Here is a 57671-nt window from a genome sequence, read left to right as displayed (position 1 = left end):
GGTCGTCGATGTTCAAGACGTGCCTCTGGAGCAGGTCACCAAGCAGCTGAACAAACTTGTCAACGTCATCAAAGTCGTTGAACTCGAACCGGCGAACTCCGTGGAGCGCGGCCACGTGATCTTCAAAGTGGCGGCCGATTCTGTCACCCGCGGGCAGATTGCCGACGCCTGCGAACTGTTTCGTGTGCGCATCATCGATGTCGCCCCGGACGCGGTGTGTGTTGAGGCCACTGGCGAAGAATCCAAGCTGGCCGCACTGCGTGCAGTGCTCGAGCCGTTCGGCATCCGCGAAATCGTCCAGTCAGGGCTGCTGGCCATCAGCCGCGGTTCCCGGTCGATCTCCGATCGGTCCACCTGGGCGTGATCTGCTGACCCGAGCCCTCGGCAGCGTGAGTTCCCGAGCAGCACCGGGCGGGCGCCTCGCCCTTTATCTCACAGTGTGCACGCTCAATTCGCGGTGAGACTGCACGCTCCTATAATCTCGAAATAACACCCAACATCTGAGACGCGCCAAATGGGCGAGCGGTCTCAAAGGAAGGAAAAGAATCCCATGGCAGCAGAGCGCTACTACGATGACAACGCCGACCTCGGCGTCATCCAGGGCAAGAAAGTCGCCGTCATCGGCTTCGGTTCGCAGGGACACGCACACGCGCTGAGCCTGCGCGACTCCGGCGTCGACGTGCGCATCGGTCTGAAAGAAAACTCCAAGAGCCGCGACAAAGCCGAAGCTGAAGGTCTCAAGGTCGGCACTCCCGCCGAAGTCTCCGAATGGGCCGATGTCATCGTGATCCTCGCACCCGACCAGGTGCAGGCCGACATCTACAGCGCTGAAATCGCTGACAAGCTCACCGAAGGCAAGACTCTCGTGTTCTCGCACGGCTTCAACATCCGCTTCGGCTACATCGAAGCCCCGCAGGGTGTTGACGTCATCATGGTCGCCCCGAAGGGCCCTGGCCACGTTGTGCGCCGCGAATACGTTGACGGCCGCGGTGTTCCGGTGCTCGTCGCTGTTGAAGTCGACGCATCCGGCAAGGCCTGGGACACCGTCCTGTCCTACGCGAAGGCCATCGGCGGTCTGCGCGCCGGCGGCATCAAGACCACGTTCACGGAAGAAACCGAAACCGACCTGTTCGGCGAACAGGCCGTTCTCTGCGGCGGTGTGTCCCACCTCGTGCAGGCAGGCTTCGAAGTTCTGACCGAAGCCGGCTACCAGCCGGAAATCGCCTACTTCGAGGTGCTGCACGAACTCAAGCTCATTGTCGACCTCATGGTCGAAGGCGGCATCGCCAAGCAGCGCTGGTCCTGCTCCGACACCGCCGAATACGGCGACTACGTGTCCGGTCCGCGCGTCATCACCCCGCAGGTGAAGGAAGACATGAAGGCAGTGCTCGCCGACATTCAGGACGGCACCTTCGCCAAGCGCTTCATGGACGACCAGCAGAACGGTGCGAAGGAATTCAGCGAACTGCGCGCCAAGGAAGAACAGCACCCGATCGAAGCCACCGGCCGCGAACTGCGCAAGATGTTCGCATGGCTCAAGGACACCGAAGACGACTACACCGAGGGCACTGCCGCTCGCTGATCGTCAGCTGACCTTCCGCCAACAACAGCCGAGGTGGATCTCCGCGGAGGAGTTCCACCTCGGCTGTTTTGTGTGTCTAACGGGGAGGTGGGTAGAACGACCGTTAGCCGAACTCTGCTGATTAGGCGGAATACTGAGGCAAAAACGCACGGATCGCCTCGTTCTTCCGACTAGACGGCAGAGTTACTTCTGGCGGCCCTTCATCCTCGGGTTCTGCTTGTTGATCACGTAGATCTTGCCTTTGCGTTTGACCACCTGCGCGCCCGGCTGATTCTTCAGAGAACGAAGCGATGCTCGCACCTTCATGGGATCCCTTTCGACTGTCGCAGTCGGACTGTTCCGACTGCTCTTCTGGCCCGACTGCCTGCTTGAGCTGACTGCCCAGTCGGATTGGTGTGATCAGGCCACGTTAACCGTCGAATCCCATGTCATGGAGTGTTCATATGCTTACCCGTTGATCTCGGTGAGGTTGCGCGCACCGTTTGGAGCTGTTGTAACACAGTGAAAGCCGTCGTTCTGGCCAGATTCTGCTGATCAGGCAAGACGGTTTTTGCGTAGAGGTGTTGGGGAACTGCGAGTTATGGGTGCGGGTGGCCCGGAGGAACCTGGCCAGGCTGAGCTGGAGGAACCTGCCTCTGCTGGCCAGGCTGAACCTGATCAGCCTGGGCGCCGCCCTGCCTCTGCAGGCCATAAGGAACCTGGGCCCGCATAACCGGACGAACGTGAACGGGGGCCGCCGTCTCTACCTTCTTCCAACGCGCAACAAGCGTCAAAACGCCAGCAATGACAATGACAGCCACCATGGGGAACATCATGAACGCGCCACCGGAGCCTACACCTCGGTCGAATGCGCTGGACATGCTTCCCGAGAACAGCGCAATGACGAACATGGTCACGTTGTTCACCGCGTGGATAACGATGGGAGCCTCAATACCACCAGAGAAGTGGGTGAGCGCAGCCAAGGCGAGGCCAAACACCGCGTAGTACGCCCACAACCATGGATCGGACGCCCCGTGCGCAAGCGTGAACAGGATCGTGGCAACAATGACACCAATGATGCCGCCCGCCTGCGGAATCCACGAACCAAAGACGCGCGGAACGTAGCTGCGGAACATGATCTCTTCAGCCGCTGCCTGAAACGGCGTGGTCAGCACAATGATGAGCAGATACGCCAGCGCCGTACCGTCAAATGTGAGCGGCGAGTCGCCAGACCCCATAATTGCGCTGTTATCAAAGAGAAACCCGGCTCCGATGTACAGAACGAACAACGGCACCGTACACGCCAGGCTCAATCCCCACCACTTCCAACGCATGTGCGGCAACACCGAGAACATGCGCGACCACGGCTGCTTGTGCAGAATCCGGTGCGCAAGCAAAGCCGCAAGTCCACCCACAATGAGCGAAAGGTTCACCGTGAGCAGCAACAGCGGAGTGTTGTTGATTTTTCCGGCCATGGCGTCTTCTTGTGAAGTCGCACCAGTGGCGATGTCGATCGCCACAGCGATAATGCCACCCACAATCGACACAGCAAAGAAAACGACTATAGTCGCAATCATTCCCACGAGCCCCATCCACCAGCGGTTATGCGCGGTGCGGTAGTGGTTTTCGAACGGTTCGTTCCGCTGCTCTGGCGCAGACGTTTCAAACGGTCCGTTGTGGGGATGAGGAATATTCGGTGGGGTTACGCCATGCGAAGTAGTCATGCTCTATAGATTTCCACGCGACTTTTTCCGGCGCAATTCTTGTTCAACAGGGTCGGGCACGGGCGCTGCTTCAATGAGCGCCCGCGTATAGTCCGAATCTGGCGAGCCCAAAACCCGTCCCGTTTCACCTTCTTCCACTACATGGCCATCGCGCAGAACAACCACGCGCGACGCCACCTGACTGATCACCGCCAGGTCGTGGCTGATGAACAGGGAAGCGAACTGACGCTTCTCGTGCAGTTCGGCAAGGAGGTCCAGGATGCCGGTCTGCACGGAAACATCTAAGGCCGAGGTGGGTTCATCTGCGATGAGAAGGTCGGGTTCCAGCGCCAGGGCTCGGGCGATCGCCACACGCTGCTTCTGCCCGCCGGAAAGCTCTCGCGGAAAACGGCGCGCAAACTCCGCGGGCAGTTGAACGTCGTCCAGCAGCTCATCCACTTTGCGGGCGATATCACGGCGCGACAGCCGCGTGTGCAGCTCAAAGGGCTGAGCAATCTGAGCGCCGATCGTGCGCCGCGGATTCAGAGAACCAGCCGGGTCCTGGAACACAACTCCGACCCGTGACCGCAGCTTCCGCTGCTGTCGGGAAATCCCCGGAACAACGGCAGTCCCTGCGACCTCGGCGGTCCCACTGGCAAGTTTCTGCGCCCCCGTGAGCACGTTGGCGATCGTCGATTTACCGGAGCCCGACTCACCAACCAACCCCACGATCGTGTGGGCTGGAATCGTCAGTGAAACGTCATCGAGCGCAACCGTAGACCCGTGCTCCACCCGAGCGTGCTCCACCCGAGCCGCAACAGCCTCGCCCGCGCCCTGTTCGTCCACGGCACGGTTTGCAATCCGTGGCACTGATTCCAACAGTGTGCGCGTGTACGGGTGCTGCGGGTTTTCAAACAGGTCACGAACACCCGCAGTCTCAACCACGCGCCCGTCCTTCATCACCACAACATGGGTCGCAACATCGGCAACGACCCCCATATCGTGCGTGATCAGCAGGACCGCGCGTTCCTGCGCGATGTTGCGCAGCAGATCCAGAATCCCCGCCTGAACCGTGACGTCCAATGCCGTGGTCGGCTCATCGGCTATGAGGACTTCAGGCGAATGCACAGTTGCCAGCGCGATCATCGCACGCTGCAGCTGCCCACCCGACAGCTGATGCGGGTACGACCCCGCGATCCTCTCGGGATCTTTCAGACCAGCCTTTTTCAACACCTCGGCAACGGATGCTTCCGTTCCGTGCGCTCGCATGGCTTCACGCACGTGATACCCGATCGTGTACATCGGGTCGAAAGCCCCCATGGACTCCTGGAAGATCATGCCGATGCGCTTCCCGCGGACGGAACGCAGCAGCTGAGGCGAGGCGGAAATGAGCTCCGTGCCGTCGGCCAGGTGGGCCTCACCGGTGACCGAAGCCCCGGTGAGACCCAACAGCGAAAGTGCCGTGACCGACTTACCGGAACCGGACTCACCCACAAGCGCAACCACCGATGAGGCCGGCACATCAAAACTCACGTCGTGGGTGACCTCGGCGCCGTCAAACGACACCGACACATTCCGAATCTCTAGAGCATTCACTGAGACAGCGACACCTTGAGGTAGTTGGGATAAGCAGGGAACGAGCCGATGATGAAGTTCTCAACCTTAGAACCGTGCATGAACGAGTTCTTGGTGTACATCAGCGGAACAACAGGCGCGTCTTCCATGATCGTCTTGTCGACTTCAGCCCACAGCTTCTGCGCCTCTTCATCGTCGATCGTGTGCGTTGCCTTGCTGATCATGTCGTCGACCTTGGGGTTGGAATACCGCGAAATGTTGTAGTTTCCGTTGCCGATCTGCGACGACGCGAACAGCGGCTCAATGTTGGCATTCGCTGATGGGAAGTCCGGCTGCCACGACGACAACGCCAGGTCGTAATCACCCTCGCCCTGCGTCGCGTCCGCAGAGAACGAGTTGGTGTCCTCAGCCTTGATCCGCACCTTCACTCCTGCTTTGCTGAGGCTTTGCGAAATCGCTTGAGCCTGGGCTGACGAGATCGGGTCGTTGCGGGTGAGCAGCGTCAGCGTGCCCACGTACTTGCCTTCGAGCAGCTGCTTGGCTTTTTCAGAGTCCCCAGAGTCCGGTGCTTCGTACAGGTTGTAATCCTGGCGTCCGGGGATTCCGGGTGAAATGAGCGTGGAGGCGAAGCTGCCGGAGATCTCACCACCGGAAGCAATGCGAACAGCGTTCTTGTCGATCGCGTAGTTCAGCGCCTTGCGAACATCCACGTCTGAAATGCGCTCGGTGTTGATCGCAAGGTACTTCAGCGCACCATCACCGCTGGTCACCAAACGGGACTTCGCGGACGGGTTCTTCTGCGCCTGCGCCAGCTGAGCGGCAGGAATGAAGTCCGCGCCGAATGAGGCCTGCGCTTCATTCGAGTCGCTGATCAGCGACTGAGCTGCCACCGTCGGGTCTTGGCTCATCTTGAACGTAATGGTGTCCGGGCCGGCTGTGCGTACCTCGTCGGTGTCCTGGTTCCAGTTGTCGTTGCGTTTGAGAACCATCGAGGTGCCCGGGGTGTTTGATTCAACCCGGTATGGTCCCGAGGCGACAGGCGCGTTCCCGTATTCCGCCGGCTTGTCTTTGTCCTTGGGCACGGGGGTGAAGGCGGGCATCGACGCGATCCACGGCCAGTCACCGAACGCTTCGTTGAGGTGGAACACGATCGTCTTGTCATCCGGTGTTTCGATCGAGTCGAGCTCCTTGCCATCGAACGGGCCGGAATACTTCTCCGCCCCCTTCAGAAGTGTCTTGTGGTAGCTCAGACCGCCGGAAAGCTCCTTCGAGAAGGACCGTTCGATGCCGTACTTGATGTCCTTTGACGTAATCGGGGTTCCATCCTCGAACGTCACACCGTCTTTGAGAGTGAACGTCCACGTCTTACCGTCCTCGCTGGGAGTCCCGGTGTCCGTGGCCAAGTCGGGAACGACCTCGGGGGCGGCGTCCGGTTGGATGTCCCACGTGGTCAAACGCCGTGCCACAAGACCCAGGGACGTAATGGCAAGGCCCTGGCTCTTGCCTGGGTCCATGTCCATTTCCGTGCCCGAGGTGAGGATCGTCAAGTCTCCGCCCTTGGCGGTTTCGCCCAGCCCGGCTTGCTCTTCGTCAAAGTTGTTTGCGTTGCAGCCGGTGACTGCCATGGTGGTCGCCAGAAAAATGGCAGACAGAGTTTTGAAGGGTTTCATTGTTTCCTTTGTTCCAAGAAAGCTGTTGAGGACGCCGCGTGTGCGCGGCGAGTGAGTGCGTCAGTTCGCGTGCTCTCAACATCGCAATCCGGGCGGAAACACAAACGCGAGGCGCGGGCTCCTGGTTAAGTACCACCGAATCATCATGACGTGGCAGCTCCGATCCGGGGATCGAGAATCCCGTAGACGATGTCGACCAAGAAGTTTGCAAGAACCACTGCCAGTGCAGCGAACAGGGTCACGCCCACCACCAGCTGCACATCCAAGTTGTTCACAGCGTCCAAAAGAAGTGAGCCGACACCTTGGATTGAAAAGACCTTTTCAGTCACAACTGCGCCGCCCAGGAGGGAACCGAAGTCCAGCGCCACAAGGGTCGCGATGGGAACAACGAGGTTGCGCAGACCGTGCCGGCCTACAACCTGGCCCTCAGTGAGGCCGATTGCGCGGGAGCTGCGAATGAAGTCCTGGCTCATAATGTCGAGCATCGAACCACGGGTGAACCGGACGTAGATCGCGGCGTTGACGATCGCAAGCGTGACCCACGGCAGAATCAGGTGGAACGCCCACTGGAACGGGCTATCACTAAATGCAACGTACCCGCCGATCGGGAGCACGTTGAGGGTGAACCCGAACAGCAGAATAAACAGCAGACCTACCAAATAGGTGGGGGCCGAGACTCCAACCACAGACAAACCTGTGAGGGCACGGTCGGTGAAACTGCCGCGGCGAAGGGCCGCCCACGTGCCCATGGCAACACCCGCGATCGTCCACAGCACCAGGGCGCCGATTGCAATCGACAGGGTCACCGGGATGCGGTCCACCAGGAGGTCGCTGACGTCGGTACGCAGGCGGAAGGAATACCCAAAGCAGGGGGCGGCACATTCGATGGCGGCTTGACCGGTGCCAAACGTGCGACCCGCCACGATGCCCCACAAGAACGCGCCCAGCTGGACCAGCCACGGTTTGTCAACGCCCATGTACGCGCGAACCTCAGCGAGCCGGTCCGGTGTGCACGGTTTGCCGCAGCTGAGCTGAGCTGGGTCGTTCGGAAGCATGTAGAAGATTGCGAAACTTGCCACTGCGATGACCAGAAGCACCACCAGGGAACCGGCCAGTCGTGACAAGAGGAAACGAGTAATGGGCCACCATTTCATGCTTTTTCACCTGCCACTGCGTCGCGCAGACCGTCGCCTAAGAGAGTGAACCCCAACGTGATGAGGAAGATCGCGAGTCCCGGGAACAGGAGGTACGCGGGGTCGACTTGGACCCAGTCGATGGCGTCTGAAATGGTGCGGCCCCACGATGGCGTGGAGGGGTCAACGCCTACGCCCAAAAAGCTCAGTGTGGCCTCGGCACCGATCTTGCCGGGAATGGAAAGAGTGGTGAAAACCAGGATCGTCGCCAGGAGATTAGGCAGGATTTCGCGTGTGATGGTGCGGAAGCCGCTTGCGCCCTGAGCGATGCTTGCGCGAACAAAGCCGCGGCTGCGCAGGCTCAGTGTTTCTGCGCGCACCACTCGGGCGATAGAAGGCCAGCCAAAGAGGCCGATGACCGCCACCAGGACGAATGACCGATTGACCTCAGGTGGGATGACGGCCGCCAGTGCGATGGCGAAGATCAGGAACGGGAAGCCGAACACGATGTCGGTGATGCGGCTGAGCAACCGGTCCCAGACGCCGCCGAAGAAGCCCGCAGCCACGCCAACCACCACTCCGATCAGTACTGACACCGCGGTTGACGCCAGCCCAATGAACAGAGACACGTGCGAACCCCATGTCACGATCGCGAGCAGGTCACGTCCGGTCTTCGGCTCAACGCCGAGCGGGTGCTGGAGACTCATGCCGCCGAACGCGCCGGCCGGAACAGCATCCGGGCGCAGTAGGTCGGTGTTGAACGAGTGAGGGTCGTTGCCAGTCAGCGCCGTCAGGATTGGAGCGGCAGGAACCATGCACAGAAAGAACACAACAATGACGAATCCTGTGCGAGCAGTTGAACTGCTCAACAGGCGCGGCCATTTGATGCGCGTCGCAACACGTTCCATTCGGTTCCTCTGTATGGGTAAAGGCTGTGGGTAGGCACAAAGCCAACCGGATAACCGGTTGTACCTCCCCGCTATTCCACAGGGAGCGTTAAGAATGAAGTTTGTGACGGATTACATTCTTGGGGCGTTCTAGCTGTAATAACCGGCAATACCCCGGGTGAAGAACCACCAACTGCATTCATGCGGTGCCAGTGCCAGGCGACCTGTTGAGGCACGGTGGGGTTGTGCGCACCGGGTGGAAGTAGGAATACGGACGATGCGCCGCCCGGCTGCGGGCTAGGTGTCGGCTGGCAGGCAGCAGGCCAAACCTCAGCCCGGCTCAAACGCCAGGGGCTCGGGGAGTACGCCCCAGAACCCCTACCGGCCTTAAACTGCGTCCTGTAAATTGGGCTGAGTGCTGAACTATCGTTTTGAAACATTCCGTCCAGGTGTCGAGACTGACCCCGAAACCGGCAAACAGAAGGTGGATGCGCGTACTGCCGCGTTCTTTGCCGCCGTCAATGCGGGTTTTCACGATAAGCGCGAAGATGACGAAAAGATGCTTCAGCGCTATGAGCGCAGCAAGGCCGACGGTCGTGTCTTCACCGGCGTCTACGCCCCTGAAACCCAGAAGCACGCGCTCAGCACCGATGTTCCGGTGGCTACATTCGTCCATTTCGAAGCCCCGATCAACGTCGGCGAAAACCGCCTGCAGGATGCTCATCTGATTACGTGGGTGACAGTGCGTCCCACGCACCGCCGTCGTGGTCTGCTGCGCACCATGATGACGGACAACCTCAAGACTGCTGCGGAAGCCGGCTACCCGTTTGCTGCCCTGACGGCCACGGAGGGCGGCATCTATCGTCGCTATGGTTTCGGCACGGCGTCCTGGATGGGTTCGTTCGAAGTTGACACCAACCCGGGCTTCCGGCTGGCTGCCGAAGCTGATTCTCGCGTCGAGATGTGCGAACCGGCTGTGCTGAAGGACCTCGCGCCGGTCATCTACGAGCGTTTTATGCGCACAACTCCGGGCGCGGGCGGCCGCCAGCAGCGCTGGTGGGATGTCGCCGCGGGCAAGTACGATTTCGAGTCCGGCGGTCCCGACCCCGCTGTCCGTGCAGCGCTGCACTATGACGAATCCGGTGAGCCGGACGGCTACGCGACCTACAAGTTCACCGGCTGGGACAAGCCCACCCCCACGGTGCAGGTTCTTGACCTGATCGCGGTGTCGGACGAGGCATACTCCGGCCTGTGGTCGTTCCTCGGCTCCATCGACTTGGTGGAGCGAGTCAAATATGACGGGGCTCAGCCCTCACCTTTGCCGTGGCTGTTGGAGAACCCCCGCCGCGTGCAGCAGAAGTCTCACTGGGACCTTCTGTGGTTGCGCGTTCTCGACGTCAAGAAGGCTCTTGAAGCCCGCCAGTGGCTGGTGCCGGGAAGCCTTACGCTCAAGGTCACGGACTCCCTGGGCTATGCGGAGGGCACATGGCGCATTGACTCCGATGGTGCCGACGCCACCGTCGAGCAGACCCCGGATGCCCAGCCAGACCTCGAACTCGATGTCGCCGAGCTCGGCTCCATCTACCTGGGCGGTGCTGACCCGTCGCTGCTGACTCGCGCCGGCCGCATCACCGAGTGCACACCGGGTGCGGCTGTGCGGGCCCGGCTGATGTTCGCAATGGCCCGGGCCCCGTACACCCCGTACGAATTCTGATCCCACAAGCACACTGACGAGGCGCCGCTCACCACGGCGCCTCGCGTGCTGTTCGGGGGTGGTGGGCCCGGTTGCGGTGCCCGTGGCGAGGGCGGGACGCATACCTCCCACAGCGATCCCTAAGATGTTGTCAAGCACACACTGTAGGGGGAAATGTGACCAAACCTGTCGTCCTTATTGCCGAGAAGCTGTCGGATGCGACCGTGGGCGAGCTCGGCTCGGAATTCGAGGTTCGCTATTGCGACGGAGCTGATCGTGCCGATCTGCTGAGTGCTCTGCCCGGCGCTTCGGCTGTGCTGATTCGCTCGGCTACGCAGATGGATGAAGAGGCAATCGCAGCAGCAACTGACTTGCGGGTCATCGCGCGCGCCGGCGTGGGCCTTGACAATGTTGACATTCCGGCGGCGACGAAGGCCGGCGTTATGGTGGTCAACGCGCCGACGTCGAACATCACCTCGGCGGCAGAGCTGACAATGGCGCACATTCTGGGTGCGGCGCGCAATTACGGTGAGGGCAACCGTTCGCTGAAAGCCGGCGAATGGAAGCGCAGCGCTTTGACGGGCGCCGAACTGTTCGAGAAGACCCTCGGCATTGTGGGCCTTGGCCGCATCGGCGGACTTGTTGCTGAGCGTGCGCGAGCCTTCGGTATGAAGCTCATCGGCTACGACCCCTACATTACGCAGGCTCGCGCTGGGCAGATGGGCGTTGAGGTTGTCAGCCTTGACGAGCTTCTGGAGCGTTCGGACTTCATCACGGTGCACATGCCCAAGACGAAGGAGACCACCGGCATGATCGGTGCGGAGGCCTTCACCAAAACGAAGCCCGGTGTGCGAGTGGTCAATGTCGCCCGCGGCGGAATCATCGACGAAGAGGCCCTCGCGGATGCTGTCCGCACCGGCAAGGTGGCTGCCGCAGGCATTGACGTGTGGACGCAAGAGCCCCCTGTTGACAACCCGCTGCTTGAGCTTCCTGAAGTCAACGCGACCCCGCACCTGGGTGCATCAACCGCCGAGGCGCAGGAAAAGGCCGGCATTTCAGTCGCTCGGTCGGTGCGCCGCGCCATGGCAGGCGAACTCGTACCGGACGCGGTCAATGTTGCCGGCGGTGCAATCCATGAGGATGTCCGGCCCGGAATCATCCTGGCGGAGCGCCTGGGGCGTACGCTCACGGCACTTGTCGATGAGCCGTTGGCACACCTGCGGATCGAAGTGCACGGTGAGATCGGCGAACTCGATGTTTCCGTGCTCAAGCTCTCAGCGCTGAAGGGTGTTTTCACTGACATCGTGTCCACACCTGTCACCTACGTCAACGCACCTGTCCTGGCCGAAGAGCGCGGTGTGACCACTGAGCTCGTTGCTGACACGGACTGTGAACGCTACCGCAACATCACGTCGATTGTTGCGACCACCGCTTCGGGCAAGCAGATGAGCGTTTCGGGCACCGTGACGGGTCCGAAGCTCATGCAGAAGCTCACGGAAGTCGCAGGCTTCGACATCGAGATTCAGCTGTCCGACAACCTCGTGATCTTCAAGTACGAAGACCGTCCGGGCGTCATCGGCCAGCTGGGCCAGGCGCTGGGCCGTTCGAACATCAATATTGCCGGCATGCAGGTGGCGCGCACCGACGCCGGCTCACAGGCGCTTGCGGTGATCGACGTCGATTCGCCTGTCAGCGATGAAATCGCCGAGGCGGTGGCAGGGGCCGTGGACGCTTCGGATTTCGCCACGGTCACCTTGGCGGAGTGACTCAGCGCTTCCACAGGCCGTAAGAATCGGCAAGGTCCGCGATCTTCTCAGCGCGGGCGATGCGGGGGAGGTACGAACCGTCGGTGATCCCATCGGCGTGTTCGGCCCCCTCCAGCATTTCTCGGGCCCACGCGCGGTCTTCTTCGGACGGTGCGAGGCCGTTATTGACGTAGGGAACTTGGGATTCGCTGAGCACCAGCTTGCCGGTCATGCCCATTTTCATGGTCCACGTACAGTCGGCGCTGACCGTGGACTGCCCTGCACCGGGTGAGGACGGCCCGTCGATCGCACCGGCCAGACCGCCGACGCGTGAAGCTACCACCAGGCGGGATCGTGCGTAGGCCAAAGCGACCGGGTCGTCACCGATGCCGGTGTCTTTGCGGAAGTCATTGACTCCGAACGCCAAACGGAAGGTGCCTGCCGCCGATGCGATGCGGGTTGCGTTCTCCACACCGAGCGCTGTTTCAATGAGCGCAAGAATCGGCATGCCCACACCGGCCCGAATCGATGTCAGTGTGACCTCTTCGGGCTCTTCCGTGTTCGGCAGCATAACGCCGCGCAGACCCGACAGCCCAGCCAGAGCGTCAAGGTCCTCTTCCCAGTGGTGAGTCCATGTATTGTTGACGCGCACCCAGCCGACCATCCCGCCCTCCAGGGCGCTGACGACATTGTCTCGCGCAGCGTTCTTCTGATCTTCGGGCACTGCGGCTTCAAGATCGAAGATGATGGAGTCGGCGTCGCTCGTCTGACCGGATGCGAACAGTTCGGGCTTGGCCGCATTGACGAAGAGCCAGGAGCGTGACAGTCGGGCGGGCAGTGCGAGGGCGCGCTTGTTGCGCAGCTGATCGGACATGCCACCAGTCTATGAACATGCGCGGGCCAAGGGGAGGGTTCGCGCAGTATGTCCGGACTTCAAGACAGGCGGCCGAATGTCGAGATCAGGGCGTACTGTTGGCCCCATGGATTTGAAGATTGCAGTTATGCCGGGTGACGGCATCGGCAAAGAGATTGTTCCCGTCGGACTCGATGTCCTAGGCCGCGCTGTTGAAGTCACGGGCGAAGACGTCAGCATTACGACCAAGCAGTTCGAAGCCTCCGCTGACCGCTGGCACAAGACCGGTGAGACGCTCACCGATGAAGAACTGGACGAGCTGCGCGGCTTCGACGCGATCTACTTCGGCGCCTGCGGTGACCCCTCGGTGCCATCGGGTGTGCTCGAGCGGGGCATCATCATCAAAATGCGCTTCGGGCTGGATCACGCGGTCAACCTGCGGCCCTCGCGGTTCTTTCCCGGCACCTCGTCGCCCTTGGCAAATCCCGGTGACATTGACTTCGTGGTTGTGCGCGAAGGCACGGAGGGCTCCTACACGGGCCAGGGAGGTTCCCTGCGTCTGGGCACGCCGCAAGAGGTGTCCAATGAAGTTTCGGTCAACACGTGGTTCGGCGTGGAGCGCACGGTGCGCTACGCGTTTGAACTGGCGCAGAAGCGTTCGAAGAAGCTGACGTGGGTGCACAAGAACAACGTTCTCGTCCACGCGGGACACCTGTGGGGACGGGCCATTGAGGCTGTTGCACCAGAGTTCCCGGACGTCGCGGTGAACTACGAGCACGCGGACGCCAGCACCATGTACATGGTCAATGACCCGGGACGCTATGACGTCATCGTCACGGACAACCTTTTCGGCGATATTCTGTCCGACCTGGCAGCCGCTGTCACCGGCGGCATTGGCCTTGCAGCTTCGGGAAACCTGAACCTTTCCGGCACCGGTCCGTCGCTGTTTGAGCCGATTCACGGTTCGGCGCCCGACATTGCAGGCAAGGGCATTGCCGACCCGACCGCTGGAATTCTGTCGGCGGCGCTTCTGGCTGAAAACAACGGCCTGGGCAAAGCTGCAGAGGCTATTCGCTCTGCTGTTGAAGCTGATCTTGCCCAGCGCGGCGACGCCCGGCGTTCAACCGAGGAGGTCGGTGCGGCTATTCGCGACCGTCTGAGCTGAGGAAAGCGCTGTCCTTATACGACTGGGCCCGGCCACAGCGGCCGGGCCCAGTGCTGTCCTTGAAGAGCTTTAGGCGACTCCGTTGTAGCGGATCGGTTCGCCGACTCCCTGGTTGATGAGGTCCTGTTTGGTTGCGTGGCGCGGGTTGGGGGCTTCTTTGCCGGACTGTCCACCGCCGTGTTCAAGCAGTTCGAACGAACCGTCCGGGTTCACTTTCTTGACCAGAACGATGTGGTCAGGGCCGGTCACAGCGTCACCGGGCTGGATTTCTTCCCACTTGATTTTGTGGGCAACGCCCTTGGGAACGAAGGTGAAGGATGCTTCGCCGGGGCCACCGGAGTTCCATGCGTAGGAGACGAATCCGGAGCAGTCCCTGCGGTAGTTGTCAAAGTAGTCTTGGCCCTGTGAGTAGTAGGGGGCCTTGGCCATGCGGTCTTCAGCGCGCTTGATGATTTCTTGACGGCTGATGCCCTGTTTCTGAGCCTGGGCGGGTGCGGCTTGTGCTTGGGCCTGTGCGGGTGATCCGCCGGGGTTTTCTGCTGGTGCAGCTGCCTGTGCGGCTCCTGCTGCGGCGAGGAGGCTTCCTGCGCCGATTGCCGCAGCCAGCGCTCCGTGAGTGAGGGTGCGTGTTAGACCTTTCTTGAGCATGTCACTCTCCATAATCTAGACGTCCTGGAAGTCCTCCAGGCGTGATTCACGTTACGCTTGGAGGTCTGGCTGGGAAGGCGATTTTGGGTTGGGCAGCCGCTTTTTCATCCTCTTTTGAGCTGCGCCACCAGTTTTCTAACGTTGGGCGAGTAACAGCTGGGTGCGGCTTTACAGTTCGCTTTTCCAAGGGCACATTCGCATTCGAATGAGCACGGAACAGCGGCGGGACCGCGGGATGTCTCTCCCGCGGCCCCGCCGCGTTCAGCAGGAGTCAGCGACTCAGCACTGCTGCTGACTTACCGCTGACATCAGCGGCGCGAGCCGCGCCTGCGCACTGACAGCAGTCCGACACCGCCGGCGATCAGCACGGCGGCGGCAGCCAGTGTCGCCGCAATGCTCACGCCGGTGCGCGGCAGAGGCGAGCTGCCAGAACCGCTCGGCTCAGCCGGCCTGTTGTCATCCTCACCCGAGGTGCCGGGAGCAGCCGTTTCCTCACTCGGCTGATCGTCGGGCTGGCCGGGCTTGTCGCCCGGTTTGCCCGGTTCACCGGCTTGGCTGCTCGGGGACTCGTCCGGCTTGTCACTCGGTGACTCGCTGCCTGACTCACCTGGGGTCTCGCTGGACTTGTCACTGGGGGAGTCGTCCGGTGACTCACTTGGCGACTCGCTCGGCTTGTTGCTGGGCGTGCCGCTCGGTGACTCGCTGGCTGACTCACTCGGTTTGTGGCTTGGCGTCTCAGTGGGTGATTCACTGGGGGCTTCGCTCGGCGATTCACTCGGTTCGTCAGAAGGTTCCTCAGTTGGAGTCTCGCTGGCTGACTCACTCGGCTTGTCAGACGGTTCGTCGGTCGGTGTTTCGCTCGTCGACACGCTCGGCGACTCACTGGGCTTGTCAGAAGGTTCCTCGGTCGGAGTTTCGCTCGGCTGCTCAGTGGGTTCGTCACAGTTGCACTTGGTTCCCACGCGGACCTTGCGAGCTGTTGGCTCCTTCGTGACCCTTTCGGATGTCTCCGGCTCGCCCACGGTCTTGCCGTCCTTGAGCTTCCAGGTCTTAGTGATTTCCTTTTCGCCGTACGCACCGGCCTGGTCTTCGATAATCGTGCCGGCTTCGAGGTTCGGGTCTTCCTCAATGACGGTCTCGAACGGAATCTTCTCCGTGTGTTTGTCCGTCAGCTCGGTCAGGGTTGGCGCCGTGCCCACTTCGATGATGTGGGTGGTCGGCTTGCGCAGCTCCTCGGTGCTTTCCTCAGTAGAGATCTCACCGTTGTCGGAAGTCACAGTCACAGTGTGCTTGACCTCGCCGGGCTTGCCTTCCTGGATCACCTTGGTTTCCCCGGCCTTGAGTTCGGGGTTGAGGCGAACCTCGACCTCAAACGGCGTGTTCTCAGTCCATTCGACGGTCTTGGAGGTGGTCTTGCCCTTCGTGCCGACCTTGACGATCTTGTTGACCGGCTCGGTCACACGCTTGGTTTCGGTCTTCGTGTCCGTGACCTTCGAGTTTTCGATGGTCTGGGTCGTGATGACCTTGTCCTTGCCCAGTTTGCCTTCCTGAACAGTTTCCTGTTTTCCGGCTTCCATCGTGTTGTCGAACTGAATCTCAGTTTCGAACGGAACATCGACTTCGTACTCAGAGGTGTGAGTGCCAGTCGTCTTGGTGCCGACGCGGATGATCTGCTTCTTCGGCTCCTTGGTGCGCTTGGTTTCCACAACAGGGTCACCAGACGGCTTGCCGTCAGCGAACTTCTGTGTCGAAGTCACGGTGTCTTCGCCGAGTTCGCCCGCCTGCTTGACCTCTTGCTTGCCAGCTTCGAGCGTGTCGTCGAATTCAATCTCGGTCTCAAACGGAACCGGCTTCTTCACAGTGGTGACCAGCTCATCAGCGCCCAGGCGCGGACCGTACTCAACGATGCGAGTGACGGGTTCCCTAGTGGTCTTCTCTTCAGCCACTTCGGCTTTGTCGCCCTTGGCGTTGAACTTCGCGGTGAAGGTCTTTTCGCCGTCCTTGCCCTCCTGGACAACCTTGGTTTCGCCAGGTGCCAGGTTCGGGTTTTCGCGGACCTCAGTCGGGAACGGGATCGGAACCGTCCAGGTGATGTCCTTCGCGCTTTCGGCAGGCTTCGTGCCGACGCGAACAACCTCATTGACCGGCTCTGCGGTGCGCTCCCACGTGCCGTCCTTGTTCTGCTTTTCCCTGCCGGGCTTTCCTTCGGTTTCTACCTTGTACTCGCCGGCGGGGAGAGAGTCGTCGTACTTGTATTCGACCTTGAACGGAACTTCGCGGGTCGGGACGTCGACAACCTTGACCACAGCGGCGGCGGTGTCCTTAGACCCGTCTTCGTAGGTCACCGTTACTGGAATCTTGACTTCGTCTCCAGGCTTCGCGTCCTTCGGTGCAGTCGCGGTGATCTCACCCTTGTCGTCAACCGTGACGGTCCAGCCGGCAGGGACATCGCCCACCGTGAACGGGTTCTCCTTGGCAACCTTGACGTTGTCCGGTTTGTCAATGGTCACCGGCAGCTTCACGGTTTCGCCCGGGTACACCGTTTCCGTGGGGTATGACGGTTCAGCTTCCCAATTGTTGGTCAGGTTGACCACGGTGGTGACGGGCACCTTCGGCTTCGAGCCGTCCGGCGCTGTGACAGTCACCGACACTGTCTTCTGGTCACCCGGCTTGGCGTCCTGCGGCGGTGTTGCCGTCACAACACCCGTGTTCGGGTCGACCTTGTACTTCCAGCCGTCAACGTCCTGTTCGAGGATCGGCTGATCGCCGTCCGTGCCGAACGAGAACTTCGAACCCTTGGGAGCGTCCTCAACTTGGTGGTCTACGGACTTGCCGGGACCGGTGGACTCGACGGAGTAGACCGGCACGTCGTCACCCTTGATGACGTAGACCGTGCCGGTTGCCTTCTGCGGCTTGGCACCGGACTCATAGTGGGCGAGAACCGGGATATCGAGCTGATCGCCAGGCTGCGCGCCCTTCGGCACTGTTGTGGTCAGCTCGCCCGTCGTTTCGTCAATCGTGACGTTCCAACCATCCTTGGAGAACTCGGTCTTGCCGTCTTCGAACGTGTAGCGGTTTGGCGCTTCGTCACTTTCCTTACCGCTCAGCCCCTTTTCGGGCAGGGTTGGCTTCAGGCTGGCCTTTTCGCCGGGCTTCTTGACTTCGGTGCCGTAAGTGGGGACCTTGATGTCGTTGATGACCTGGAACTGGACCTCGACCTCGTCGGTGGTTTGGTCCGGGTAGGTGGCCTTGACCTTCGGGGAGATCACGGTGCCAAGCGGAACGGTGTCGTCAGCCTTCGCAGTGACCTTGCCGTTCTTGTTCACCGTGACGGTCCAGCCCGACGGCACAGAAGATCCATCGACTTCGTACTTGGCCGGCGCCACAGCCTTGTGGCCCTTCATAATGGCCTTGGTCTTGATCTGGGATTCGATGTCCTGGTTCGGTTTGCCCTGCGCGATGTCGGGCTTGACCAGGTCCGTTACCTGCGTGTTGTTCGGATCAACAACCACAAGCAGGGGGAGTTCGTCCTTTGAACCGTTGGAGTACGTGATTACAACCCGCGGCTGTGCGAATGTGCCGGGGGTCGGGTTCTTCGGTGCCGTGACGGTGACGTTATAGGTGTCTGGGTCCAGGGCTGCGTCCCAGCCCTCGAAAACGTACTCTTCGTCCATTTCGACTTCAGCATCGAAGCCGCCGTCTTCCTTCTTCTTCACCAGGTCCTTGATCAGGTCCGGCACCTGGGTGAAGGTCACTGACTGGCGATCTTTCGCCAGCGGGCCTTGGGCACTTTCAACGCCAGAGATGATCGAGGCGTCACGCTTGTCGTACTTCGGGTCGTGGAACTGGGTATCGTCAAGGCTCCACTGGTGCGATCCGATGACGTTGGCTTTGCTGTAGCGAGGCAGCGCATTGGACTCATCGAACGCCTGGCCGTAGCCGCCATTATCGTCGATCGCAGCCTGCAGCTGTTCAACTGAGCGCGGAAGGGCGAGAACACTGAAGCGCACACCCTGCTGGGCGCTGAGCACAGTGCCCTTGTATTCGGGCATCGTGAAGAACACGTCGCCGTTGTCTTCGATGCTCAAACGTGCTTCGCCACCGGAGGCTTCAGTGTTGCTGGTGCCGATGAATTTGCCCTGAGAATCATAAGCCTCAACCACCATGCGCGGCATCGACGCGGCATCTGCGCTGATACGGCCCACCTTGAGCTTCTCGCCCGGCTTGACGACCAGCTTTTCCTGGTTCTCCCAGGACACAGAAATGGGTGAGCAGTTGTCGTTCTCGCTCGGCCACGGATTTACGACAGCCTCAAATCCAGCGTTAGACCCCCGGGTCGCTTTAAGGCCGTCAATATTATCCTTCGTGTACTTTCCCTGCCAGGCGTAACGCACAGGGTTGGAGCCGTCCGCCTCTGCGAACTGCTTGACCTTATCCCCGGTTAGTTCGGAGTTGAGGTTTAGGTTCCTTTGAACGCGAGAGCTTGTGATGGCGATCTTTTCGTCGGCCTTAGCAGTCACCGGTCCCTCAGCGCCGAAAAGAGTCTGGCCGACGTCCATAGAGGAAACGGTTCCAGGGTTCAGGACACCCCCAAGGAGTCCAGAATTGCTAAAACTCCATTCGGCAAACGTACGATCCTTCGAATTGTCGAAAGCGAGGCTCAAACCCCATTTGGTCTTATCGGAGCTGGCCTGGCCTGGCTCCAGGGTGGTCCAGGTGAAACCCGCCTGACTGCCAGACGGGTCGCCATTTTCGACAGCACACGAACCATCAGGCAAATCCGAGGCTTTCTGCTGGTCCTGCTCAACAGCCCCCGACTTATCCCGAATGCCGCCGGAGAGCGCTGACGCGGCAGCGGCTGGCTCGGTGGGCATGAGGCTGGGCGCAGCACATGTGCCTGCAGCCAAAGCGAGGGCTGACAAGGCGGCAATTGGGGTACGCGCAAAGCGCTTTCGCAATGCCGGTTTGTTTGAGGAGTCCATCCCTCAGTCCTTCCTGAAAATCCTGAGCGACGCTCGCGGCAGCCCTGGGAAGGGAGAGCGCGGCCCCGGCCGAAGTTGCACCGGGTCAGATTGCGGCGCAGTGCAACACCAGTATTGATATCTGGGTCTACAGTACCGTAAGGGCCCAAAACTGGGCCCAGTGGCCGCCTTTGCGGCGGGCGTGTGCGGCATGTCACCGAAAAGCGTGTTGACAGAGTGAATAGGATCACCCATAGATCCCCAACCCGACTCGTCAGGAAAGAGTGACGATGACTGAATTCCAGTTGCGCAAACGCCAAGACCCCACCGCACCGGCTCTGCGTCAGGCAGTGCTGGAAAATCCCGGTTTCGGCGAATACTTCTCCGACCACATGTCCCACGTCCGCTACACGCAAGACCAGGGGTGGCACGCGCACGAAGTCATTCCCTACGGCCCGCTGACCCTGGATCCCGCCGCCGCGGTCCTGCACTATGCGCAGGAAGTCTTCGAAGGTCTGAAGGCCTACCGTCACGCGGATGGCTCCGTTTGGACCTTCCGGCCTGAGCGCAACGCCGCCCGCATCAACCGTTCAGCCGAGCGCCTGGCCCTGCCACAGCTGGACGAAGCGGACTTCCTCGAATCCATTCGCGCTCTCGTCAGCCTCGACCGCGACTGGGTGCCCACACCCGCGGACTCCGCCGACGAAGTTTCGCTTTACCTGCGCCCCTTCATGATCGCCTCGGAGTCCTTCCTGGGTGTGAGGGCCAGCCACGAAGTCGACTACTACGTAATCGCCTCACCCGCCGGCGCCTATTTCAGCGGCGGCATCAAGCCGGTGAGCATCTGGCTGACCGAAAAGGTCAAGCGCTCCGGCCAGGGTGGCACCGGATTCGCCAAGTGCGGCGGCAACTATGCAGCCTCCCTGGCTGCATCTGCTGAAGCCGCTGCCAACAACTGCCAGCAGGTCATGTTCACCGATGCGGCAACCTCGACACACCTCGAAGAGCTCGGCGGCATGAATCTCATGCTCGTCACCAAGGACGGCGAACTGCTGACCCCGCCGGTTTCTGAGGCCATCCTCGACGGTGTGACCCGCCGTTCGCTGCTTGAACTGGCCTCGCAGCTCGGCCTGACCCCGGTTGAACGCCCCATCGAAGTTGCTGAATGGCGTGACCGCGCGGCCTCCGGCGAAATCGTCGAAGCCTTCGCCTGCGGCACCGCAGCAGTCATCACGCCGATCGGCCAGCTGAAGTCCAAGGACTACACCATCGACATGGGCGAAGAGCCCGGCGAAGCCACCATGAAGCTGCGCAGCACCCTGCTGGACATCCAGTACGGTCGAGCAGAGGGCCCTGAAGGCTGGATGGTCAAACTCGCCGAGAGCTGACAACCAGATTCATACAGCAAGATCTTCGGGCCGTCTCCGCCACACCGGAGGCGGCCCGAAAATGTGAATGGACACACGAGTGACGAAACAGCGGCCCACACCCGCCCAGGTGATCGACGATCTGCCGTGGAAATGGAACACCCAGGGGGCGGTGTTCATCGTCGGCGGTCTGGGCTTCATGTTCGACGCCTGGGACGTAGCGCTCGGCGGTCTGCTCATACCGCTGCTGGCCGCCGAATGGGACGTGCCCTTGGGCACAGCGGCTTTTGCAGCGACTGCCAACCTCATCGGCATGGCAGTCGGCGCAGTGCTGTGGGGAGGCATTGCCGATCGGCTGGGCCGACGCACAGCGTTTTCCATTACGCTGCTGATCTTCTCGCTCTTCACAGCCGCCGGCGCTTTCAGCCCCAACCTGGAGACCTTCCTCGTTCTGCGCTTCATAGCCGGCATCGGACTGGGCGGAGCGATCCCCGTTGACTACGCGCTTGTCGCCGAGTTCACACCGGCCCGGCACAGGGGTCGAGTGCTTACCGCAATGGACGGCTGGTGGCCGATCGGCGCAACCGGCGCTGCCGTGACGAGTGCGTGGATTCTGTCTTTCGGCAGCTGGCGAACAATGATGCTGCTCATGGCGGCACCGGTTATCCTGCTGTTCTTTGTGCGCCTTTTCGTCCCCGAATCACCCCTCCACCTGGCTGCTGCGGGCAAGCACGCTCAAGCCGACGCGGTTCTGCGCAAGCTCATCAAGCGCACAGGAGCGCAGATCGACGCCTGGCAGCACCCGCAGCCAACCGCACAGGCTGCAGCCGTCCACACCAGTCGCACCCTGCGCAGCCGCATCAGCTCGGCTCTGGGCCAGCTGAACCACCTGTGGAAGCACTCGGCACGGCTGACAGCATCGACGTGGGCGGTGTTTATCGGCGTACTCCTGCTGTACTACGCGGCACTGACCTGGCTGCCGAAAGTCCTGCGCGAACAGGGTCAGACAGACCAGGCCGCGTTCCTCGTCACCGGCGCCATGACCGGCGCCGGGCTGCTGGGCGTTGTGACAGCTGCACTCGTCATCGACTACGTGGGACGCCGACTGCTCCTGACCCTGTCGGGGTTCAGTTCGGCTGTGCTGCTGGCGCTGTTCGCGATAGAGCTGACATCCCACCCCGGCGAGCTGACAACGGCGGCCAAGCTGCTCATCGTCAGCTTCGGCTTCACCATCCAAACCGCAGTGCCCGCCCTCTACACCTACGGGTCCGAGGCGTATCCCACGCAGCTGCGCGCCTCCGGCTTCGGGTGGGCCTCCAGTGTGTCCCGGATCGCCACGGGCATCGCTCCGTTTGTCTACGGGGCGTGGCTGCTGCCGAGCATCGGGCTGACCGGCACTTTCGGGGCGACCGGCGCTCTGACCGTCATCGGGCTTGTGCTCATGCTGGTGTGGGGCCGGGAAGACCGTGGGCTTGTCCGCACCGACTGAGCCTGCAGACACATGAGGCTCAGACAGTCTGAACCGGTACGGACTAGTGTGGAGCCATGCGCCTCACACCGGATAACCCACACGACGACTGGCTCTGGCTTGAAGACATCCACGGTGAAAAAGCACTGGAATGGGTGAAAAAGCAGAATGAACTCACACAGGCTGAATTCACCGACGCACGCACGCGCGCACTCGCCGAACAGCTGCGCGAAGCCCTCGATGACGACGACCGCATCCCCTTTGTGACCAAAGCCGGCGACTGGCTCTACAACTTCTGGCAGGACGCCGATCACCCCCGCGGGCTGTGGCGACGCACCACATGGGACTCCTATCTGGCAGGACGCGACGATACCGCGGCCACAGAATGGGACATTCTGCTGGATGTCGATGCGCTTGCGGCAGAAGAGAACATCGAGTGGGTGTTCCGAGGAGCACGTCTGCGCCGCAGCGACTACGCTCGCGCACTCATTGCCCTCAGCCCCGACGGCGGCGACGCGGTTGCCCACCGCGAATTCGACCTTCCCACCAAGAGGTTCGCTGAAAACGGCTTCCACATACCGGCGGCAAAGGGCTCTGCCAGCTGGGTCGACGACAACACGCTTGCGCTGACGACCGACTTCGGCGAAGACTCCATGACCGAATCGTCCTACCCGGCCACAGCCCGCATCCTCAAGCGCGGCCAAAGCCTGAGTGATGCCCAGCAGATCGGTGAAGTTGACCGCAGCCACATTCTCGCCGCGGTCGGCGTTGACCACACCCCGGGCTGGGAGCGCATGGTCTTCGTCGACGCCATTGACTTCTACCGTTCCCGCGTGTGGGTGCGCCCACTTGGGGTCGGCAGCGACTACACCTCCGGGTGGCAACGCATTGACGTGCCCGATGACGTCGTTGTCGACATCGACCGGGACCTCCTGCTGCTGCGCCCTCGCACCGACTGGGCGGGCGCAACCTCAAACGGCACTGAATTCCACGTGCCCGCCGGAGCGCTCGCCGCAGCCAAACTCGACGACTTCCTGGCTGGGGCCGCCCCACGGGTGATCTTCGAACCGAGTGCTTCAACCTCCTTGCAGGGCTGGGCCGTCACACAGGACTACCTGGTGCTTTCACTCATGGAACACGTGCAGACCACTCTGCGTGCACTCCGCCTGGATGACTTCAGCGACGTCCCAGCCCCAGACGCACCGGCCAACCACGTCATCGGCATCGGCGCCGTCGACGCTGACGACCCGGCCATCGGCAATGACGTGTGGCTGACCATCAGCGGCTTCACAACACCCACAACACTGGCACGAGGTGAACTCGGCTCAACTGTCGAACCTCAGGTTGTGCGCACCTCACCGGCACGGTTCGACGCGGACAACCTCGAAGTCACCCAGCACTTCGCAACATCCGACGACGGCACACGCATCCCGTACTTCCAGGTGGCTCCGCGCGACCTCGTGCTCGACGGGCAGAACCCCGTCTTCCTCGACGGATACGGCGGTTTCGAAGTCTCCCGCACACCCGGCTACGCCGTCATCAGCGGCATCGCGTGGCTCAACCAGACAACCGACGGCACCGGTGCGCTTCCCGCAGGCCGCAGCGGCGTATACGTTCTTGCCAACATCCGCGGCGGCGGCGAATACGGGCCGGCATGGCACGAAGCGGCCCGGCGTGAAAACAAACAGCGCTCCTACCAAGACTTCGCGGCGGTCGCCCGCGACCTCAGCGAAAGGGGAGTGGGCAGTGCCGACACAATCGGCGCCTCGGGAGGTTCCAACGGAGGCCTGCTGGTGGGCAACATGCTCACCCAGTACCCGGAGCTTTTCGGCGCGATCAGCTGCGGGGTGCCGCTTTTGGACATGCTGCGCTACACCGAGTTGTCCGCAGGAGCATCGTGGGCTGCCGAATACGGTGATCCCGCAACTGACGACTGGGACTTCATCCAGAACTTCAGCCCCTACCACCTGCTGGATACAGACCCGCGGGACGAATACCCGCCGGTGCTGTTCTGGACGGCAACCTCGGACGACCGCGTCGGCCCTGTACAGGCTCGCAAAATGGCCGCCAAGATGCAGGCGAAGGAAATCCCCGACGTGTGGTTTTTCGAAGACACCCAGGGTGGACACTCAGCAGCATCGGACAACAAACAGATCGCAGCCGTTCGCGCACTGACCTACCGGTTCATGTGGCGGGCGCTGACAGGAGAGGACCGCAATGACTGAGACAGGGTCGACAACAGAGGCACGCACATTCCAAGCACAGCGCAAAGTGCCCGGCGGCAAACTCGTCGTTGTCGACGGCACGATCGAAGACGAGCTGGCCAGAGACGTCGTCATCTCCGGTGACTTCTTCCTCGAACCCGAAGAGGCTTTCGCCGCTCTGGGGCCGGCGCTGGAAGGCGTCAGCCTGTGCGACTCCAAAGCCGATATCGCCGCCCGACTCGATGCAGCCTTCGACACCGTGTACCGCGAACTGGTCGAGGCCGGCGAAGAGCCCCTGTGGCCTGACCTGCAGGGGGTGTCAACCTACGACATTGCGTGGGCGCTCAAACGCGGCATGACCGGGGCCACCGAGTTCTACGATCACGAATGGGAAATCATCCACGATAAGGTCCGCCCCACCCGGGAGAACGTGGCACTTGACGAAGTGCTCCTGCGCGAAGTCGCAGCCGGCCGGCGCGGGCCTACCGTGCGCTTCTGGGAATGGGACGACAAGGCCGCCGTCATCGGATCGTTCCAGTCTTTCCAAAACGAAATCGATGCTGAAGGGGCGCAGCGCCACGGGGTAGAGGTGGTGCGCAGGATTTCCGGTGGCGGCGCCATGTTCATGGAGGGCGGCAACTGCGTCACATTCTCGCTGTACGCGCCGCTGTCGCTGGTCGCAGGGCTCGACTATGAAGAGTCGTATAAGTTCCTCGACCAGTGGGTGTTGGGCGCCCTGTCGACTATGGGCGTCAACGCGTTCTACGAACCCATCAACGACATCACGTCCGACAAGGGAAAAATCGGCGGAGCCGCACAGAAGCGGCTGGCCGCGGGCGGGGGAGTCATCCTCCACCACGACACCATGAGCTACGACATCGACGCGGACAAAATGCTCGAAGTGCTGCGTGTGGGCAAAGCCAAAATCTCCGACAAGGGCATTCGCTCGGCTAAGAAGCGGGTCGACCCGCTGCGCAGCCAGACGGGCATGCCGCGCGAAGAGGTCATAGAGACCATGATCGAAGCGTTCCGAAGGGCAACCGGCGCCCAACTCGGCGAAGTCACCTCTGACGAGGTGGAGCGCGCCCGGGCTCTGGTTGCGGAGAAGTTCGGGACTGAGGAATGGACTCACAGGGTCCCGTAACCTTGTCGTCACATTGGGGTGACTCACGCTTTACACCCGTGGGTCATGGTGCTGGCATGTCTGCACACACCCTTGACTGCGATCTTCAGAACTCCAGCGCTCGCCAGCGCGGCGCGGGTGCCATGTATCCGCCAGAACTTCTGGCCGATGCCGCATGGACCAACCCTTTCGCTTTCGCCGCTGTCGTCGATGACGCCGATGTTCTTCTGGAATGCGCGGAGGACTACCGCATTGCAGGCCGTTCCGACCGCAGCATCGGTGCCCGTGCCTTCAGCAGACTGCCCGTGCGCGCTCGCCTGATCGAACGCCAGAAGCGCGCATTTGCGGACTTTGAGGCGGCGGAGGCAGGTCAACAGGCACGCGTGGCCAGCAGCCAGGTGGTGCGTGGCCAGCTCGAGGTGGTTCTGGACTGCGGCGGCACGCTCATGCGCGTGTGCTCTGTTGCCGCCGACGGTCAGCGCCCCTTGCAGGGTGCCCCGGCAGCGGTGTGGGTCATCAACCCCGAACTGACGATCGTCAACATCCAGTCGCACTGATTATTCGGCCTGGGCAGTGGGACCAGGGCACTTCGGCCTGAGCCTTTAGGCCGCCTGCTGTTGTCGCAGGTCCCAGCCTCGCTTAGGATCTGAAAAGACAGCTTCCGCAGACAGAGGAGTGCCCGTGCGCCAGGTCGAACCCCGCGTAGAGCTCATTGCGCGACCGAATATCGACTGGGAAGCCATGACCGGCTACCTCGACGAGGTCGGCGGCACTGCCTGGTCGGATCGCGTTCACTCCCAGGAATCGCCGGACGGCGAAGATCTTCTCGAGTTCGCCGGTCGCATGTGCTACCGCTCGTGGGAACCCGGCCTCAACCCCAACGTGTCGCGCGTCCGCACTGATTCGGCCCAGTACCTGGGCAATGTCATCGGAGCCCAGCACGGCTCGGTTCTCGAACACGCCAACTACACGTTCATCTTCCACAACGTGTCGCGTGTTTTCACCCACGAACTCATTCGCCACCGCGCCGGTGCCGCCTATTCGCAGGAATCGCTGCGCTACGTGCGGCTGGAAGACATTCCGTTCTGGTTTCCCGACTGGGCGCGTGAAGATACCGAACTCATGGAGCGCAGCCTTGCGCTTCTGGACCAGCTGGAAGAACACCAGCGGTGGATGGCCGAGCACTTCGAACTTGACGAAGAGGGCCAGAACTTCACGCACAAGAAGCACATGACCAGCTTCATGCGCCGCTTTGCGCCAGAAGGCCTGGCCACGGGAATCGTCTTCACCGCGAACCTGCGCACCCTGCGCCACGTGATCGAAATGCGCACCGCGAAAGGCGCAGAAGAAGAAATCCGCCTGATCTTCGACAAGGTCGGTCAGATCATGCGCGAAGAAGCCCCCGCAGTTTTCGCTGACTACACCGTCGAAGACGGCGAATGGACACCCGGCACCCGCAAGGCCTGAGCAAGGAGGCTCTCATGGCGATTCTCTACGATGTTGAACTGTCACCCGGCAAAATCGAACTGATCGAGAACTGGCTGCCCAAGCAGTCGTGGGCGAAACTTGAACCCGGAACCAAGCTGAGCCGTGTTTCGTCTTTCCGCTTTGACGATCCCGCTGGCGAGGTGGGGGTCGAGTTTCATCTGGTCAAGGCGCCAGACGGCACCGTTTACCAGGTGCCGTTGACCTACCGCGGCGCACCGCTGGCCGGGGCGCAGCAGCACCTGATCACCGAAATGGATCACCCGAAACTCGGCCACAGGTGGGTCTATGACGGTGTGGCCGACCCCGTGTGCGTCCTCGAAACGCTGCGGGCCATTGTCACGGGCGGACGGTCTGTCGACGAGTACTGGCAGACTAACACCGGTTTCGAGCAGAACACGGATACGGCTGAGGCGTGGGGAACCACAGAACCCAATCTGACAATCTCCGACCTTCCGCAGGGCACAGATGCCGATAGGGTTCAGGTCACTGTCGAAACTGTCGGGGATCTCACGCTGGCTGTCCTCGGCGAAGTGAAGCTCGGCTTCCTCCGGGTGCCGTCGCCGGTTGCCGTGGATGCTCTCGAAGCCCCCTCTGGACAGCTGCAGGTGAAAGTCGACGCAGACGAATACGTGTCAGCGCGTCTGCTGGCGTAGGCTGTTTGCCCTGCCGTTAGAATCACGACACCGGCAGGAAAGGACTTCAGCGTGATCGAATGCAAAGTGTTCGCTGACAAAGCGGCGGCCAGTGCGTGGGCTGCTCAGCAGGTCTGCGACATCATACGGACCAACCCCACGGCGAATCTGGGTGTTGCAACAGGTTCGAGTCCCGCTGACGTGTACGCCGAAATCGCACGCCGAGTTCAGACTGACGGCATTGACGTCAGCCGCCTGCGCGCCTTCGCCCTCGACGAATACTTGGGCCTGGACACCACACACCCGCAGAGCTACCACTTCTTCATCGACAAACACGTCACCAAGCAGATTGGGCTCGCGCCGCAGAATGTGAGGGTGCCTCTGGCCGAAGGCCACTCGCAGGGCGATGTCATCGATGACTACGATGCTGAAATCGCCGAGGCCGGCGGCATTGACCTGCAGATCCTTGGGATCGGGTCCAACGGACACATTGCCTTCAACGAGCCCGGCACGCCGTTTGACTCTGTGACTCACGTCGAGCCTCTTACCCAGTCGACGCGAGAAGACAACAAACGTTTCTTCGATTACACCGCCGAGGTGCCCATCCTGTCGGTCACGCAGGGCATCGGCACAATCATGAACGCCCGCAGGATCGTTCTGCTGGCCTTTGGTGAGAACAAGGCCGAAGCTGTCCGTGATTCAGTTCTCGGCCCCGTTACAGAAGACGTTCCCGCGTCGGTCCTGCAGACCCACCCGAGCGTCGTGTTCGCCCTTGACGAAGCCGCTGCAAGCCTCCTCTGAGCAGCGCCGACACGTCCCTGGTCGGGCGGCTCTGCAATGCCGCAGGCGTTGTCCAAGGGCTGCCCGGAACGTGTGAACAAAGCCGGTGATTATTGTCACCACAGCAGCATTGTGCGTGACATTCATGTTCAAACCCGGCTAGGGTGCATTGAGTAGGTAAGCACTGATAAGGAGAACAATGCTTGCAATTATTCTGTGGATCCTCGCAGCGATCCTGGTCATATCCGGCGTTTTCGCGCTCTTTCGCGGCCAGCTTCTGTGGGGCATCGTGCTGATTGTTGTCGGCCTGATTGTCGGCCCCGGTGGTGTCAGCATATTCAATTGACTTTCAGCGGTTGACTCCAACCGCGAAGGCGCACAGCTTGAGGCTGTGCGCCTTTTCTGTTGTGTGCCGCAACTCTGCTGATTAGGTGGAAGAGTAACTTTTAGCGGTCGAGGGCCACACGGCACCACGAGGTGGAGGTACGGTTTTCGTTGGCTGTCGGGGTGGGGCTGGCCGGCAGGGCAGCGGCTTACGCTTCTTCCCATTCTTGGACTTCCAGGCCATCCACATAGCCTTCGGGGCGCTCATCCAGCAGGTCGAAGCGGGCCGTGATCTTGTGGGGCAGGCGGCCGTGCGGGTCGACGATCGTAATGTCGTGGCCTTCGGCTGCCAAACGGCGCAGCGCTTCGGCCATGAGCTCCCCGCCGACGGTGGGGATGGCAGAGACGAAGCTGACATCGAACACGATGTCGCTGTCGTCCTGTTCGATCTGTTCCAGGTGGCGCAGCACCATCTCCGTTGTGGAGAAGTCCAGCACGCCCTGAATCTCAATGAGGGTGTCGCCGTCGAGCGTGGTGGAGCGCTGCGAGACGGCCTCGACCGATGAAGCGGGAGTTGCCATGATGTGCAGGTTGAGCTGTTCGCTCATCTTCTGGAAGGCCTTGACTCCGCGCACCGAGTGGCCATAGGAATCGAGTCTGGGCGAGAAGGCGCTGATGCCCACCTGGCCGGGGAGCGCACCCACCAAGCCACCGCCGACACCGGATTTCGCCGGGATGCCGATGCCTGTGAGCCAGTCGCCGGCCGCATCGTACATACCGCACGTGGTCATTACAGAGAGCACTTGACGGGCCACCCATTCGGGAATGACACGCCGTTCAGTCACGGGGTTGATGCCTCCGGAAGCCAGGGTCATCGCCATGACGGAAAGGTCGTCGACCGTCACTTTGGCGGCGCACTGCCGGATGTAGCCGGCGAAGACCTGGTGCGGGTCGGCATCGAAAATGCCGTTGGCGCGCACCAACGAGGCCAGCGCCAGATTGCGCCATCCCGTGCTGACTTCGGATTCGTAGACCGCCTCGTCGATTTCGAGTTCACGTCCGGCAAATTCGCACAGTCCCGAATAGACGCCCTCCCAGCCGACAGCTTGGCGCAGCACGCCGTGAGTGGCGATCGCCCCAATGTTGATCATGGGGTTGTCCGGTCGTCCCGTGCCCTCCTGCAGGGAAGCTTCGTTGTAGGCGTCGCCGGAAGGTTCGACGCCGACTGCGGCCATGACCGCGTCGTAGCCGCATTCACGCAAAGCCAGCGCGTAGGCAAAGGGCTTTGAGACCGACTGGATGGAGAACAGCGCGTCACTGTCACCGGCGGAGTACACCGTTCCGTCGGGGGTGCACAGAGAGATCGCAAAGCGGTGCGGGTCGACCGATGCGAGTTCTGGAATATAGTCCGCCAGGTTCCCCGAATCTTCGTTCTTGCAGTTGGCGTAGATGCGTTCGAGGAAAGAATTGACGGGACTTTTCATAACGGTCTCAGTTCGACTGGTTGAGGGCGAGTTGTTCGGCGCGGTCGACGGAGTCGATGAGCGCGACTCTGAGTCTATTGGCCTTTTCGGAAAGACTCTGCTGGCGCTTCATGTATTCGGCTTTGCCGGCGACGGTTTCGATTGCAACGACACCATAGCCCCACGGTCTGACGTCATACGGCGAGGCCTCCATGTCGAGTGTGCGCAGCTGGAGTGCCAGGTCGAAGGCTTCGAGCACAATGCTTCCCTCAACCATGGGCTGCAGCTTCATGGCCCACTTGTACAGGTCCATTCCGGCGTGCAGACAGCCGGGCTGTTCATTGTCGCGCATACCCTCCCGTGTGGGTTGGACGGTGTTGAGTCCGCGCGCATCGGGGGTGAAGAAGCGAAATGCATCGAAGTGGGTGCACTGAATTCGGTGGTTCTCGACGACCTTGTCCGTTTCCTCCTGGCTCAGTCGCAGGGGGACGTCTTCGTGTCGCTGCTGGCCGGGTTTGAGCTTGTACACCATGGCCCATTCGTGCAGTCCGAAGCAGCCCAGTGCCGCCTGCCTGCCCAGGGTACTTCGCAGCAGGTCGCGGATGAACACCGCTCCGCCGCCCCGATCCTGCCACCACTCGGCGGCATCGACCCGGGCGTGGTCGGTCACGGTGTACCAGCGGCGCGAGAAATACTGCCGGTCGTCTTCTGTTTCTATGCCCAGCACAGTGCCGGGGGCCGGGTTCCACTGGGCGATCTTTGCCGGTTTGAACGGGTAGTAGGTGAACAGGAAGTCTTCGACCGGGTGCTTTTCGCCCCGGGAGCGCCTGGCTAGGTGGGCGGCTGTTCTGCTGTTGACGGCCTGTACGTGAGTATCACGCCGCGCCCTCCACTCACGAGGCGCCAGGACCGCTTCCCGGTTCACTTCAGTCTCCTTGTGGTCTTCGCGGTCGCCACGTGGTTCCACGGGTCTTCCGGCCACGGGTGTTTTCTGTACTTGCCGCGGTTTTCGGCACGCACATCAGAATAGGCCCCGTTCCAAAACGATTCGAGGTCGGCGGTGATCGCCAGCGGCCGCCCGGCGGGGGAGAGCAGGTGCAGCAGAACGGAAACGCGACCGTCCACGATCCGCGGACTGGCTTCCCACCCAAAGCACTCTTGGAGCTTGACCGCCAGCACCGGCGGTTCGTCGCCGTCGGGGTAGTGCACCCGGTGGCGCGAACCGCTGGGCACTTGGATGCGCTCAGGAGCCAGTTCGTCCAGACGCGCTGCCTCCGGCCACGGAAGCAGACCGGTCAGCGCTCGTTCCATATCCGGTTTGCCGCCTGCAGCAACAGCAGAGATTTCACCGGCCAGCCACGCTGGGTCATCTGACAGCGCCTCGAAGCTGACATCCGGCCATGGTTCGCCCAGTTCGCGGTGCAGAAGCGCCATGCGCCTGCGAAGAGCTTCGGCCTGTTCCGACAGCGGGAGCACGTCGGCCAGTCCCCGAGCGGAGATTGCTTCCTCAATTGCGCGGCGGGCGGTCTCGGTGTTTGCCTGAACCGGGGTAGATGACAGTTCAATTGCGCCGAAGCGCCGAACTCTGCGTGCACGCACTGACCGACCGTCGAACTGAGCGATGTCGTCTTCACCCAGAAGAGAATCCGCCGCCAACTGGGCCTGCTCAAAGTCAATCGGCACCGCCGCACCGATGACGGAGCGGCTGCCCGCACGGCGGATGTCCGCTATTGCCAACCATTCGTGGCCGCGAAGAGCGCTGTCGCGTGGAAGTTCGCCCGCTGTCCCGCTTGCCAGTTTGTACGTCGATTCGTCGACCGCTCGGGCAATCCGCTCTGGAAAAGCCAGCGCGGTGACAAAAGCCAGACCGGCTTCATCAAGATTCGGTCCGGCCTCCGCCTCGACAAGGCTCGCGAAGCGCTCAACCTCCCGGCGGAAATCCGCATCCTCACGGACCGCGCGATACCCCTGCCACAGAGCACCGCCGGGGGAGCGGACATCCGAAACCAGAGCCGCAGCCGCCTGCGCAGCCGCGGTGCCTCCAATGAAGTCCGCACCGTCAAACAGTGCGCGGGCCAAACGCGGATCAGCTGGAACCGCGGCCAGCCGTCGCCCAAGGTCAGTGGGCTGTCCCGCCTCGAGCGCCCCCAGCCTGTTCAGCACCGCCTCGGCCTGGTCCAGGGCCGGCTCAGGAGGCGGAGTCGGCAGTGCGAGACCCTCACCGCGGGGTGCACCCCAACAGGCGAGGTCGAGGGCAGTCTGCGTGAGATCGGCAGTGGTGATCTCCGCGGGAGCGTGCGCTGGCCGTGCGGCAAAATCCGCCTCGGCCATACAGCGGATCACGGTTCCGGGCCCCTGTCGGGCAGCGCGCCCGGCCCGCTGCACCATAGAGTCCTTCGCCGCGCCGACCGTCACCAGACCTGACATGCCGCGCACAGAATCCAGCCGCACCTGCCGGTCGAGCCCGGCATCGACCACGGTGCGAACACCGGGCACCGTCAGAGAAGACTCGGCGACATTCGTGGCCAGAACAATTCTTTGGCGATCACCGCCACCAGAGGTGATTCGGCGCTGCTCACGCGCCGGGGTGCTGCCCGTCAGGGTGAGAACCTCCGCATCGGTCAGCGAAGCCAAAGCTGATTCCACCCGGGCAATCTCGCGCCTACCGGGAAGGAAAACGAGGATGTCGTGTGCCACCTCGTGAGCGTGGTCAGCAGCGATCCGGGCAACGTGATCGAGAAAATCCCGCTCAACCCCGCGCACACCCAGAGCGGCAGGCCCGGGCGCCCAGCTGTGCTTCAGGTCATACAGCTGGGCTGGGGCGCTTAGAACAGGTGCGGGAGTACTCGGTTCGCCCAGAAGGTCAGCCCACATCTGCGCATCCACCGTGGCGGACATGACCACAAGGCTCAGGTCATCGCGCAGATCTGCCAACTGGCGCAGCATGGCGAAGACAAGATCAGATTCGAGGGCGCGTTCGTGCACCTCGTCCATGACAACAGCGCCGATGCCGGACAGTTCGGGGTCATTCAGCAGGCGGCGCAGAAGAACGCCCGTCGTTGCGAACTCAACCCGATCACCCCGCCGATGCTCACCGCGCACGGCAAGGCCCACGCGCTCGCCCGAGAGGTCCGACAGACGGTCCGCGGCAGCACGCGCCGCCACCCGCCTGGGCTGAGTCACCACCACCCGACCGGGCACCAGATTCGCGACCGCAGGCGGAACAACCGTCGTCTTGCCCGTGCCGGGAGGAGCCTCGATCACCGCGCGCAAAGGTCCAGGCACACAGCAGTCAGCCAAGCGGGGGACAAGAGAAGCCGCCGGAAGTCCGCGCCCAATGGCATCGAGGTCGAAAACACTCACCCCAGTAGACTAAGGGGCATGCGCATTGTCAGATTTGTCCACAACGACGAACCCACCTACGGGGTGCTCGAAGGCCAGGTTCCCGAACCCGCAGACGACGGCACTTTCGACACATCGGGCCTGGAAATCGCGGTCCTGTCAGGAGACCCCTTCTTCAGCCCCGCTGGGTCCACCGGCGAACGCCTGCCGTACGCGGACGTGCGCCTGATCGCCCCCATCATCCCGCGCTCGAAAATCATCGCTGTCGGCCGCAACTACGCCGACCACGCCCGGGAACTCGGCAACGAAGTTCCCGCAAGCCCGCAGTACTTCTTTATTCCCAACACCGCCGTGGTCGGGCCGAATGAACCCGTCCGCCTGCCCGCAGTGTCCGAAGAGGTGTCCTACGAGGCCGAACTGGCCGTCATCATCTCCCGCGTGGCCAAGCAGGTCCGCCGCGAAGACGCACTCAAACACGTGCTCGGCTACACGGTGGCCAACGACGTCACGCTGCGCGACCTGCAGAAAACCGATCTGCAGTGGGCCCGCGCGAAGGGCTTTGACACCTCGACCCCATTGGGACCTTGGATCGAAACCGAGCTCGACACAGAAGACCTCAGAGTGCGCTCGTGGGTCGATGGTCAACTGCGCCAAGACGGCACCACGGCAGACATGGTGTTCGACGTCCCCGCACTCATCGAATCCATTACCGAGACCATTACGCTGCTGCCCGGAGACATCATCCTCACCGGCACACCGGCCGGTGTTGGAAAAGTCGAAGCCGGCCAGCGCATGAACATCGCAGTCGAAGGGCTGGGACTGCTGTCCAACCCAGCCATGGACGCCTGAAACAAGAAAAGGAAAAACGTGAGCGTACGAGTTCGCTTCTGCCCTTCGCCTACCGGAACCCCGCACGTCGGGATGGTGCGCACCGCCCTGTTCAACTGGGCGTATGCCCGCCACACCGGCGGCACATTCGTCTTCCGCATCGAAGACACCGATGCCGCGCGCGACTCCGAAGAGTCCTACCAGCAGATCATCGAAGCGATGAACTGGCTGGGCCTGGACTGGGACGAGGGCATTGACGTCGGCGGCCCACACGGCCCCTACCGCCAGTCCCAGCGCGGTGAGATCTACCAGGACGTCATCCAGAAACTCAAAGACGCAGGCCACCTGTACGAATCGTTCTCCACGCCGGAGGAAACCGAAGCGCGCCACCGCGCAGCCGGGCGCGATCCCAAACTGGGCTACGACGGCTACGACCGCGACCTCACAGAAGAACAGAAGGCCGCCTTCCGCGCAGAGGGACGCGAACCCGTGCTGCGCGTGCGCATGCCGGATGAGGACATCACGTTCACCGACGTGGTGCGCGGAGAAATCACCTTCAAGGCGGGCTCAGTTCCGGACTTTGTGGTTGTGCGCGCCAACGGCCAGCCGCTGTACACACTCGTCAACCCGGTTGACGACGCACTCATGGGGATCACCCACGTGCTGCGCGGAGAAGACCTCCTGTCCTCGACACCTCGCCAGATTGTGCTGTACGAAGCGCTCAAGGACATCGGCATTGCTGAATTCACCCCCGAGTTCGGCCACCTGCCCTATGTAATGGGCGAGGGCAACAAGAAACTGTCGAAGCGCGACCCCGAATCGAACCTGTTCCACCACCGCGACAACGGCTTCATTCCCGAAGGGTTCATCAACTACCTGGCTCTGCTGGGCTGGTCGATTGCTGCCGACCGCGATGTCTTCACGGTCGAAGAAATGCTGCAGGCCTTCGACATCCACGACGTTCTGCCCAACCCGGCCCGCTTTGATGTGAAGAAGGCCACGGCCATCAACGCCGACCACATCCGCATGCTCGACGAAGACGACTTCGGCCGCAGGCTCCTGCCGTTCCTGCAGAATGCCGGGCTGATTGACGCTGAGCCCACCGGACGTCAGCTCGAGGTGCTGCGCCAGGCCGTGCCTCTCGTTCAGACCCGCATGAACCTGCTGAGCGAAGCTCCAGACCTCATGAGCTTCCTGTTTGTTGACGAAGACGAGTTCGAACTCCACGAAGACGGGCTGAAGACCCTGCGCGAAACCGCGCCCGAGGTTCTGCGTGCCTCCATCGAGGTGTTGGAGCCGCTGGAGGACTTCACGGCGGAGACGCTGCAGACGGTTCTTAAGACAAAGCTCGTTGAGGAAATGGAAATCAAACCGCGCTTTGCCTTCGGTCCGCTGCGCACTGCGCTGTCGGGCAGGCGGATCTCCCCACCGCTGTTCGAGTCGATGGAAATCCTCGGCAAGGACGTCACGCTGGGCCGTCTGCGCGGCCTTCTCAACCACCTGGAGGGCTGAATCACTGTGCTGAAATGCGAAGACCTGCGCATTGAGGTTCCCCTCGATCACTTTGGGGACACCCCCGGAACAATCGAGGTCTACGCGCGCATCGTGGGCACTGCCGACAGCGACAGCAAGCCGTATCTGCTCTACCTGCAGGGCGGGCCCGGTGTTGAGGCCTTCCGACCGACAGTGAACAGCCCCTCGTGGCTGCCAGAAGCACTGAAAACCCACCGGGTGGTCATGCTCGATCAGCGCGGCACCGGGCTGTCTTCGCCAATCGGCTGGGTGGACGGCCGGTTTGTCGGCACTGGGGGAGCACAGGATCCCGAAGCGGTCGCTGAACGCATGAGCTTCTACAGGGCCGATGCGATCGTTGAGGACGCAGAAGCCGTCCGCCGGGCTCTCGGGGTGGAGCAGTGGGCGATCCTCGGTCAGTCGTTCGGCGGATTCACCTCGCTGCGATACCTGGCCGAACACCCCGAATCTCTGCTGAGTGCGCGTATCACCGGGGGACTGACCCGTGTTCCACAGCCCGGCGCCGACCCCGATCCGGCGATTGCATACGCCCGTACGTGGCAGATTATGCGCGAGAAATCACAGAAGTTCTTTGCGGAGTATCCCGGTGCGGCTGACGCCATGAAGAGGCTTCACGCCCGTGCTGTCACCGACGGCATAGCCCTGCCGGACGGCACTGTCGCCGCAGAGGCCCACGTCCGTTCGCTCGGACTCCTGCTGGGTGCCAGCGGCGGAGATCAGCAGCTGCGCTTCCTGTTGGAGCACGACATCGATTCGGCAGCCCTGCGGCACGACCTTCAGGCCTCGCTGCCGTTCAGTGCGCGCAATCCGCTGTACGCAGCCTTCCACGAAACCTGCTGGGCAAGCGGCGCTAAGACCGCCTGGGCTGCTCTGCGCGCACGCCCGGCCGAAGTTGCCGATGATCCGCTGTGGCTGTCGGGTGAACACGTGGACCCCGAGCTCTTCCGCACGGGTCCACTGGCCGTGTGGGACGACGTTGCACAGGCGCTCGCTGAACGGGACTGGCCTGTCATGTGGGATGTCGAGAAGCTGCGTGCGGCATCGGTTCCGACCGCGGCCGCGGTCTACACGCACGACGCCTTTGTGCCCCGCGATATGTCTCTGGAGACGGCCGGGATGCTCGCCAACTGTGAAGTGTGGGAGACCGATGCCTATGAGCACAACGGTCTGGCCGCTTCTGGGGGCGAGGTTCTGCGGAGGCTGGGCGGGCTCCTGCAGGGGCTGAACGCGCAAGCCTGAGCTGGGTTTTGCATTCCTGCCCGGCAATGATGTAAAGTTTACTTCTGTTGCCGAGCGGGAATTCCCGCCAGCTCATTGGGGTATGGTGTAATTGGCAGCACGAGTGATTCTGGTTCATTTAGTCTAGGTTCGAGTCCTGGTACCCCAGCCAATCTTCATAGAATTCAACAGTCTTGCCCCCGTCGTCTAGCGGTCCAGGACACCGCCCTCTCAAGGCGGAAACGGCAGTTCGAACCTGCTCGGGGGTGCAAAAGGCGAAAGCCCCAGCCAGTCGGCTGGGGCTTTCTGCTTTCCAGAGCGCGGCTTTGTCACCGGGAGGGCGATTCTGCTGGCTAGGTGGAATATTGAGGCAAAAACGCTCGGTTCGCCTCTGTTTACTGCCGAATCAGCAGTATCGCCCGCCAAGCTCAGGCGCGGTTGAGAGCTTCTGTCAGTGCGCGCGCAGCTTCAACAACAGACTGTGCGTGCAGACGACCGGGCTGGCGCGTCAGACGGTCAACCGGACCGGAAATCGACACTGCGGCAACAACCCGGTTTGACGGCCCCCGGACGGGCGCGGAAACGGAGGCGACACCTCGTTCGCGTTCGGCAATCGACTGCGCCCAGCCGCGCCGGCGAACACCGGAGAGCATGGTGGCAGAAAAGCGCGCCCCGCGCAGACCGGAGTGCAGGCGGTCGGGTTCTTCCCACGCGAGCAACACCTGGGCGGCAGAGCCGGCGCGCATCGACAGGGTCGCTCCAACCGGAACCGAGTCGCGCAGACCGACGGGGCGCTCAACAGCGGCAACACACAGGCGCAGATCGCCCTGACGGCGAAACAGCTGAGCTGATTCGCCCGTGCGGTCGCGCAGCTGGGCGAGGATCGGCCCGGCTGCAGCCAGCAGGCGGTCTTCGCCGGCGGCTGAAGAAAGTTCGGTCAGGCGGGGGCCTAGGATGAACCGACCCTGGAGGTCGCGGCCGACAAAACGGTGGTATTCCAGCGCGACTGCCAGGCGGTGCGCTGTCGGGCGGGCGAGCCCTGTGAGCGCAACAAGTTCTGCCAGCGAGGCGGGCCCGGCTTCGAGTGCGGCTAGAACGGCCGATGCTTTGTCTATAACACCGACGCCGCTTCCGGATTGACTGCTCATGCCACTATTCAAGCGTCTCAGGATTCAAGATGCAAGTCCGATGCTTGGACATTCGCTCGTACAGTGAAAGCCACATCAGGGAAAGCCGATGCGAAAGGACGCGCACTGTGGGCAAGACGCTTGCGGAAAAAGTGTGGGATGACCACACGGTCAAAGCCGGAGAGGGCCAAGACCCCGATCTCATCTACATTGACCTCCACCTTGTCCACGAGGTGACATCGCCGCAGGCCTTTGAAGGCCTTCGCCTGGCCGGACGCCCCGTGCGCCGTCCCGATCTCACAATCGCGACGGAGGACCACAACACCCCAACGCTCGACATCTTCAAGCCGATCGCCGATCCCACCAGCCGCACCCAGATCGAAACCCTGCGGGCAAACGCCGAAGAGTTCGGCATTCGCCTGCACTCCCTGGGCGATGCCGAACAGGGCATCGTGCACGTGGTCGGACCCCAGCTCGGTCTGACCCAGCCGGGAATGACGGTTGTCTGCGGTGACTCCCACACTTCGACCCACGGAGCATTCGGATCGATTGCCATGGGGATCGGCACCTCGGAAGTCGAGCACGTCCTGGCAACCCAAACGTTGCCCCTCAAACCGTTCAAGACCATGGCGATCACCGTCAACGGCGAACTGCCGGAAGGGTCGACCGCAAAGGACATCATCCTGGCGATCATCGCCAAGATCGGCACCGGCGGGGGGCAGGGATACATCCTCGAATATCGCGGTGAGGCCATCGAAAAGCTGTCGATGGAAGCGCGCATGACCATCTGCAATATGTCTATCGAAGCGGGTGCTCGCGCAGGAATGGTCGCGCCCGACCAGACAACCTTCGACTACATCAAGGGCCGCCCGCACGCCCCACAAGGCAAAGACTGGGATGAAGCCGTCGAATACTGGAAGACCCTGCGCACCGATGACGACGCCGTCTTCGATGCCGAAGTCGTCCTCGAAGCCGAAGACATCGAACCGTTCGTCACGTGGGGCACCAACCCCGGGCAGGGCCTGCCGCTGTCGGCTTCCGTGCCCAACCCCGCCGAAATTGCTGACGAAACCGAGCGCTTCGCCGCCGAAAGCGCAATCGAATACATGGGGCTGACACCCGGCATACCGCTGCGGGACATTCGGGTGGACACGGTCTTCCTGGGCTCGTGCACGAATTCCCGGATTGAAGACCTCCGAGGTGCCGCCGACATCATCCGAGGCCGCACCAAAGACCCTGAGGTTCGGATGCTCGTGGTGCCCGGTTCGGCTCGTGTCCGCCTGCAGGCCGAACAGGAGGGGCTGGACAAGGTGTTCACCGACTTCGGCGCTGAGTGGCGCTTTGCAGGCTGCTCGATGTGCCTGGGCATGAACCCTGATCAGCTGGCAGAAAGCGAACGCTGTGCATCGACCTCGAACCGCAACTTCGAAGGGCGTCAGGGCAAGGGCGGACGCACCCACCTGGTGAGCCCGCTCGTAGCCGCCGCGACCGCGGTGCGCGGAACACTGTCAAGCCCGGCGGATCTGGACTGAGGGAGGAAAGCTGTGAAGAAGATCACCAAGCACACCGGGATCGGCGTACCGCTGCGCCGCTCGAACGTCGACACCGACCAGATCATCCCGGCGGTCTACCTCAAACGGGTGACCAAGACCGGCTTTGACGACGCACTGTTTGCCCACTGGCGCAAAGATCCCGAGTTCATCCTCAATCGCGAACCGTTCTCGGGTGGATCCGTGCTCATCGCTGGGCCGGACTTCGGGACGGGCTCCAGCCGCGAACACGCAGCGTGGGCGCTGAAAGACTACGGGTTCAAAGCCGTGCTCTCCAGCCGCTTTGCCGACATCTTCAGGTCCAATGCGGGCAAAAACGGCCTCGTCGCAGCACAGCTTGAACAGTCCGACATCGAACTGCTGTGGAAGGTCATCGACAACAACCCGAACGCGGAAGTCACGGTAGACCTCGAAACGAAGACCGTGTCGGCTGAGACCGTCACGGTGCCGTTCCAGATTGACGACTTCACCCGCTGGCGGCTGATGGAAGGCCTCGACGACATCAGCCTGACCCTGCGCGATGCCGACGCAATCGACGCTTTTGAAGCACAGCGGCCAAGCTACAAGCCGCTGACGCTGCCGGCCCGCACGGAAGACTGACCCGGGCGCAGCTGCGCTTCAGACGACGGGCAGGCCAGACAGGGCAGGGCAGAGAGCACCAAACGCGCAAGGCCCAGGACCGACACCCACTGAAGGTCCTGGGCCTCAGCCGTACCGGATAGCATAGAGTCCGGCTGATACGCAGAAGTACAGGAGGAACATGCTCGAGGTCAACGGCGGCAATCCGCTCACAGGCACCGTTCGCGTCAGAGGCGCAAAGAACCTGGTGCCCAAGGCGATGGTGGCCAGTCTTCTGGCGGACACGCCATCGGCGCTGCGCGGGGTGCCGCGAATCAGCGACGTCGACATTGTCACCGGACTTCTCGAACTCCACGGGGTCAGCGTCACCCAGCATCCCGACGGTGACCGCCCCGACGGAGAGCTGCGCATGGACCCCTCGCGCGTCGAACAGGGATCAGTCGCAGACATCGACGCCCACGCGGGCTCGTCGCGCATCCCGATTCTCTTCTGCGGTCCGCTGCTGCACCGGTTGGGACGCGCCTTCATTCCCGACCTCGGCGGCTGCCGAATCGGAGACCGGCCCATTGACTTCCACCTCGACGTTCTGCGCTCTTTCGGTGCGCAGATCGAAAAGACCGCAGGCGGCATCAGCCTCACCGCACCCACTCGACTTGCCGGAACCAAAGTCGAACTGCCCTATCCGTCGGTGGGCGCAACAGAACAGGTGCTGCTCACCGCGGTGCGCGCCCAGGGCCTGACCGAGCTCAAAAACGCCGCTGTCGAACCCGAAATCCTCGACCTGGTGGCCATTCTGCAGAAAATGGGCGCCATCATCTCGGTCGACACAGACCGGGTCATTCGGATCGAGGGAGTCGACTCACTCAGCGGCTACACCCACCGGGCGCTGCCGGACAGGATCGAAGCGGCATCGTGGGCTTCTGCGGCTCTGGCAACCGGCGGCGACATCTTCGTCGAAGGCGCAGACCAGCCCAGCATGCTGACCTTCCTCAACACCTTCCGCAAAGCCGGCGGGCAGTTCACAGTGAAGGAAAACGGCATCCGGTTCACCCACCCCGGCGGGCGCCTGCAGTCGCTGGCACTGGAAACAGCGGTCCACCCGGGCTTCATGACCGACTGGCAGCAGCCCTTCGTCGTAGCACTCACACAGGCCACCGGTCTGTCGATCCTGCACGAAACCGTGTACGAAAACCGGCTGGGATTCACGGGTGCGCTTGTCAAAATGGGCGCGCAGATCCAGCTGTACCGTGAATGCCTCGGCGGCACACCCTGCCGCTTCGGACAGCGCAACTTCCGCCACTCCGCTGTGATCTACGGGCCCACACCGCTTAAGAGCGCAAACATCGACGTGCCCGATCTGCGCGGAGGGTTCTCCCACATCATTGCCGCGCTTGCCGCCGAGGGCCGGTCAGAAGTGTCCGGAATCGAGATCATCAATCGCGGCTACGAAGACTTCATCGCCAAGCTCGGCGGCCTGGGGGCCCAGGTGAGCCTGTCGTGAGCAAAGACCAAAGCAGCGGGGGTGAACCGAGGGGAAGCCTCGGCTTCGAAGTCTCCTACGACCCGAAGTCGACCCAGCGCCAGCACCGGCGGGCGTCACTTCTCGCTCCTGTGGTGCGCGGAGCTCTCCGCCCCCTGGGAAAGATCGCCGTCCGCGGTGCCGAAAACATCCCGCAGGACGGTCCGCTCATTATCGCCTCCTACCACCAGTCGAACCTTGACCCGCTGGTCGTGGGCGTGGCCATATACAACCAGGGCAGGCTGCCGCGTTTTATGGCCAAACACACCCTGTTCACGTTCCCCGTGGGACTGCTGACCCGCACTCTGGGCCAGATCCCGGTGGTCCGCGGGTCCCGCGAGGCAGGGGACTCCCTGGCGTATGCAAAAGCTGCTCTCGCCGCTGGCCAAACAGTCACCATCTATCCCGAGGGCACCCACACAAAGGACCCCGACATGTGGCCCGGACCGTCGAAGTCCGGCACCGCGAGGCTGGCCCTGCAGACGGGCACGCCGATCATCACCGCTGCCCACTGGGGTGTGCAGGATGCGCTGCCGGGCAAATCTCTGCGCCCGAAGCTTGGACCAGGCCGCGTGATGACCGTAGACTTCTCCGAGCCGATCGTCACCGAAAGCGTCCCTGACACTCAGGACAACGTCGTGTCGCTGACCGAGCACATCACCGCTCGCATCGCCTCTCAGCTGGCCGATCTGCGCGGAGAGGCAGTGCCCGATCGGTTCCGCACTGCACTTGAATGGAGGAAAGCGTGACAACAGCCGTCATGGGCGCCGGATCGTGGGGAACAACCTATGCCGGTGTGATTGCCGACGCGGGGTTCCCCGTGACTGTCTGGGCGCGTTCGGAAGAGGCTGCCCGCGAACTGCGGGAAGAGCACACGAACTCCAAGTACCTGCCGGGCATTCGCTTCAACGATCGGGTCAGTGCCACCAGCGACCCCGTGGAAGCACTGCGCGATGCCGAAGTCGTTGTGCTCGCCGTTCCCGCGCAGTCGCTGCGGGAGAACCTTCAGCAGTGGAAAGACCACATTCGGCCCAGCGCGATCATCGTCAGCCTCATGAAGGGCATCGAACTGGACACCGGCCTGCGCATGAGCCAGGTCATCGCAGAAGTCACCGGCTTTGACGACAAGCAGATCGCCGTGGTGTCTGGACCCAACCTGGCCCGTGAAATCGCCGAACATCAGCCGACCGCGACGGTTGTTGCGTGCTCCTGCCCTGAAAACGCGGAGGAAATCGCCCGGCGCAGCGCAAACTCCTACTTCCGCCCGTATACGAACTCCGATGTTGTCGGAGTCGAATTCGGCGGCGCCGTGAAGAACATCATCGCGCTGGCAGTCGGCGTTGCCGACGGTCAGGGGCTCGGCGACAATTCGAAGGCGTCGATCATCACCCGCGGCCTGGCGGAAATCACCCGTCTGGGTCTGGTGATGGGAGCACAGGCGCACACTCTGGCCGGTCTTGCCGGAATGGGCGACCTCGTTGCCACGTGTGCCTCACCCCTGTCGCGCAACCGCTCTTTCGGCCGTCTGATGGGCGAAGGCCTCAGTGTCGAAGAAGCCGCAGAAAAGACCAAGCAGACCGCCGAAGGCGTCAAATCAGCCCCCGCGGTGCTGGGACTCGGCGCAGCACACAACGTCGACCTGCCCATCACACAGGCTGTGTCCGCAGTCATCGACGGGCGCCTGCACGTTGACGATGTCGCAGGCCTGCTCCTTGCCCGCAAGCGCAAAGACGAATCACAGAGCATCTGAAGGCCGGGCGGATAGGCTGGCCGCGCAAGCCCAACAGAGGAGGAACAATGCCGAACTCACCTTTTGCCAGGCTCAACGACGTACCGCGTTTCGAACTGACCAGCACCGATGTAGCCGAAGGGCAGCGCCTTCCGCAGGCTCAGGCCTCTGGGCTCATGGGCGTTGACGGCGGCGAAGACGTATCTCCACAGCTTTCGTGGAGCGGCTTCCCCGAAGAGACCAAGGCCTTTGCCGTCACCTGCTACGACCCGGATGCACCCACCGGATCCGGCTTTTGGCACTGGACTGTCGCCGATATTCCCGGAACCGTCACCTCGCTTCCGGCCGATGCCGGAAATCCCGAGGCGGGGCTTATGCCAGCAGGCTCAGTCACGGTCCGCAACGACGCCGGTGACCGCCGCTTTGTCGGGGCCGCACCGCCGGAAGGCCACGGTCCTCACCGGTATTTCTTCATCGTCCACGCTCTGTCGGAGCCGCTGGGCGTTGACGAAAACGCGACACCGGCCTTCGTCGGCTTCAACATCTTCTTCAAGTCGATCGGGCGCGCCTGGATCGAAACGCACTACGAACTCTGAGAGCCCCTATGAGCACCCCGCGCACCACCGTCGCCGTTCTCTTCGGCGGTCGTTCCAGTGAACACTCGGTCAGCTGCGTCAGCGCAGCCGGCGTCATCGGCGCCCTTGACCCGGACAGGTACCGTCCCGTGCCCATCGGCATCACCAAGAACGGCACCTGGGTCACGGTCGAAGACCCGACCGCCTTCAGCTTTGCCGACGGCGCAATGCCAGAAGTCGAAGAGAACGGTTCGGCTGTCTTCGTGTCGCCGTCCACGCAGGGTGCTTCGCTGCTTGAGCGCACCGCCGACGGCGCTGTTCGAGATCTTGGTGAGATCGATGTCTTCTTCCCCGTGCTGCACGGTCAGTTCGGCGAAGACGGCACGCTGCAGGGACTGCTGGAGCTCAAAGGCGTTCCCTTTGTCGGACCCGGTGTGCTCACCTCGGCCGCGGGCATGGACAAGCACTTCATGAAGACCGTGCTGCGTTCGGCTGGGATTCCCACGGCTGAGTGGCAGACCGTGACCGCGAAACAGTGGGCAGATGACCCCGCCGGGGTGCGGGCGCGGATAGCTGAGCTGGGGCTGCCGGTCTTCGTCAAACCGGCTCGGGCCGGATCCTCTGTCGGGATCAGCAAAGTCGGGTCCGCCGAAGACCTCGACGCGGCTATGGAAGAGGGCCTCGAACACGATCACAAGGTCATTGTCGAACCCGGCATTGACGGCCGTGAAATCGAGTGCGCGGTTCTGGGCTCCCACTGGGACGACGAACTCACCGCGTCCGTGCCGGGTGAGATCGTCATCTCCGGGGACCACGAATTCTACGACTTCGAGGCCAAGTACCTTTCCGCGGACGATGTCCGCCTGGAGGCTCCCGCAGACATTCCTGATGACGCCGCTCGTACGGTGCAGGACATCGCAGAAGCCACGTTCCGCGCTTTTGAGTGCTCCGGACTGACCAGGGTCGACACATTTGTGCAAGCCGACGGGACCGTGCTTGTCAATGAGATCAACACGTCGCCGGGCTTCACCCCGACATCGGGATATCCGCACATGATGGGCAAGTCCGGAGTGAGCTACTCCGAACTCATTTCACGGCTTATCGAGATCGCGCTCGTCGACGTCGACCGGCGGTGAAAGCTGGGCCGGGGGAGTGGGCCGCGCCCGCCAAACTGAATTCTGCTGATTAGACAACACAACGAGGCGATCCGTGCGATTTCGCCTCAATGTTTCCCCTGACCAGCAGATTTGGGCGCGGTGGGCTGGGCAAAGAGCCTCAGCCTTCGGCTTTGCCGCCTACGTCCTCGGCTCCAACACATTCGCGCTGCGCTTCGATCTGCTTGACGGCAGCTGACAGAGCCGACAAAGCCTCAGCGCCGGCAGCCTGCGTGGTGTCGAGCGTGATCTCAACGGAGGGGCTGCGGCCGTAGGATTCAAAAGTCCACGTGTCTCCTTCGCCTTCGCGGGAGACCCAATCGACGTCGTCAGTGCGCACACAGTGGTCGGTCGACGGGGCGGGCATTTCCCCGCCGCAGCGCAGAACAACGGCGCTTGGGTCACCCCACGCGGCTGTGGCCTGGGAAGACGCGCGGCGCTTCTCGTGTTCGCCGATGACCTCCGGCAGCCGCAGCATGACGTCGGCACAGGCCGGGTCAGTTGCGTGCGGCTGCGGTTCGACGACGACAACCGGCGCACACGCCGACAGCCCGACAACCGTCGAAAGGCCGATGGCTGCGGCGGAGAGCTTCCTCAAAACCATGTCATTAAGGGTATCGCCCGCCGTTTCGCACTAGGCTGAGGCCCATGTCCAGCAAGCCGAACCATCCGGGGTCCGCCGAACCCGAGACCAGCGACGGCACAGCCAACGTCGCGAGCTCTGGCTCCGCGTCCCAATGCAGTCCCGACCCTGCAGATCTGAACCTGAGCGATGTCGGCGAAGACGGGGTTCTCGACCAGATCTTCTCGGTTCTGGGGCAGGCGTCGGAACCTGCCTCCGGGCTGATCGTCGGCCCCGGCGACGACGCCGCCGTGTCCCGGGCGCAAGGAAATCTGGTGTCCAGCGTCGACATCCTCACCGAGGGTGCTGACTTCCTGCCCGAATGGTTCGACCCCTACAGACTGGGCGTGAAAGCCGCCGCACAGAACCTCGCCGACATCTGCTCCATGGGTGCGCAGCCGCACGGTCTGCTGCTGGCTCTGGCAGCCCCAGATGACACCCCCGTCAGCACGGTCCGCCTGTTGGCGCAGGGGTTGGCTGACGAAGCCGCACGAGGCGGAGCTTCTGTAATCGGGGGAGACCTGTCGTCTTCGGCTTGTCTCACCTCGACTGTGACGGCACTGGGTTTTCTCGACCGGGGCCTGACCCCGGTCACACGGATTGCGGCCGAGCCCGGCCACGATGTGTTCCTTGCCGGAACCGTCGGCTGGGCGGCTGCGGGACTCGCTCTGCTCTTTGCCGGAGTGCGGCTGGGAGATGACCCCCGGCTCGACCCGTTTATCGAGGTGCAGTTGGCGCCTCGCCCTGATTATGCGGCGGTGCGGGACCTGGCGAGGTGGGCGGCAGCCGGGATCGACGCCTCGGATGGTTTGGTCGGCGACTTGGGCCGCGTTGCCCGAGCCTCCGGTGTGCGCATCCGCTTGGATGAAGCCGCTGTTGAGCGACTTGCTGAGCCGCTGCTGCCGGCAGCACAGCACCTGGGCACCCCGGAAGTCGCCCGCGAATGGGTGCTCGGCGGTGGGGAAGACCATGGTTTCCTCGCCTGCGGCCCAGCCGACTCCGCTCCGGTAGGGTGGACGCGAATCGGCGCGTGCGAAGAAGGCCAGCCGGATGTCCTCGTGGGCACCCGCTCGGCAGCTGACAGCGCCTATCGACACTTCTGACACGGCTTGGCGGAAACGGACATGGCAAACGACAACAGCATGCGCTTGGGCGGACTGCTGGCTGCCCGCTGGGCGCGGCAGGCAGTGGATCGGATGCGCCGCCAGCGCAACAGCATTGACTCCATCAACGTGTTCCCGGTGGCTGACGGTGACACGGGTTCGAACATGTACGCGACCGTGAAATCCGCTTACAGTGCAGTTGAAGCCCTCGACGGGTCGGCGACTCTTCCCCAAGTGGTCGAGGCGATGGCCGCCGGTGCGCTGCGCGGTGCCCGGGGCAATTCGGGTCTCATCCTGGCTGTGGCCCTGCGGGGAGTGGCCGACGAGCTCGGTCAGGCGCAGCTTGCCGACGGCAGTCTCACGCCCGATCGCTTTGCCTCGGCAATTGAACTGGCCGCACAGCGGGCACAGGATGCGATTGCCGAACCGACCCACGGCACAATGCTGACGGTGCTGCACGCAATGGCTGAAACCGCCCGCGCACAGGCTGATAGGGGTGCGGGACTGGTTGAGCAGATTGAGGCGGTGCGGGCCTGCTCGATTGCCGCGCTGCGGGACACAACGGGGCAGCTGGACGTGCTCGGTCAGGCGCAGGTCGTCGACGCCGGCGCCACCGGAATTGTTGAGATCTTCGACCTGCTGTACCTCACCGTCACCGGGGGAGCGGTCGGCGAAGCCGCCAGTCCCACCGCGAATCTGACGGCAGTCCCGCCGAAAGTCACCAGCGGAGAGCTGGGGTGCAGGCCGCACGAGGACGGTGCTGCCAGTGCCCGAGGGGCCGGTGCCGCGGGGCAGGCTGCCGCTGGGGCCGACACTTTGGAACTCGTGTTCACACTCAGCGACAGCAAGGATCGAACACGCCCTCTCAAACGCATTCTCGCGAAGGCTGATGCCCGCTCGGTTGTCATTTCGTGGCCCATGGTGCACGTGCACGTGAAGAATGAAGACCACGCGCTGCGCGTTCTGCGCGAGGTTGAACAGTACGGGCTGGCGCAGCTGCGGGCCGAAGATCTGGTGAACGGAGCAGACCACGGGCCGCTGCGCGCAGCGGCTGCGGTTTCCACAGCGCCGCTCATGCTGCGGGCCGCGCTGACAGGGGCGGTCGCCGTCCTGCTGGACCGCGGCCGACAGGCGCACACCCTGCTTGACGTTGTCTCTGACGGCAACACGACGGTGCTCGTTGCCGACAGCCCCGAAGGGCAAGCCGCCATCAACGCCGCAGCCGCTGACGGGGTTCACGCGATCACCACCGGCAGTCCCATTTCGATGGTCAGCGCACTGGCGGTATTCGACCCGAACGCAGACGCCGCCGAAGTCGCAGACGACATGGCCGATGCGGCTGGAATCGACATCCGCAGGCTGTGCTTTGCCGGACAGTCCGCAGCCGGCCCGCTGGTGTATTCGAAAACCGATGTGCTGGTCCTGTCCGAGGGCCGCATCCTCTTCATTGAACACACTCCGGAAGCTGCCATCGTCGAGGCCATTGCGCGTCTGGCCCCAGAAGGTGACCCCGAACTCATCACCATCAGCTACGGCCAGCAGGCAGCTCCGCACATGCGGGGGGCGATAGAAGCCGCCGTCCGCAGCACCTACCCGCAGGCGGAAGCCGAAATCTTCGATTCTGACCTCAGCGGGGTCTGCGCTGATGTGGGTGTGGAATGACAACACTGACAGACTTCGTCAGCAGCCGTGATGAAAAAGCGCTCGCCAAGCTGGGCGTCAGCACGGTCGGCGAACTGCTGCGGTACTTCCCGCGCACCTACATCCACCCCGGCACCGTCACCGAAATCAGTCGACTGGAGGCTGGGCAGACAGCAATCGTCTACGCCACCATCCAATCGGTGAACACCAGGCCCATGCGCAACCGGCGCGGCACCATCACCGAAGTGACACTGGCAGACGAACACGCCAAGATCACTGCGACCTTCTTCAACCAGAAATACCTCGCAGAACAGCTCAAGACCGGCACCCGCATGGTCCTGACCGGCGACATCAAGGTCTACCGAAACTCCCTGCAGATTCAGAATCCCCGCTGGCTGGGACACGAGGACTACATCGACCGCGGCGACATCGAAAATCCCATCCCCATCTACCGGTCAAGCAAACAGTTCGCATCCGATCGGCTGGCCAAAACCATCCGCACCGTCCTCGATGCCCTCGGCCCAGAAGACTTCGCAGACCCCATCCCCGCAGAAGTGCTCGTCGACCACGGCCTGCCCGGTCTTCGCCAGGCCCTCACCATGATTCACCGCCCCGGCAGCGAGTCCGATGTGAAAGAAGCCATGGCGCGCTTCCGCTTCGAAGAGGCCTTTGCCCTGCAGGCGGAACTCTACGGTCGGCGGCAGCGGGCTAAGGCCGAACAGTCCGTTCGCCTGCCCGGCAAGGTCGACGGGCTGCTGGCCGCTTTCGATGAGTCCCTGCCGTGGTCGCTGACCAAATCGCAGCGGCGGGCGGGCACGGAGATCTCGCGCGATCTCGATTCGGATTCGCCCATGAACCGGCTTCTGCACGGTGACGTCGGTTCGGGTAAGACTCTCGTGGCAATGCGGGCAATGCTGCAGGCGGTTGACTCCGGTCGGCAGGCGGCGATTATGGCTCCCACGGAAGTTCTCGCGGCACAGCACTTTGAGAGCTTCTCCCGCATGCTCGGTCAGCTGCGCACCGATGACACCCTTTTCTCGCGTGCCGAAGGGGTGCGGATTGCGCTGCTGACAGGTTCGACACCGCAGGCTCAGCGGCGCACCACCCTGCTGGATTTGGCCAGCGGGCAGATCGACATCATCGTCGGCACCCACGCGCTGCTGTCGGAAACGACGATCTTTGCGGCCCTCGGCCTGGTCGTGATCGACGAACAGCACCGCTTCGGCGTCAACCAGCGCGAAGCCCTGCGCACAAAAGCCGGGGGAGTCATCCCGCACGCTCTCGTCATGACCGCAACTCCGATCCCGCGGACGGTAGCCATGACGGTCTTCGGTGACCTCGACGTGTCCACTCTGACGGACATGCCGGGCGGGCCGAAAAAGATCGCCACCCACGTTGTCGCTCTCGGCACCCACCCGCACTGGATGGATCGCGTGTGGGAGGTCGTGGCCGAACACGTCGAGGCGGGGCTGCAGGCCTACGTCGTCGTCAGTCGGATTGAGGACGATCCAGAGCTGTTCGGCATCGACTCTGCGCTCGCCGCAATCAACTCTGTTCCCCGGCTGGCCGGCCGCCGGGTTGAGGCACTGCACGGACAGATGTCGCAGGAAGACAAAGACGCCGTCATGGCGGAATTCACGGCAGGCGACATCGACGTTCTCGTCTCCACGACCGTCATCGAGGTCGGGGTGGACGTCCACCGAGCGCGCGCCATGGTCATCCTCGATGCCGACTGCTTCGGCCTGGCCACACTCCACCAGCTGCGAGGGCGGATCGGCCGTGACGGCCAGCAGGCGATCTGCTTCCTCGTGACCTCGCGCACCACGGAGGACGAGGCGGTGGGACGGCTGACCACGGTCGCCAGCACCTTGGACGGCTTCCGGATTGCCGAACACGATGTCGACAACCGCCGCGAAGGCGATGTTCTGGGCCGCGGCCAGTGGGGTTCGCGCAGTTCGCTGCGCTATCTGCGGGTGCTGCGCGACGAGGGTATTGTCGCTGCGGCTCGCACCGCCGCGCACGCCTATATGGATGCTCACCCGGACGGAACACCCGAACTGCGGGCCTATGTTGATGACCTCGCGGGCGATGACCTCATGGAGGTTTCATGACCCGCATCATCGCCGGCCGCCTGGGCGGACGCAGGATCGAAACCCCGTCCGGCTCTGACACTCGCCCCACCTCGGACCGGGTGCGCGAATCACTTTTCGCCCGCCTGGACTCTCTGGGAATGCTCGCCGACTCAAACGTCCTTGACCTGTTCGCCGGTTCCGGAGCCCTGGGCCTCGAAGCGATCTCCCGAGGTGCCACCCGGGCAGTGTTTGTTGAGCGCGCCGACAAGGCGGCTCAGGTCGTGAAGAAGAACATCCGCGCCCTCGATCTCGACGACAGCTGTTCCGTGCAGGTGCGCGCGGCCCAACCGGCCATCGAAGCCCTTGCGGGTTCCGACGAGCGCTTTGATCTTATCTTCGCCGACCCGCCCTACCCGCTGGGGGAACCAGAACTCGCCCAGCTGCTCGAAACAGCCGCGGGACTTCTGAAAGATGACGCCTCGCTTCTTGTCATAGAGCGAAGCTCACGCTCGCCCCAGCCGCAGCTGCCGCATAGTCTTAGCGTGTACGCGAAGTCTCTTCACGGCGAAACCGCGCTGTGGCTTGTTGAGAGGAGCGGAGAATGAAGGTCGTCTGCCCGGGCTCCTACGACCCGATCACCCTGGGACACATAGATGTGGCGCTGCGTGCGGCAAAGCTTTTTGACGAGGTTGTGCTCGCCGTTGTGCACAATCCGAATAAGACCGGCACCTTTCCCGTTGCCGAGCGGGTCCGGCTGATCCGCGAATCTCTCGCCGAAGCCGGCGGGCCTGACAATCTCACAATTGACGATGTGCCCGGTGGTCTGCTGGTGGACTACTGCCGGGAGGTGGGTGCGGTTGGTGTGGTCAAGGGCATCCGAGGCGGCACCGACTATGCCTATGAGCTCCCGATGGCGCGGATGAACAGCGAGATCGGGGATATCGAGACCATTTTTCTGCCCGGCTCGCCGCGTTTGGAGCACGTGTCGTCGTCGCTCATTCGGGAAGTGCACGCACTCGGCGGAGATGTTTCATCTATGGTGCCCAGCCCTGTTCTCACAGCACTTGACGCGGTGAAGAACCAGTAGACCGTGCGCCCAGGCTGGTTTTTCGGGCTCGTTCTCCACACGGTCCTTCTGCACGGCACGTTCAATGCCGCGAAGGTCATGGTGTCGTATAAGACCCTGGCTGAGGGCGGGGATGCTTTTGCCGTCGGTCTGATGGTCACGGCCTATTCGTTCGTTCCGCTGTTTGCAGCACTTGCGGTCGGCAGGCTTGTGGACCGCGGCCTGTACGTGCCTGTCCTTTGGGTGGGTACGGCTGCCTGTACTGCAGCTTTGGCTGGTGCCGCACTGTGTTCGGGGATACCGGCTCTCCTGCTGTTTTCGATGCTTCTGGGGTTGGGACAGCTGCTCATGACGGTGTCGTCGCAGGCGTTCATTCCGGCTTCCTTTGGTCCGGGAGAGCTCAATTCTCGTTTCGGCACTCTCACGCTGGGTGTGTCGATTGGGCAGACGCTCGGCATGCCGCTTGCGGGGGCTGTCGCTGCCTGGGCGAGCAGCGGTGACGGCCCGAATGCCGAGGCGGGGCTGTGGGCGATGTGCGCGCTCGCGGTTCTTGCGTTCCCCTGTGTGCTTGTTGTCATGCGCCGTCCCGCCGCCAAGCGGGTTGCCAAGGCCCAGGCGAAAGCTGCCGCGGTTCCGCCGCTGACGCTTCTGGGCACTCCGGGCATGAAGTCCGCGATTTTCGCCTCCATGGCCACCCTGGCCGCCATTGATCTGATGAGCGCCTATCTGCCGGTCATCGGAGAGGCACACGGCCTGTCTGTTGTCGTGGTCACCACTCTCATCACGGTGCGCACGATAGCCACGATTGTGTCGCGTGCTGTTATGGGTTCTCTGACGGCTCGGTTCGATTCGATGCTGCTGCTGTGGTTGTCGTCGTTGGCTGCCGGGATCACGGTTCTTGCCATACCCCTGTGGGTGTGGGTGCCGTTTTTGGTGTTCATTATGGTGGTGTCGGGTTTCGCCTTCGGGCTGACTCAGCCGCTGACGATGACGTGGGTGTCGATGCTCGCGGCATCTGGCAACCGGGCGGCTGTTATGGCGATTCGCCTGGCGGGCAATCGGCTGTCACAGGTGGTCATGCCGGTTGCGGCATCTGCTGCGGCGTCCGTCGCCGGGGTCGGCTCGATTTTCTTCCTGTCCGGTTCGGTGCTGGTGCTGGCGGCAGGACTCACAATGCGGGCACCGCGCCCGCAATCAGCCCAGGCGTCTGACCGTTAAGCTCAGCTGCCTGCCAGGTCCAGAAGGTCGCCCACGATCGAGATGGCAGTGAGTGCACTCGTCGACGGGTTGTGCGGTGAGGGCGCACTGGAGATGCGGAAGGTGAAGTCACCCGCGGGTCCTGCCGCTTCGATGTCGTGGAAGGTGGGATCATCCGATCCATTCCCGATCAGCTCAACGCGCACCCTGGCCAGCGAGGCCCGCAGGGACTCGGGCGAAATACGGCCGTCGGAGAGATCTCTTTCGGCGGTTGCCCATGCCAGCGCCGTTGCCACGTTGAGGTTCGAGGGGAACTTCTCAATCGCCTCTGCCGGGTCGCCGTCAAACACGCGCGCAGTCTGCCCCGCCGGCAGCTGCTCCAGCCGAGTGCGCTCATCTTCGCTCATCCAGTCCTGTATGAGGGTCGGCGCTTTTTTCGTGGTGGTGATGGACACACGGTCAAAACCGAGCAGAGCAGCCGAGCGCAGCACGTCGAAACCGCCGATCGCGCCGTTGGTGACCACCAGGTCAGGCATGTCCAGCAGCGCCTGGGCAGTCGGCTGGTGGGCGAGGGCCCCAACACTGGTCAGTACGAAGGGCTTGCCGATTGCGGCTATCCGCTGGGCGTAGGCGCGCACCGCGGCACCACCAGCGCACTCAACGATGACATCGGCTCGTTCAGCAGCCTCTTCCAGGCGCTCCTGGCTGAAGATCGGGATATCGGCCTTACGGTCGGTGTCACGGTGGACGACGGCTCCGCACAGCTCAACGGGGCGGTTCTCAAGCAGACTCCGAATGTCGTTGGCGATGGTGCCCATGCCTATGAGCAGCGCTTTCACTGTGTCCGCCCCGCAGAGTCGTGCCCGGCTGCCTCAGCGTCGTCTTCGTCGGCATTCGCCTCGCCCTTTCTGTGGAGCACGGGGTAGAGAGCCCAAAAGGCGACCGTGCCGGCTGTTGCACCCAAAACTGCCGAAAAGAACGTGTTGACCAGCCAGCCCAGGGCGGCCCCGAATGCTCCGGTCGCAGAGGCGACAGCTGTTTCACAGGCGTGGACGAACTCATAGAGGGGACTGAAGCCCAGATCGTGCATGCCGACCAGCAGAATGTGTCCGCCGACCCACAGCATGGCGATGACGCCGACAATCGACAGGGTCTTCATGACAATCGGCATGGCCTTCACAATGCCGAGTCCCAGCTTTTCGGTTGTCGGCTTCTGCGCCAGGTGCAGGCCGATGTCGTCCATCTTCACAATGACGGCGACGACACCGTAGACCAAAGCGGTGATGAACAGCGCGACTGCAACGAGTGAGATAAGCCGGGTCCAAAAGCCCATGTGGTCAACCGTGGACAGCGCGATGACCATGATTTCGGCCGACAGGATGAAGTCGGTGCGCACAGCGCCGCGGACAATCTGCTTTTCCTGTTCGGGACCGCGTTCGACAGCAGGGGCTTCCTTCGCCTGCGAACGGCCCAGCGCGAGCTCCCACAGCTTCTCGGCACCCTCATAGCTCAGATAGAGTCCGCCGATCATGAGCAGAGGGGTGAGCACCCAGGGGACAAACTGGCTGAGCAGCATAATCGCAGGCAGGATGAACACGAGTTTGTTGATAATCGACCCGCGGGCGATCTTCCACACCACGGGAAGTTCGCGGGCCGGTGAAAAGCCGTCGACATAGCGCGGAGTCACAGCGGCGTCGTCGACGACAACGCCGGCGGCCTTGGCCGAAGCGCGCCCGGCGGCCGCGCCGATGTCGTCGATGGACGCGGCGGCTGCGCGCGAGAGTGCGACAACATCGTCAAGAAGGGCGGCAAGACCACCGGCCATGGGAGGGTCCTCACTGTTGAAATGCGGGTCAGAACGATTCTACGGGCAGAAGCCGGCAGCCATTCCGATGCCGCGGCGACAGAGCACAGAACAGTGTGCAAAGGCTCTTGTGCGCAGTGTGCAGGTGATTTGCCCGGCCGTGGCGGACTGGACTATGATAGAGCGCTGTGTGTCATCAGGGGCGCACTGATTTCGACGGTGATCGACACTTGGGAAACGCGAAAGGGGAAGAGCCGTGGAACGCAAAGATCTGCAGCTCGACCTGCGGAAGCTCGGCATTGCCGACAAGCCCGGCGCGTGGACGGACGTCGAAGAGACCGTGGCCGCCCCTGAGGATCTGCGGAACGAAATGATCGGCGTCCCGGAAGGGGATCCGCTCAGGGTCAGTCTGCGGCTGGAAAGCGTTGTCGACGGCATCTACGCCTCGGGAACCTTCGAAGCCCTGGCCAAAGGTCAGGACGCGCGGACGCTTGAGGATCTCGAACTGCCGCTGTCGGTCGACGTCCAGGAGCTTTTCGTCTACGAACTTGGAGAAGATGAAGACTCCTACGCCGTTGAACGCGATAAGATCAACCTCGAACCGCTCATCCGCGATGCAGTCGTGATGGCGCTTCCGCTCAACCCGGTGAACTCCGACGGCGACGGTGAATTTTCGTACACCGTCGGCGAATTCCCCGAAGACGAAGAAGCGGGATCGGTCAACGATCGCCTCGCGGCACTGAAACATCAGTTAGAGAAGAAAGAGAGCTAGACGTGGCTGTTCCGAAGCGTAAGATGTCGCGCAGCAACACCCGCCACCGTCGTTCGCAGTGGAAGGCTCAGGTTCCCGGCCTGGTCAAGACTGTGGAGAACGGTCGCGTTGTGTACTCGCGCCCCCACCACGCAAAGCTGGTGGAAGACTCCAACGGCAACCCTCTGTTCCTTGAATACAAGGGACGTAAGGTCGCTGACGCCTGACACTATGACTCAAGCGCAGAATCTGCGTGAACTCAACGAGCGTCTCGGGATCGACATTGATCTCGAGACGCTTCGTCTTTCACTCACACACCGTTCCTACGCCTTCGAAAACGGCGGCATCCCCACCAATGAGCGCCTGGAGTTCCTGGGCGACTCCGTGCTGCAGCTGGTGGCCACCGAATGGCTCTTCCACAACAATCCGGCGATGGCCGAAGGGCGTTTGGCGAAAATGCGCTCCGCTGTCGTCAACACCCGCGCCCTGGCAGCCGTGGCCCGCCAGTACCGGATAGGCGACTATCTGCTGCTGGGCAAAGGGGAAGAGCTCACCGGTGGACGCAACAAAGACTCGATCCTCGCTGACACGGTCGAAGCGATCATCGGCGCCTGCTACATCAGCCAGGGCCGGCAGACGGCGGAAGACCTCGTGCACAGGTTTGTCGACCCCATGCTCGACGACGCCGTCAACCTCGGCGCCGGCATGGACTACAAAACCACCCTGCAGGAAGCTGCCGCAGACTTGAACCTTGGGGTTGTTGCCTACGACATCACCTCTGAGGGCCCCGACCACGCGCGTGTCTTCACAGCGCACGCCCGCCTGGGCACAGCCACGTGGGGCAGCGGTGAGGGCACGTCGAAGAAGAATGCCGAACTCGCTGCAGCAGAAGCCGCTGTCAAGGCGATTCGGGCCAAACACCCCGACTGGTCCCGCGCCTGATGCCGGAGCTGCCCGAGGTCGAGCACGTCCGTGCCGGGCTTGAACCGTGGGCGGTCGGTTCGCGGATAGAAGCGGTGCGGGTGCTCGACCCGCGGATTCTGGGCACAACATCGCAGCGCACTGTCGAGCCCGCCGCCGTTGACAGGCTGACTGCGGCTGTGCCCGGAGCTCTTGTCGAAGGGGCGTGCCGCCGAGGCAAGTTCATGTGGCTGCCCCTGGCAGCAGGCACCGTCTTTCCCGACTCCGCAGCCGAGGTGCCGTCCGGCTGGGCAGTGGCCCTCCACCTCGGCATGTCAGGGCAGGTGAGGATCCACACCGCCGCAGAAGCCATGCACCGGCACACGCGCGCCGTGTTCGACATGCGCTCAGCCGATGGGACCCAGTGGCAGATGCGCTTTGTCGATCAGCGGATCTTCGGCCATATTGGCCTGGAACCGCTTGTGACAGGGATTGGTTCGCCGCGTCTGGTCGCAGCATCCGCGGCCCGGATTGCACCGGATCCTTTTGAAGAGGGCTTCGACGCGGCCGCCCTTGCCCGCACGCTCAAAGGGCGGCGCGTTGCTGTCAAGGCGGCTCTGCTGGATCAGAGTCTGGTGTCGGGAATCGGCAATATCTACGCTGACGAGGCGCTTTTCGCCGCGAGAGTCCACCCCGCCGCCCGCACCGACCGGCTGCGCATCAGCAGGATCGAAAACACTCTGCGCGCCGCTCGGGAAGTCATGGCCCGGGCCATTGAAGCCGGTGGAACGAGCTTTGATTCGCTGTATGTCAATGTCAACGGCGAATCCGGATACTTCGACCGCAGCCTCGGAGTGTACGGAAAAGCCGGTGGTCCGTGCACGCGCTGCGGGGCGACCGTTCGGCGCAGCGCCGTCG

At 62.6% G+C, this 57671-nt stretch carries 50 protein-coding genes and 2 tRNA genes (1 of these 52 running past the window's edge); 36 read left to right on the top strand and 16 right to left on the bottom strand.

Annotation, left to right across the window (positions count from 1 at the left end; translation table 11 throughout):
- Positions 1-364 carry the 3' portion of an acetolactate synthase small subunit gene (gene ilvN, locus HMPREF2757_RS04140; RefSeq protein WP_061943320.1) on the top strand. It extends 146 nt beyond the left edge of the window, so only the last 364 of its 510 coding nucleotides appear in the window; the start codon falls outside the window, past its left edge; the stop codon is at positions 362-364.
- A gap of 186 nt (positions 365-550) precedes the next feature.
- On the top strand, positions 551-1582 hold the full coding sequence (ilvC, locus tag HMPREF2757_RS04135) for a ketol-acid reductoisomerase (RefSeq protein WP_070573631.1): 1032 nt from the start codon (positions 551-553) through the stop codon (positions 1580-1582).
- A gap of 183 nt (positions 1583-1765) precedes the next feature.
- On the opposite strand, the gene ykgO is transcribed toward ilvC, so the two are convergent.
- The 6 genes from ykgO to HMPREF2757_RS04105 form a co-directional block, all read right to left on the bottom strand.
- A complete protein-coding gene (gene ykgO, locus HMPREF2757_RS04130) occupies positions 1766-1888 on the bottom strand; it encodes a type B 50S ribosomal protein L36 (protein WP_019174766.1) in 123 nt (40 codons plus the stop codon).
- 272 nt (positions 1889-2160) lie between these two features.
- Positions 2161-3285, bottom strand: a complete 1125-nt coding sequence (locus tag HMPREF2757_RS04125) for a CPBP family intramembrane glutamic endopeptidase (RefSeq protein WP_083304092.1) — start codon at positions 3283-3285, stop codon at positions 2161-2163.
- A gap of 3 nt (positions 3286-3288) precedes the next feature.
- Positions 3289-4860 carry an ATP-binding cassette domain-containing protein gene (locus tag HMPREF2757_RS04120; RefSeq protein ID WP_070573627.1) on the bottom strand — a complete coding sequence of 524 codons (1572 nt, stop codon included), beginning with the start codon at positions 4858-4860 and terminating at the stop codon, positions 3289-3291.
- The gene (locus HMPREF2757_RS04115; protein WP_070573625.1) at positions 4857-6509 is read right to left on the bottom strand and encodes an ABC transporter substrate-binding protein; all 1653 of its coding nucleotides are present in this window, start codon (positions 6507-6509) and stop codon (positions 4857-4859) included. Before HMPREF2757_RS04115 ends, HMPREF2757_RS04120 begins: the two co-directional genes overlap by 4 nt.
- Positions 6510-6652: 143 nt before the next feature.
- Complete coding sequence (locus tag HMPREF2757_RS04110) at positions 6653-7663, bottom strand: ABC transporter permease (RefSeq protein WP_070573623.1); 1011 nt, start codon at positions 7661-7663, stop codon at positions 6653-6655.
- Positions 7660-8550, bottom strand: a complete 891-nt coding sequence (locus HMPREF2757_RS04105) for an ABC transporter permease (protein WP_070573621.1) — start codon at positions 8548-8550, stop codon at positions 7660-7662. The genes HMPREF2757_RS04110 and HMPREF2757_RS04105 overlap by 4 nt, the downstream gene beginning before the upstream one ends.
- Positions 8551-8944: 394 nt before the next feature.
- Here HMPREF2757_RS04105 and HMPREF2757_RS04100 point away from each other — a divergent pair, with 394 nt between their 5' ends.
- A complete protein-coding gene (locus HMPREF2757_RS04100) occupies positions 8945-10243 on the top strand; it encodes a GNAT family N-acetyltransferase (RefSeq protein WP_070573619.1) in 1299 nt (432 codons plus the stop codon).
- A gap of 155 nt (positions 10244-10398) precedes the next feature.
- Complete coding sequence (serA, locus tag HMPREF2757_RS04095) at positions 10399-11988, top strand: phosphoglycerate dehydrogenase (protein WP_070573617.1); 1590 nt, start codon at positions 10399-10401, stop codon at positions 11986-11988.
- 1 nt (position 11989) lies between these two features.
- On the opposite strand, the gene HMPREF2757_RS04090 is transcribed toward serA, so the two are convergent.
- Entirely contained in the window at positions 11990-12841 is an 852-nt protein-coding gene (locus HMPREF2757_RS04090; RefSeq protein WP_070573616.1) for an HpcH/HpaI aldolase/citrate lyase family protein, read from the bottom strand.
- A 106-nt stretch (positions 12842-12947) separates the two neighbouring features.
- Between HMPREF2757_RS04090 and HMPREF2757_RS04085 the strand changes: the two genes are divergently transcribed.
- The gene (locus tag HMPREF2757_RS04085) at positions 12948-13985 is read left to right on the top strand and encodes a 3-isopropylmalate dehydrogenase (RefSeq protein WP_070573615.1); all 1038 of its coding nucleotides are present in this window, start codon (positions 12948-12950) and stop codon (positions 13983-13985) included.
- Between the two features lie 69 nt (positions 13986-14054).
- Here the strand turns inward: HMPREF2757_RS04085 and HMPREF2757_RS04080 are convergent, their stop codons facing one another.
- Positions 14055-14633, bottom strand: coding sequence for a hypothetical protein (locus HMPREF2757_RS04080; protein WP_083304091.1), 579 nt, complete (start codon positions 14631-14633; stop codon positions 14055-14057).
- 308 nt (positions 14634-14941) lie between these two features.
- The gene (locus HMPREF2757_RS04075) at positions 14942-19615 is read right to left on the bottom strand and encodes a G5 domain-containing protein (protein ID WP_070573612.1); all 4674 of its coding nucleotides are present in this window, start codon (positions 19613-19615) and stop codon (positions 14942-14944) included.
- 269 nt (positions 19616-19884) lie between these two features.
- Between HMPREF2757_RS04075 and HMPREF2757_RS04070 the strand changes: the two genes are divergently transcribed.
- The 9 genes from HMPREF2757_RS04070 to HMPREF2757_RS11870 all read left to right on the top strand — a co-directional run bounded on the left by HMPREF2757_RS04070 (position 19885) and on the right by HMPREF2757_RS11870 (position 29002).
- Positions 19885-20982 (top strand): branched-chain amino acid aminotransferase, encoded by a 1098-nt coding sequence (locus HMPREF2757_RS04070; RefSeq protein ID WP_070573610.1) that lies wholly within the window; start codon positions 19885-19887, stop codon positions 20980-20982.
- A 79-nt stretch (positions 20983-21061) separates the two neighbouring features.
- The gene (locus HMPREF2757_RS04065) at positions 21062-22450 is read left to right on the top strand and encodes an MFS transporter (RefSeq protein ID WP_141750170.1); all 1389 of its coding nucleotides are present in this window, start codon (positions 21062-21064) and stop codon (positions 22448-22450) included.
- Between the two features lie 56 nt (positions 22451-22506).
- On the top strand, positions 22507-24654 hold the full coding sequence (locus tag HMPREF2757_RS04060; protein WP_070573606.1) for a prolyl oligopeptidase family serine peptidase: 2148 nt from the start codon (positions 22507-22509) through the stop codon (positions 24652-24654).
- The gene (locus HMPREF2757_RS04055) at positions 24647-25777 is read left to right on the top strand and encodes a lipoate--protein ligase family protein (protein WP_070573603.1); all 1131 of its coding nucleotides are present in this window, start codon (positions 24647-24649) and stop codon (positions 25775-25777) included. Before HMPREF2757_RS04060 ends, HMPREF2757_RS04055 begins: the two co-directional genes overlap by 8 nt.
- 56 nt (positions 25778-25833) lie before the next feature.
- Complete coding sequence (locus HMPREF2757_RS04050) at positions 25834-26313, top strand: hypothetical protein (RefSeq protein WP_070573601.1); 480 nt, start codon at positions 25834-25836, stop codon at positions 26311-26313.
- A gap of 124 nt (positions 26314-26437) precedes the next feature.
- Complete coding sequence (thyX, locus tag HMPREF2757_RS04045; protein ID WP_070573600.1) at positions 26438-27223, top strand: FAD-dependent thymidylate synthase; 786 nt, start codon at positions 26438-26440, stop codon at positions 27221-27223.
- Between the two features lie 14 nt (positions 27224-27237).
- Positions 27238-27897, top strand: a complete 660-nt coding sequence (locus tag HMPREF2757_RS04040) for a maltokinase N-terminal cap-like domain-containing protein (protein WP_141750169.1) — start codon at positions 27238-27240, stop codon at positions 27895-27897.
- A gap of 51 nt (positions 27898-27948) precedes the next feature.
- Positions 27949-28677 carry a glucosamine-6-phosphate deaminase gene (locus tag HMPREF2757_RS04035; RefSeq protein WP_070573596.1) on the top strand — a complete coding sequence of 243 codons (729 nt, stop codon included), beginning with the start codon at positions 27949-27951 and terminating at the stop codon, positions 28675-28677.
- A 178-nt stretch (positions 28678-28855) separates the two neighbouring features.
- Complete coding sequence (locus HMPREF2757_RS11870; RefSeq protein ID WP_176745881.1) at positions 28856-29002, top strand: GPGG-motif small membrane protein; 147 nt, start codon at positions 28856-28858, stop codon at positions 29000-29002.
- Between the two features lie 187 nt (positions 29003-29189).
- Here the strand turns inward: HMPREF2757_RS11870 and glsA are convergent, their stop codons facing one another.
- The 3 genes from glsA to hrpB are packed head-to-tail and all read right to left on the bottom strand — an operon-like array spanning position 29190 to position 33806.
- Positions 29190-30464: a glutaminase A gene (gene glsA / locus HMPREF2757_RS04030; protein WP_070573593.1), complete on the bottom strand. Its 1275-nt coding sequence runs from the start codon at positions 30462-30464 to the stop codon at positions 29190-29192.
- A 7-nt stretch (positions 30465-30471) separates the two neighbouring features.
- Positions 30472-31368 carry a 3-methyladenine DNA glycosylase gene (locus tag HMPREF2757_RS04025; protein WP_070573591.1) on the bottom strand — a complete coding sequence of 299 codons (897 nt, stop codon included), beginning with the start codon at positions 31366-31368 and terminating at the stop codon, positions 30472-30474.
- Entirely contained in the window at positions 31365-33806 is a 2442-nt protein-coding gene (gene hrpB / locus HMPREF2757_RS04020) for an ATP-dependent helicase HrpB (RefSeq protein WP_070573589.1), read from the bottom strand. The genes HMPREF2757_RS04025 and hrpB overlap by 4 nt, the downstream gene beginning before the upstream one ends.
- An 18-nt stretch (positions 33807-33824) precedes the next feature.
- Between hrpB and HMPREF2757_RS04015 the strand changes: the two genes are divergently transcribed.
- The 5 genes from HMPREF2757_RS04015 to HMPREF2757_RS03995 all read left to right on the top strand — a co-directional run bounded on the left by HMPREF2757_RS04015 (position 33825) and on the right by HMPREF2757_RS03995 (position 37633).
- A complete protein-coding gene (locus HMPREF2757_RS04015; RefSeq protein ID WP_070573587.1) occupies positions 33825-34634 on the top strand; it encodes a fumarylacetoacetate hydrolase family protein in 810 nt (269 codons plus the stop codon).
- Between the two features lie 18 nt (positions 34635-34652).
- Entirely contained in the window at positions 34653-36125 is a 1473-nt protein-coding gene (gltX, locus tag HMPREF2757_RS04010; protein ID WP_070573585.1) for a glutamate--tRNA ligase, read from the top strand.
- A 6-nt stretch (positions 36126-36131) separates the two neighbouring features.
- Positions 36132-37385 carry an alpha/beta fold hydrolase gene (locus HMPREF2757_RS04005; protein ID WP_070573583.1) on the top strand — a complete coding sequence of 418 codons (1254 nt, stop codon included), beginning with the start codon at positions 36132-36134 and terminating at the stop codon, positions 37383-37385.
- A gap of 76 nt (positions 37386-37461) precedes the next feature.
- Positions 37462-37536 (top strand) — tRNA-Gln (locus HMPREF2757_RS04000).
- A gap of 24 nt (positions 37537-37560) precedes the next feature.
- Positions 37561-37633 (top strand) — tRNA-Glu (locus tag HMPREF2757_RS03995).
- A 159-nt stretch (positions 37634-37792) separates the two neighbouring features.
- Here the strand turns inward: HMPREF2757_RS03995 and HMPREF2757_RS03990 are convergent.
- Positions 37793-38512: an IclR family transcriptional regulator gene (locus tag HMPREF2757_RS03990; RefSeq protein ID WP_070573581.1), complete on the bottom strand. Its 720-nt coding sequence runs from the start codon at positions 38510-38512 to the stop codon at positions 37793-37795.
- 107 nt (positions 38513-38619) lie between these two features.
- Here HMPREF2757_RS03990 and leuC point away from each other — a divergent pair, with 107 nt between their 5' ends.
- The 7 genes from leuC (at position 38620) to HMPREF2757_RS03955 (ending at position 45579) form a co-directional block, all read left to right on the top strand.
- Complete coding sequence (gene leuC / locus HMPREF2757_RS03985; protein WP_070573579.1) at positions 38620-40023, top strand: 3-isopropylmalate dehydratase large subunit; 1404 nt, start codon at positions 38620-38622, stop codon at positions 40021-40023.
- Between the two features lie 12 nt (positions 40024-40035).
- A complete protein-coding gene (gene leuD, locus HMPREF2757_RS03980; RefSeq protein ID WP_070573578.1) occupies positions 40036-40641 on the top strand; it encodes a 3-isopropylmalate dehydratase small subunit in 606 nt (201 codons plus the stop codon).
- 160 nt (positions 40642-40801) lie between these two features.
- A complete protein-coding gene (gene murA / locus HMPREF2757_RS03975) occupies positions 40802-42121 on the top strand; it encodes a UDP-N-acetylglucosamine 1-carboxyvinyltransferase (RefSeq protein ID WP_070573575.1) in 1320 nt (439 codons plus the stop codon).
- On the top strand, positions 42118-42888 hold the full coding sequence (locus HMPREF2757_RS03970; RefSeq protein WP_083304090.1) for a lysophospholipid acyltransferase family protein: 771 nt from the start codon (positions 42118-42120) through the stop codon (positions 42886-42888). Before murA ends, HMPREF2757_RS03970 begins: the two co-directional genes overlap by 4 nt.
- Positions 42885-43889 carry an NAD(P)H-dependent glycerol-3-phosphate dehydrogenase gene (locus tag HMPREF2757_RS03965; RefSeq protein ID WP_083304089.1) on the top strand — a complete coding sequence of 335 codons (1005 nt, stop codon included), beginning with the start codon at positions 42885-42887 and terminating at the stop codon, positions 43887-43889. Before HMPREF2757_RS03970 ends, HMPREF2757_RS03965 begins: the two co-directional genes overlap by 4 nt.
- A gap of 47 nt (positions 43890-43936) precedes the next feature.
- Positions 43937-44464, top strand: coding sequence for a YbhB/YbcL family Raf kinase inhibitor-like protein (locus tag HMPREF2757_RS03960; protein WP_070573571.1), 528 nt, complete (start codon positions 43937-43939; stop codon positions 44462-44464).
- 8 nt (positions 44465-44472) lie between these two features.
- The gene (locus HMPREF2757_RS03955; RefSeq protein ID WP_070573569.1) at positions 44473-45579 is read left to right on the top strand and encodes a D-alanine--D-alanine ligase family protein; all 1107 of its coding nucleotides are present in this window, start codon (positions 44473-44475) and stop codon (positions 45577-45579) included.
- Between the two features lie 139 nt (positions 45580-45718).
- On the opposite strand, the gene HMPREF2757_RS03950 is transcribed toward HMPREF2757_RS03955, so the two are convergent.
- Positions 45719-46201, bottom strand: a complete 483-nt coding sequence (locus HMPREF2757_RS03950; protein WP_070573567.1) for a DUF3515 family protein — start codon at positions 46199-46201, stop codon at positions 45719-45721.
- A gap of 44 nt (positions 46202-46245) precedes the next feature.
- On the opposite strand from HMPREF2757_RS03950, the gene thiL reads away from it, so the two are divergent.
- Genes thiL through HMPREF2757_RS03920 form a run of 6 tightly spaced genes read left to right on the top strand, consistent with a single transcriptional unit; the run spans position 46246 to position 53319 of the window.
- A complete protein-coding gene (thiL, locus tag HMPREF2757_RS03945; RefSeq protein WP_083304088.1) occupies positions 46246-47322 on the top strand; it encodes a thiamine-phosphate kinase in 1077 nt (358 codons plus the stop codon).
- Positions 47323-47343: 21 nt separating this feature from the next.
- A complete protein-coding gene (locus tag HMPREF2757_RS03940) occupies positions 47344-48984 on the top strand; it encodes a DAK2 domain-containing protein (protein WP_070573565.1) in 1641 nt (546 codons plus the stop codon).
- Entirely contained in the window at positions 48981-51074 is a 2094-nt protein-coding gene (locus HMPREF2757_RS03935; protein WP_070573563.1) for an ATP-dependent DNA helicase RecG, read from the top strand. The genes HMPREF2757_RS03940 and HMPREF2757_RS03935 overlap by 4 nt, the downstream gene beginning before the upstream one ends.
- Complete coding sequence (gene rsmD / locus HMPREF2757_RS03930) at positions 51071-51640, top strand: 16S rRNA (guanine(966)-N(2))-methyltransferase RsmD (RefSeq protein ID WP_070573562.1); 570 nt, start codon at positions 51071-51073, stop codon at positions 51638-51640. The genes HMPREF2757_RS03935 and rsmD overlap by 4 nt, the downstream gene beginning before the upstream one ends.
- Entirely contained in the window at positions 51637-52122 is a 486-nt protein-coding gene (gene coaD, locus HMPREF2757_RS03925; protein ID WP_070573560.1) for a pantetheine-phosphate adenylyltransferase, read from the top strand. Before rsmD ends, coaD begins: the two co-directional genes overlap by 4 nt.
- A gap of 3 nt (positions 52123-52125) precedes the next feature.
- Positions 52126-53319 carry an MFS transporter gene (locus tag HMPREF2757_RS03920; RefSeq protein WP_070573558.1) on the top strand — a complete coding sequence of 398 codons (1194 nt, stop codon included), beginning with the start codon at positions 52126-52128 and terminating at the stop codon, positions 53317-53319.
- Positions 53320-53321: 2 nt separating this feature from the next.
- Here HMPREF2757_RS03920 and HMPREF2757_RS03915 read toward each other — a convergent pair whose 3' ends face one another.
- Positions 53322-54137, bottom strand: a complete 816-nt coding sequence (locus tag HMPREF2757_RS03915; protein ID WP_083304087.1) for an aspartate dehydrogenase domain-containing protein — start codon at positions 54135-54137, stop codon at positions 53322-53324.
- Positions 54134-55123 carry a DUF808 domain-containing protein gene (locus HMPREF2757_RS03910; protein ID WP_070573556.1) on the bottom strand — a complete coding sequence of 330 codons (990 nt, stop codon included), beginning with the start codon at positions 55121-55123 and terminating at the stop codon, positions 54134-54136. Before HMPREF2757_RS03910 ends, HMPREF2757_RS03915 begins: the two co-directional genes overlap by 4 nt.
- Before the next feature lie 235 nt (positions 55124-55358).
- Here HMPREF2757_RS03910 and HMPREF2757_RS03905 point away from each other — a divergent pair, with 235 nt between their 5' ends.
- From HMPREF2757_RS03905 to mutM, 4 genes are all read left to right on the top strand, one after another.
- A complete protein-coding gene (locus HMPREF2757_RS03905) occupies positions 55359-55874 on the top strand; it encodes a YceD family protein (RefSeq protein WP_070573555.1) in 516 nt (171 codons plus the stop codon).
- A 2-nt stretch (positions 55875-55876) separates the two neighbouring features.
- The gene (gene rpmF, locus HMPREF2757_RS03900) at positions 55877-56080 is read left to right on the top strand and encodes a 50S ribosomal protein L32 (RefSeq protein ID WP_019174811.1); all 204 of its coding nucleotides are present in this window, start codon (positions 55877-55879) and stop codon (positions 56078-56080) included.
- A 4-nt stretch (positions 56081-56084) separates the two neighbouring features.
- Entirely contained in the window at positions 56085-56795 is a 711-nt protein-coding gene (gene rnc, locus HMPREF2757_RS03895; protein WP_070573553.1) for a ribonuclease III, read from the top strand.
- Positions 56795-57671: bifunctional DNA-formamidopyrimidine glycosylase/DNA-(apurinic or apyrimidinic site) lyase (gene mutM, locus HMPREF2757_RS03890; protein WP_070573550.1), on the top strand; the 877-nt coding region annotated here is incomplete at its 3' end. The genes rnc and mutM, both read left to right, overlap by 1 nt.

Origin of the sequence: Brevibacterium sp. HMSC063G07, assembly GCF_001810665.1 — a bacterium.
In the GTDB taxonomy this organism is placed as follows: Bacteria; Actinomycetota; Actinomycetes; order Actinomycetales; family Brevibacteriaceae; genus Brevibacterium.
Note: the sequence above shows the minus strand (reverse complement) of the source record. Positions and strands in the feature narration are given on the sequence as shown.

What these genes read in the sequence shown, in the direction of transcription:
- ilvC (WP_070573631.1), top strand. Translation starts at nt 551, where the DNA reads ATGGCAGCAGAGCGCTACTACGATGACAACGCCGACCTCGGCGTCATC.
- ykgO (WP_019174766.1), bottom strand. Translation starts at nt 1,888, where the DNA reads ATGAAGGTGCGAGCATCGCTTCGTTCTCTGAAGAATCAGCCGGGCGCG.
- HMPREF2757_RS04125 (WP_083304092.1), bottom strand. Translation starts at nt 3,285, where the DNA reads ATGACTACTTCGCATGGCGTAACCCCACCGAATATTCCTCATCCCCAC.
- HMPREF2757_RS04115 (WP_070573625.1), bottom strand. Translation starts at nt 6,509, where the DNA reads ATGAAACCCTTCAAAACTCTGTCTGCCATTTTTCTGGCGACCACCATG.
- HMPREF2757_RS04110 (WP_070573623.1), bottom strand. Translation starts at nt 7,663, where the DNA reads ATGAAATGGTGGCCCATTACTCGTTTCCTCTTGTCACGACTGGCCGGT.
- HMPREF2757_RS04105 (WP_070573621.1), bottom strand. Translation starts at nt 8,550, where the DNA reads ATGGAACGTGTTGCGACGCGCATCAAATGGCCGCGCCTGTTGAGCAGT.
- HMPREF2757_RS04090 (WP_070573616.1), bottom strand. Translation starts at nt 12,841, where the DNA reads ATGTCCGATCAGCTGCGCAACAAGCGCGCCCTCGCACTGCCCGCCCGA.
- HMPREF2757_RS04085 (WP_070573615.1), top strand. Translation starts at nt 12,948, where the DNA reads ATGGATTTGAAGATTGCAGTTATGCCGGGTGACGGCATCGGCAAAGAG.
- HMPREF2757_RS04080 (WP_083304091.1), bottom strand. Translation starts at nt 14,633, where the DNA reads ATGCTCAAGAAAGGTCTAACACGCACCCTCACTCACGGAGCGCTGGCT.
- HMPREF2757_RS04075 (WP_070573612.1), bottom strand. Translation starts at nt 19,615, where the DNA reads ATGGACTCCTCAAACAAACCGGCATTGCGAAAGCGCTTTGCGCGTACC.
- HMPREF2757_RS04070 (WP_070573610.1), top strand. Translation starts at nt 19,885, where the DNA reads ATGACTGAATTCCAGTTGCGCAAACGCCAAGACCCCACCGCACCGGCT.
- HMPREF2757_RS04060 (WP_070573606.1), top strand. Translation starts at nt 22,507, where the DNA reads ATGCGCCTCACACCGGATAACCCACACGACGACTGGCTCTGGCTTGAA.
- HMPREF2757_RS04055 (WP_070573603.1), top strand. Translation starts at nt 24,647, where the DNA reads ATGACTGAGACAGGGTCGACAACAGAGGCACGCACATTCCAAGCACAG.
- HMPREF2757_RS04050 (WP_070573601.1), top strand. Translation starts at nt 25,834, where the DNA reads ATGTCTGCACACACCCTTGACTGCGATCTTCAGAACTCCAGCGCTCGC.
- HMPREF2757_RS04040 (WP_141750169.1), top strand. Translation starts at nt 27,238, where the DNA reads ATGGCGATTCTCTACGATGTTGAACTGTCACCCGGCAAAATCGAACTG.
- HMPREF2757_RS11870 (WP_176745881.1), top strand. Translation starts at nt 28,856, where the DNA reads ATGCTTGCAATTATTCTGTGGATCCTCGCAGCGATCCTGGTCATATCC.
- glsA (WP_070573593.1), bottom strand. Translation starts at nt 30,464, where the DNA reads ATGAAAAGTCCCGTCAATTCTTTCCTCGAACGCATCTACGCCAACTGC.
- HMPREF2757_RS04015 (WP_070573587.1), top strand. Translation starts at nt 33,825, where the DNA reads ATGCGCATTGTCAGATTTGTCCACAACGACGAACCCACCTACGGGGTG.
- HMPREF2757_RS03990 (WP_070573581.1), bottom strand. Translation starts at nt 38,512, where the DNA reads ATGAGCAGTCAATCCGGAAGCGGCGTCGGTGTTATAGACAAAGCATCG.
- murA (WP_070573575.1), top strand. Translation starts at nt 40,802, where the DNA reads ATGCTCGAGGTCAACGGCGGCAATCCGCTCACAGGCACCGTTCGCGTC.
- HMPREF2757_RS03960 (WP_070573571.1), top strand. Translation starts at nt 43,937, where the DNA reads ATGCCGAACTCACCTTTTGCCAGGCTCAACGACGTACCGCGTTTCGAA.
- HMPREF2757_RS03955 (WP_070573569.1), top strand. Translation starts at nt 44,473, where the DNA reads ATGAGCACCCCGCGCACCACCGTCGCCGTTCTCTTCGGCGGTCGTTCC.
- HMPREF2757_RS03950 (WP_070573567.1), bottom strand. Translation starts at nt 46,201, where the DNA reads ATGGTTTTGAGGAAGCTCTCCGCCGCAGCCATCGGCCTTTCGACGGTT.
- thiL (WP_083304088.1), top strand. Translation starts at nt 46,246, where the DNA reads ATGTCCAGCAAGCCGAACCATCCGGGGTCCGCCGAACCCGAGACCAGC.
- HMPREF2757_RS03940 (WP_070573565.1), top strand. Translation starts at nt 47,344, where the DNA reads ATGGCAAACGACAACAGCATGCGCTTGGGCGGACTGCTGGCTGCCCGC.
- HMPREF2757_RS03935 (WP_070573563.1), top strand. Translation starts at nt 48,981, where the DNA reads ATGACAACACTGACAGACTTCGTCAGCAGCCGTGATGAAAAAGCGCTC.
- rsmD (WP_070573562.1), top strand. Translation starts at nt 51,071, where the DNA reads ATGACCCGCATCATCGCCGGCCGCCTGGGCGGACGCAGGATCGAAACC.
- coaD (WP_070573560.1), top strand. Translation starts at nt 51,637, where the DNA reads ATGAAGGTCGTCTGCCCGGGCTCCTACGACCCGATCACCCTGGGACAC.
- HMPREF2757_RS03910 (WP_070573556.1), bottom strand. Translation starts at nt 55,123, where the DNA reads ATGGCCGGTGGTCTTGCCGCCCTTCTTGACGATGTTGTCGCACTCTCG.
- rnc (WP_070573553.1), top strand. Translation starts at nt 56,085, where the DNA reads ATGACTCAAGCGCAGAATCTGCGTGAACTCAACGAGCGTCTCGGGATC.